At 66.7% G+C, this 55,577-nt stretch carries 55 protein-coding genes and 1 tRNA gene (2 of these 56 running past the window's edge); 17 read left to right on the top strand and 39 right to left on the bottom strand.

Annotated elements, in window-relative coordinates; genetic code table 11:
- The 30 genes from fliP to ABIE04_RS16160 all read right to left on the bottom strand — a co-directional run.
- Positions 1 to 187, bottom strand: partial view of a flagellar type III secretion system pore protein FliP gene (fliP, locus tag ABIE04_RS16305; protein WP_354552616.1) — the 5' portion only. Its footprint begins 563 nt before the window's first position; only the first 187 of its 750 coding nucleotides appear in the window; the start codon lies at positions 185 to 187; the stop codon falls past the left edge of the window.
- Positions 184 to 576, bottom strand: coding sequence for a FliO/MopB family protein (locus ABIE04_RS16300; protein ID WP_354552613.1), 393 nt, complete (start codon positions 574 to 576; stop codon positions 184 to 186). Before ABIE04_RS16300 ends, fliP begins: the two co-directional genes overlap by 4 nt.
- Entirely contained in the window at positions 576 to 923 is a 348-nt protein-coding gene (gene fliN, locus ABIE04_RS16295; protein WP_056390448.1) for a flagellar motor switch protein FliN, read from the bottom strand. Before fliN ends, ABIE04_RS16300 begins: the two co-directional genes overlap by 1 nt.
- Positions 920 to 1,936, bottom strand: a complete 1,017-nt coding sequence (gene fliM / locus ABIE04_RS16290) for a flagellar motor switch protein FliM (RefSeq protein ID WP_354552611.1) — start codon at positions 1,934 to 1,936, stop codon at positions 920 to 922. The genes fliN and fliM overlap by 4 nt, the downstream gene beginning before the upstream one ends.
- Before the next feature lie 14 nt (positions 1,937 to 1,950).
- Positions 1,951 to 2,451 carry a flagellar basal body-associated FliL family protein gene (locus ABIE04_RS16285; RefSeq protein ID WP_354552609.1) on the bottom strand — a complete coding sequence of 167 codons (501 nt, stop codon included), beginning with the start codon at positions 2,449 to 2,451 and terminating at the stop codon, positions 1,951 to 1,953.
- A gap of 278 nt (positions 2,452 to 2,729) precedes the next feature.
- Positions 2,730 to 3,854 carry a flagellar hook-length control protein FliK gene (locus ABIE04_RS16280; protein ID WP_354552607.1) on the bottom strand — a complete coding sequence of 375 codons (1,125 nt, stop codon included), beginning with the start codon at positions 3,852 to 3,854 and terminating at the stop codon, positions 2,730 to 2,732.
- 101 nt (positions 3,855 to 3,955) lie between these two features.
- Positions 3,956 to 4,381 (bottom strand): flagellar export protein FliJ, encoded by a 426-nt coding sequence (gene fliJ / locus ABIE04_RS16275; protein WP_354552605.1) that lies wholly within the window; start codon positions 4,379 to 4,381, stop codon positions 3,956 to 3,958.
- Positions 4,378 to 5,745 carry a flagellar protein export ATPase FliI gene (fliI, locus tag ABIE04_RS16270; RefSeq protein WP_354552603.1) on the bottom strand — a complete coding sequence of 456 codons (1,368 nt, stop codon included), beginning with the start codon at positions 5,743 to 5,745 and terminating at the stop codon, positions 4,378 to 4,380. Before fliI ends, fliJ begins: the two co-directional genes overlap by 4 nt.
- Positions 5,742 to 6,371 (bottom strand): FliH/SctL family protein, encoded by a 630-nt coding sequence (locus ABIE04_RS16265; RefSeq protein ID WP_354552601.1) that lies wholly within the window; start codon positions 6,369 to 6,371, stop codon positions 5,742 to 5,744. The genes fliI and ABIE04_RS16265 overlap by 4 nt, the downstream gene beginning before the upstream one ends.
- Positions 6,371 to 7,360, bottom strand: coding sequence for a flagellar motor switch protein FliG (gene fliG, locus ABIE04_RS16260; protein WP_354552787.1), 990 nt, complete (start codon positions 7,358 to 7,360; stop codon positions 6,371 to 6,373). Before fliG ends, ABIE04_RS16265 begins: the two co-directional genes overlap by 1 nt.
- Before the next feature lie 16 nt (positions 7,361 to 7,376).
- Positions 7,377 to 9,080, bottom strand: coding sequence for a flagellar basal-body MS-ring/collar protein FliF (fliF, locus tag ABIE04_RS16255; RefSeq protein WP_354552599.1), 1,704 nt, complete (start codon positions 9,078 to 9,080; stop codon positions 7,377 to 7,379).
- A 47-nt stretch (positions 9,081 to 9,127) separates the two neighbouring features.
- Positions 9,128 to 9,454 (bottom strand): flagellar hook-basal body complex protein FliE, encoded by a 327-nt coding sequence (gene fliE, locus ABIE04_RS16250; RefSeq protein WP_354552594.1) that lies wholly within the window; start codon positions 9,452 to 9,454, stop codon positions 9,128 to 9,130.
- A 120-nt stretch (positions 9,455 to 9,574) separates the two neighbouring features.
- Positions 9,575 to 10,999 (bottom strand): sigma-54 dependent transcriptional regulator, encoded by a 1,425-nt coding sequence (locus tag ABIE04_RS16245; protein WP_354552592.1) that lies wholly within the window; start codon positions 10,997 to 10,999, stop codon positions 9,575 to 9,577.
- 348 nt (positions 11,000 to 11,347) lie between these two features.
- Entirely contained in the window at positions 11,348 to 11,947 is a 600-nt protein-coding gene (locus tag ABIE04_RS16240; RefSeq protein WP_354552590.1) for a PilZ domain-containing protein, read from the bottom strand.
- Between the two features lie 78 nt (positions 11,948 to 12,025).
- Positions 12,026 to 12,304, bottom strand: coding sequence for a flagellar protein FliT (locus tag ABIE04_RS16235; RefSeq protein WP_354552785.1), 279 nt, complete (start codon positions 12,302 to 12,304; stop codon positions 12,026 to 12,028).
- A gap of 2 nt (positions 12,305 to 12,306) precedes the next feature.
- The gene (fliS, locus tag ABIE04_RS16230) at positions 12,307 to 12,714 is read right to left on the bottom strand and encodes a flagellar export chaperone FliS (protein ID WP_354552586.1); all 408 of its coding nucleotides are present in this window, start codon (positions 12,712 to 12,714) and stop codon (positions 12,307 to 12,309) included.
- A 31-nt stretch (positions 12,715 to 12,745) separates the two neighbouring features.
- Positions 12,746 to 14,140 carry a flagellar filament capping protein FliD gene (fliD, locus tag ABIE04_RS16225; RefSeq protein ID WP_354552582.1) on the bottom strand — a complete coding sequence of 465 codons (1,395 nt, stop codon included), beginning with the start codon at positions 14,138 to 14,140 and terminating at the stop codon, positions 12,746 to 12,748.
- 63 nt (positions 14,141 to 14,203) lie between these two features.
- Positions 14,204 to 15,670: a flagellin gene (locus ABIE04_RS16220; RefSeq protein ID WP_354552580.1), complete on the bottom strand. Its 1,467-nt coding sequence runs from the start codon at positions 15,668 to 15,670 to the stop codon at positions 14,204 to 14,206.
- A gap of 126 nt (positions 15,671 to 15,796) precedes the next feature.
- Positions 15,797 to 16,999: a flagellar hook-associated protein FlgL gene (gene flgL, locus ABIE04_RS16215; protein ID WP_354552578.1), complete on the bottom strand. Its 1,203-nt coding sequence runs from the start codon at positions 16,997 to 16,999 to the stop codon at positions 15,797 to 15,799.
- Positions 17,000 to 17,002: 3 nt separating this feature from the next.
- Positions 17,003 to 18,877: a flagellar hook-associated protein FlgK gene (gene flgK / locus ABIE04_RS16210; RefSeq protein ID WP_354552573.1), complete on the bottom strand. Its 1,875-nt coding sequence runs from the start codon at positions 18,875 to 18,877 to the stop codon at positions 17,003 to 17,005.
- Positions 18,878 to 18,949: 72 nt separating this feature from the next.
- Positions 18,950 to 20,035, bottom strand: a complete 1,086-nt coding sequence (flgJ, locus tag ABIE04_RS16205; protein WP_354552571.1) for a flagellar assembly peptidoglycan hydrolase FlgJ — start codon at positions 20,033 to 20,035, stop codon at positions 18,950 to 18,952.
- 16 nt (positions 20,036 to 20,051) lie between these two features.
- Entirely contained in the window at positions 20,052 to 21,275 is a 1,224-nt protein-coding gene (locus ABIE04_RS16200) for a flagellar basal body P-ring protein FlgI (RefSeq protein WP_354552568.1), read from the bottom strand.
- Entirely contained in the window at positions 21,275 to 21,958 is a 684-nt protein-coding gene (flgH, locus tag ABIE04_RS16195; protein ID WP_436410396.1) for a flagellar basal body L-ring protein FlgH, read from the bottom strand. The genes ABIE04_RS16200 and flgH overlap by 1 nt, the downstream gene beginning before the upstream one ends.
- Before the next feature lie 14 nt (positions 21,959 to 21,972).
- Entirely contained in the window at positions 21,973 to 22,758 is a 786-nt protein-coding gene (gene flgG, locus ABIE04_RS16190) for a flagellar basal-body rod protein FlgG (RefSeq protein ID WP_354552565.1), read from the bottom strand.
- A 50-nt stretch (positions 22,759 to 22,808) separates the two neighbouring features.
- Positions 22,809 to 23,549: a flagellar basal-body rod protein FlgF gene (flgF, locus tag ABIE04_RS16185; protein WP_354552563.1), complete on the bottom strand. Its 741-nt coding sequence runs from the start codon at positions 23,547 to 23,549 to the stop codon at positions 22,809 to 22,811.
- A gap of 47 nt (positions 23,550 to 23,596) precedes the next feature.
- Positions 23,597 to 24,820 (bottom strand): flagellar hook protein FlgE, encoded by a 1,224-nt coding sequence (gene flgE, locus ABIE04_RS16180; RefSeq protein ID WP_354552559.1) that lies wholly within the window; start codon positions 24,818 to 24,820, stop codon positions 23,597 to 23,599.
- A gap of 37 nt (positions 24,821 to 24,857) precedes the next feature.
- A complete protein-coding gene (locus ABIE04_RS16175; RefSeq protein ID WP_354552555.1) occupies positions 24,858 to 25,505 on the bottom strand; it encodes a flagellar hook assembly protein FlgD in 648 nt (215 codons plus the stop codon).
- Between the two features lie 55 nt (positions 25,506 to 25,560).
- On the bottom strand, positions 25,561 to 25,977 hold the full coding sequence (flgC, locus tag ABIE04_RS16170; RefSeq protein WP_056390382.1) for a flagellar basal body rod protein FlgC: 417 nt from the start codon (positions 25,975 to 25,977) through the stop codon (positions 25,561 to 25,563).
- Positions 25,977 to 26,378 carry a flagellar basal body rod protein FlgB gene (gene flgB, locus ABIE04_RS16165; protein WP_354552548.1) on the bottom strand — a complete coding sequence of 134 codons (402 nt, stop codon included), beginning with the start codon at positions 26,376 to 26,378 and terminating at the stop codon, positions 25,977 to 25,979. The genes flgC and flgB overlap by 1 nt, the downstream gene beginning before the upstream one ends.
- Before the next feature lie 168 nt (positions 26,379 to 26,546).
- Positions 26,547 to 27,479: a chemotaxis protein gene (locus ABIE04_RS16160; RefSeq protein ID WP_354552543.1), complete on the bottom strand. Its 933-nt coding sequence runs from the start codon at positions 27,477 to 27,479 to the stop codon at positions 26,547 to 26,549.
- Between the two features lie 186 nt (positions 27,480 to 27,665).
- Here ABIE04_RS16160 and ABIE04_RS16155 point away from each other — a divergent pair, with 186 nt between their 5' ends.
- The 5 genes from ABIE04_RS16155 (at position 27,666) to ABIE04_RS16135 (ending at position 31,968) form a co-directional block, all read left to right on the top strand.
- Complete coding sequence (locus ABIE04_RS16155; protein ID WP_354552539.1) at positions 27,666 to 28,970, top strand: methyl-accepting chemotaxis protein; 1,305 nt, start codon at positions 27,666 to 27,668, stop codon at positions 28,968 to 28,970.
- A complete protein-coding gene (gene flgA, locus ABIE04_RS16150) occupies positions 28,967 to 29,698 on the top strand; it encodes a flagellar basal body P-ring formation chaperone FlgA (protein ID WP_354552535.1) in 732 nt (243 codons plus the stop codon). Before ABIE04_RS16155 ends, flgA begins: the two co-directional genes overlap by 4 nt.
- A 112-nt stretch (positions 29,699 to 29,810) precedes the next feature.
- Positions 29,811 to 30,134, top strand: a complete 324-nt coding sequence (gene flgM, locus ABIE04_RS16145; RefSeq protein WP_354552531.1) for a flagellar biosynthesis anti-sigma factor FlgM — start codon at positions 29,811 to 29,813, stop codon at positions 30,132 to 30,134.
- Complete coding sequence (locus tag ABIE04_RS16140; protein WP_354552527.1) at positions 30,131 to 30,577, top strand: flagella synthesis protein FlgN; 447 nt, start codon at positions 30,131 to 30,133, stop codon at positions 30,575 to 30,577. Before flgM ends, ABIE04_RS16140 begins: the two co-directional genes overlap by 4 nt.
- A 107-nt stretch (positions 30,578 to 30,684) precedes the next feature.
- The gene (locus ABIE04_RS16135; protein ID WP_354552523.1) at positions 30,685 to 31,968 is read left to right on the top strand and encodes an EAL and HDOD domain-containing protein; all 1,284 of its coding nucleotides are present in this window, start codon (positions 30,685 to 30,687) and stop codon (positions 31,966 to 31,968) included.
- A 45-nt stretch (positions 31,969 to 32,013) separates the two neighbouring features.
- Here the strand turns inward: ABIE04_RS16135 and ABIE04_RS16130 are convergent, their stop codons facing one another.
- From ABIE04_RS16130 to rsmD, 7 genes are all read right to left on the bottom strand, one after another.
- Positions 32,014 to 33,048: a TMEM43 family protein gene (locus ABIE04_RS16130; RefSeq protein ID WP_436410393.1), complete on the bottom strand. Its 1,035-nt coding sequence runs from the start codon at positions 33,046 to 33,048 to the stop codon at positions 32,014 to 32,016.
- Positions 33,048 to 33,920: an MBL fold metallo-hydrolase gene (locus ABIE04_RS16125; RefSeq protein ID WP_354552780.1), complete on the bottom strand. Its 873-nt coding sequence runs from the start codon at positions 33,918 to 33,920 to the stop codon at positions 33,048 to 33,050. The genes ABIE04_RS16130 and ABIE04_RS16125 overlap by 1 nt, the downstream gene beginning before the upstream one ends.
- Before the next feature lie 241 nt (positions 33,921 to 34,161).
- A complete protein-coding gene (gene ggt / locus ABIE04_RS16120; RefSeq protein WP_354552515.1) occupies positions 34,162 to 35,886 on the bottom strand; it encodes a gamma-glutamyltransferase in 1,725 nt (574 codons plus the stop codon).
- Positions 35,883 to 36,143 (bottom strand): YfhL family 4Fe-4S dicluster ferredoxin, encoded by a 261-nt coding sequence (locus tag ABIE04_RS16115; protein WP_056390353.1) that lies wholly within the window; start codon positions 36,141 to 36,143, stop codon positions 35,883 to 35,885. Before ABIE04_RS16115 ends, ggt begins: the two co-directional genes overlap by 4 nt.
- A gap of 150 nt (positions 36,144 to 36,293) precedes the next feature.
- Positions 36,294 to 36,797, bottom strand: coding sequence for a hypothetical protein (locus tag ABIE04_RS16110; RefSeq protein WP_354552508.1), 504 nt, complete (start codon positions 36,795 to 36,797; stop codon positions 36,294 to 36,296).
- Positions 36,790 to 37,329, bottom strand: a complete 540-nt coding sequence (gene coaD / locus ABIE04_RS16105; RefSeq protein ID WP_354552778.1) for a pantetheine-phosphate adenylyltransferase — start codon at positions 37,327 to 37,329, stop codon at positions 36,790 to 36,792. Before coaD ends, ABIE04_RS16110 begins: the two co-directional genes overlap by 8 nt.
- A 43-nt stretch (positions 37,330 to 37,372) precedes the next feature.
- Complete coding sequence (rsmD, locus tag ABIE04_RS16100; RefSeq protein ID WP_354552504.1) at positions 37,373 to 37,954, bottom strand: 16S rRNA (guanine(966)-N(2))-methyltransferase RsmD; 582 nt, start codon at positions 37,952 to 37,954, stop codon at positions 37,373 to 37,375.
- Positions 37,955 to 38,043: 89 nt separating this feature from the next.
- Between rsmD and ftsY the strand changes: the two genes are divergently transcribed.
- From ftsY to ABIE04_RS16075, 5 genes are all read left to right on the top strand, one after another.
- Positions 38,044 to 39,183 (top strand): signal recognition particle-docking protein FtsY, encoded by a 1,140-nt coding sequence (ftsY, locus tag ABIE04_RS16095; RefSeq protein ID WP_354552500.1) that lies wholly within the window; start codon positions 38,044 to 38,046, stop codon positions 39,181 to 39,183.
- A 23-nt stretch (positions 39,184 to 39,206) separates the two neighbouring features.
- Complete coding sequence (locus tag ABIE04_RS16090) at positions 39,207 to 40,274, top strand: AsmA family protein (RefSeq protein ID WP_354552496.1); 1,068 nt, start codon at positions 39,207 to 39,209, stop codon at positions 40,272 to 40,274.
- Entirely contained in the window at positions 40,271 to 41,317 is a 1,047-nt protein-coding gene (gene mutY, locus ABIE04_RS16085; protein WP_354552492.1) for an A/G-specific adenine glycosylase, read from the top strand. Before ABIE04_RS16090 ends, mutY begins: the two co-directional genes overlap by 4 nt.
- Positions 41,318 to 41,370: 53 nt before the next feature.
- Entirely contained in the window at positions 41,371 to 41,649 is a 279-nt protein-coding gene (locus ABIE04_RS16080) for an oxidative damage protection protein (protein WP_354552487.1), read from the top strand.
- An 83-nt stretch (positions 41,650 to 41,732) separates the two neighbouring features.
- Positions 41,733 to 41,808: transfer RNA gene (locus ABIE04_RS16075), tRNA-Phe, on the top strand.
- Between the two features lie 203 nt (positions 41,809 to 42,011).
- Here the strand turns inward: ABIE04_RS16075 and ABIE04_RS16070 are convergent.
- Positions 42,012 to 42,722 (bottom strand): PEP-CTERM sorting domain-containing protein, encoded by a 711-nt coding sequence (locus ABIE04_RS16070; RefSeq protein ID WP_354552483.1) that lies wholly within the window; start codon positions 42,720 to 42,722, stop codon positions 42,012 to 42,014.
- Between the two features lie 768 nt (positions 42,723 to 43,490).
- On the bottom strand, positions 43,491 to 44,309 hold the full coding sequence (locus tag ABIE04_RS16065; protein WP_354552479.1) for an N-acyl amino acid synthase FeeM domain-containing protein: 819 nt from the start codon (positions 44,307 to 44,309) through the stop codon (positions 43,491 to 43,493).
- A gap of 486 nt (positions 44,310 to 44,795) precedes the next feature.
- On the opposite strand from ABIE04_RS16065, the gene ABIE04_RS16060 reads away from it, so the two are divergent.
- The 7 genes from ABIE04_RS16060 to prsT form a co-directional block, all read left to right on the top strand.
- A complete protein-coding gene (locus ABIE04_RS16060; protein WP_354552474.1) occupies positions 44,796 to 45,851 on the top strand; it encodes a hypothetical protein in 1,056 nt (351 codons plus the stop codon).
- A gap of 659 nt (positions 45,852 to 46,510) precedes the next feature.
- Positions 46,511 to 47,326: a PEP-CTERM sorting domain-containing protein gene (locus ABIE04_RS16055; RefSeq protein ID WP_354552471.1), complete on the top strand. Its 816-nt coding sequence runs from the start codon at positions 46,511 to 46,513 to the stop codon at positions 47,324 to 47,326.
- Positions 47,327 to 47,676: 350 nt separating this feature from the next.
- Entirely contained in the window at positions 47,677 to 48,561 is an 885-nt protein-coding gene (locus ABIE04_RS16050; RefSeq protein ID WP_354552466.1) for a ThiF family adenylyltransferase, read from the top strand.
- A 235-nt stretch (positions 48,562 to 48,796) separates the two neighbouring features.
- Entirely contained in the window at positions 48,797 to 49,966 is a 1,170-nt protein-coding gene (gene wecB, locus ABIE04_RS16045) for a non-hydrolyzing UDP-N-acetylglucosamine 2-epimerase (RefSeq protein ID WP_354552462.1), read from the top strand.
- Between the two features lie 67 nt (positions 49,967 to 50,033).
- On the top strand, positions 50,034 to 52,115 hold the full coding sequence (prsK, locus tag ABIE04_RS16040) for an XrtA/PEP-CTERM system histidine kinase PrsK (protein WP_354552458.1): 2,082 nt from the start codon (positions 50,034 to 50,036) through the stop codon (positions 52,113 to 52,115).
- A complete protein-coding gene (gene prsR, locus ABIE04_RS16035; RefSeq protein ID WP_354552454.1) occupies positions 52,112 to 53,473 on the top strand; it encodes a PEP-CTERM-box response regulator transcription factor in 1,362 nt (453 codons plus the stop codon). The genes prsK and prsR overlap by 4 nt, the downstream gene beginning before the upstream one ends.
- 37 nt (positions 53,474 to 53,510) lie before the next feature.
- Positions 53,511 to 55,577, top strand: the 5' portion of a protein-coding gene (prsT, locus tag ABIE04_RS16030) for an XrtA/PEP-CTERM system TPR-repeat protein PrsT (protein ID WP_354552449.1). It continues 741 nt past the right edge of the window; only the first 2,067 of its 2,808 coding nucleotides appear in the window; it begins with the start codon at positions 53,511 to 53,513; the stop codon falls past the right edge of the window.

Raw genomic sequence — 55,577 nt, 5'->3', positions numbered from 1 at the left:
GCGCGATCGCCGGCAGCAGCGTCAGCGCCGTCATCAGCGCCAGTACCTGCAGCGACAGCGTCCAGCTCTGGCCGCCACCGGGCACGTTCTGCACGTTGACCAGCGGAATGCCCGGCGGCGGCGCCGCCAGTGCCGCCAGCGGCAACAGCAGCAGCGACCCGGCGACGATCCAGCGCCACGTCTTCATGCGCTGCGCTTCCAGCGTGCCAGCAGTTCGCCGAACGCGGGCAGCGGCGGAGCGGCAGGTTGTTCGATCGCGACAGGTTCGGCCGGCGCGCCGTCGTAGACGTGCAGCGTGCGCATGCCGCCCGGCCCCATGCCGATCAGCAGGCGCTTGCCATCGGCATCGAGCAGCAGCAGTCGCTCGCGCGCGCCCACCGCAAACGTCTCCACGCAACGGATGCGCCGTCCGGCCACGCCATGGCGGCGCTGCATCCGCCGGGTGAGCCAGCCGGCCGCCAGGATCAGCCCGATGATGCCCAGCAGGCTCAGCACCACGCGCACGAGTTCGCCGGCGGCATTGAATTCCGGCACGGCCGCCGGCGCGGCGGCAAGCATGAGGGCCAGGGTGCCCATCAGCGCAGCTTGCGCACGCGTTCGGCCGGACTGATCACGTCAGTCAGGCGGATGCCGAACTTCTCGTTGATCACCACCACCTCGCCGTGCGCCACCAGGGTGCCGTTGACGAACACGTCCAGCGGCTCGCCGGCGGCACGGTCGAGCTCCACCACCGAGCCCTGGTTCAGCTGCAGCAGGTTGCGGATGCTGATTCGGGTGCGCCCGACTTCCATGGCCAGGGTCACCGGCACGTCGAGGATCATGTCGAGGTTGACCTCGCCGCCATCCGCGGCGACGCCGTGCAGGGGATCAAGTTCGACGCGGGAGGCGGTGTCGGCGAACGCGCTATCGCTGTGCTGGCTCATGCGGGATTCTTCTCTGGGAAATGGTCGCCGGCCGAGCGTCTTTCGCGGCGACCGGCCTGGACATGGAAACGTACGGCGTTGCAGCCGTTGGACTGGCCGTAACGGCCGCGGAATACCGGCACGTCCTCGGCATAGACGGTGGCCAGTTCCGGCAGTTGCACCGGGATCACGTCGCCGGGGCGCAGGCGCAGGAACTCGCCCAGGCTCAGCTGCGCCTCGAGCAGCAGCGAGCTCAGGCCCACTTCCGCATCGAGCACCTCTTCCTGCAGCAACTCGGCCCAGCGATCGTCGCGGTCGACCCGGTCGCTCTGCACACCGGCGTCGAGCAGCGTGCGGATCGGCTCGACCATCGCGTAGGGCAAGGTCAGGTGGATCTCGCCGCCGCCGCCGTCGAGTTCGACGTGGAAGCGCGACACCACCACCGTCTCGGTCGGGCTGACGATGTTGGCGAACTGCGGGTTGATCTCGGAGTTCTGGTAATCGAACTGCAGTTCCAGCACCGGAGCCCACGCTTCGGTCATCGCACCGAACAGTTCTTCCAGCATGATCTGGATCACGCGGTTCTCGGTGGCAGTGAAGTCGCGGCCCTCGATGCGGGCGTGAAAGCGCCCATCGCCGCCGAAGAAGTTGTCGATCACGGTGAACACCAGGCGCGGCTCGAACACCACCAACGCGGTGCCGCGCAGCGGCTTGATGCGCACCAGGTTCAGGTTGCTCGGCACCGCCAGGCTGTGCACGTATTCGGCGAACTTGACCATCTTCACGCCCAGCACCGAGACCTCGCAGGTCTTGCGCAGCACGTTGAAGATCGCCGCGCGGAAAAACCGCGCGAAACGGTCATTGACCATTTCCAGCGTGGGCAGGCGTCCCCGCACGATGCGGTCCTGCTGGGTGAAGTCGTACGTGATCACCGCATCGCTCGGCAACGGCTCGTCGCCGCCGGTGGCCACCGCGCCACCGCTTACGCCATCCAGCAGCGCGTCGATTTCGTCCTGGGAAAGCAGATCGCTCATGCGCGCGGCGTCCCTTACTGCATCACGAAACTGGTGAAGTACAACGCGTCGATGCCGGGGCGGCCGAGCCGCGCACGGACGATCTTGCGCACCGCGGCGAGCGCCTCGCCCTGGAGCTTCTGGCGCCCGGCGGCATCGCTGATGATCGTGAAGTCCTGGTTGCTGAACAGCGCCACCAGCGCATCGCGGATCACCGGGTCGGCAGCCTTGGCCACCTCGATCGCCGCGGGGTCGTGCGACATCAGGGTGACCCCGACCTGCAGGTAGCGCAGCGATTCGGCATCGCGGAAATTCACCACGAAAGCCGGGTCCAGCGGCAGGTAGAGTTCGACGCCCACAACCTTCGGCGTCGACTTGCCGGCCCCGGCCGGCACGGACTGGCCTGACTGCCAGGCATAGCCGCCGATGCCCAGCGCCAGCAGCAGAACCGCCGACACCGCGATCACCGGCAACTTGCGGCTCTTGCGCTCCGGCGGGGTGTCGACCACCTCACCGGTTTGTCCGTCATCGACCATGGAAACCTCGATCTGCAATGATTGAAAGGCACGCACGCTGGCGCGCTCACCATTGCAAAAGCAAACCGCGTGCCATCGGCGGGAAACGTTGTCCCGGCTTGGTTTGCAGCCGGCGAAATCCGTTTGCGGCGCTTTCTTGACGCCTGCCAAGGCGTCGTCGCGACGCGATCACGGCGGGGTCTTCCGTCAGCGCGAAACCATCTCCCGCCCCGCCGACACGGGAACGGGAAAACGACCGGCCATGCCACGCAGCCGGCGGCGAGGTGTTCCGTGCGGACTCAGGCGAACGCGTCGAGCAGGCCGACCTTGCCCAGCGACACGGGCAAGCCGCCATGGACGTCACCGATCTCGTCCACCGCGGCCATACCGCCATCTCCGGCATGGCCGCGGCGGTCGCCGCGATCGTGCTGGCCGACTTCGGTGTGGCCGAGCGAAAGGCCGTGCCGCGCCAGCATCTGGTCCAGCTGCGGCAGGCTCTGCTGCACGGCCGAGACCGCCGCGGGGTGTTGCGCGCTGAACACCACGTCGACACGCCCTTGCGTCACGCTGACGCTCACGTCGAGCGAGCCCAGTTCCTCGGGGTGCAAGCGGATCCGCGCCTGCTTGATGTTCTGTCCGCCCAGCCAGGCCACCTGCTGCCCCAGGTCCTGGGCGAACGACTGGCTCCCGGGCGGCGACGGCAGCTGCAGCTGATGCGCTGCCACCGGCGCGGTGGCAGCGGCGGGAGCGGGCAGCGCAGCAGCCAGCCCGCGTCCCTCCGATGAATCCTTGTCGGCAGCGGTCGACGCCGGCAACACGGCATGGGCCATCGCCAGCATGCTGGCCGCCACCGGCATGGTGTTGACGGGCGCGGCGGCCGCACTGCCTGCTGCACCGAGCTGGAGCATGGCGGCAGCCCTGGCGTCGCTGGCCACGGTCTTGCCCGCCTGCGCCAGCGCTCCGGCGACTGCCGCGGCTCCGCCGGCGACAGGAGGCAAGCCCGCAACCGACGATCCCAGCAGGGCGAGCATGGCGCCTGCCATGGCGGAGGCCGGCTGGTCGTCCGGTTCGCTCTTGTCCGCCTTGTCCGCCGGCTCGCCCGCCACCGGCATGACCGCCTCGGCCGCCTGTGCGGTCGCCGGTGGTGCCGGTGGCGATGCCGGCACGACGCCCGGATCGGCCGGCGGTGCGGAATCCGCTGGCGGCTTGAGCGGTGGCTGCGCTGTCGGCAGGTGCCTGCGGTCGTCCTGATCGTTCGATGCGTCGTTCGTGCTTCTGGCGTCATGCCGTTGCCGTGCGGCATGCAACTGGCTGTCGAATCCGCCCGGCGTGCCGGCGCCGTCGCGCGTCTCGGCGGCTGCGGCGGGTCGCGACCCGGCCGTCGCGGCGACGCTGGATGCGGTAACGGGTGCGGAAGCGGTCATGGCGGAGACAATCCTTCAGGCAATGAATGCGTGCGGCTGGCCGCTGCATGTGCGGCGAGACCGCGCGATCCGGAGGGACAACGACAAGGCGGCCGCGGTCTTCATCGCTGCCGCCGGTATTGCATGCGTTCGTCGACCTCGGCCTGCTCGTGGCGGTCCGCGGCGCGGCGTTCTTCTTCGCGGTGCTGTGCGACCACGCTGTCCAGCGCGCTTTCGCGGGCGTGCGCACGCCGCCAGTGATCGCGCACCTGCGCCAACTGACGGCTCTGCCGGGCCACCTCGGCCTCCTGCTGCAGGATCGCCCGGTCGATCCGTTCCACGAATTGCTGCCGGTTGAGCAGCGCCGCCACGCTCTGCGCGCCATCACCGCCCGCCGCATACTCCTGCCGATAGCGCTGTAGTTCGCTGAGCTGGTGCTCGGCCCTGGCCAGCAGTTGCTGCTGCGTCGCCAGCTGCGCCAGCGCATCCTCGCTGCGCTGCCGGGCCTGCTCCACCGCCGGCTGCAGTTGCTGCGCACGCGAGTTCATCCGGCCACCTGCCCGGCGAGGGCATCAAGTTTTTCGATCGCCACTTCAAGCGCCATCGGCTCGTCCACTTCCTGCTGCAGGAAAGCGCGCAGCTGCGGCCACATCTCGATCGCCTGGTCGACCTGCGGATCGGAACCCTTCTGGTACGCGCCCACCGCGATCAGGTCGCGTTGCTGGCGATAGGCGGAATAGACCTGGCGGAAACGCTGCGCCGCGCGCAAGTGTTCGCGCGTCACCACCGCCGGCATCACGCGGCTGATCGATGCCTCGATGTCGATGGCCGGGTAATGGCCGGCTTCGGCGAGATCGCGCGACAGCACGATATGGCCGTCCAGAATCGCGCGTGCCGCGTCGGCAATCGGGTCGTGGCGATAATCGTCGCCCTCGGTAAGCACGGTGTAGAACGCGGTGATCGAGCCGCGCCCGTCGGCGTCGTTGCCGGCGCGCTCGACCAGGGCCGGCATCATCGCGAACACCGACGGCGGGTAACCCTTGGTCGCCGGCGGCTCGCCGATCGCCAGCGCGATCTCGCGCTGCGCCTGCGCATAGCGGGTCAGCGAATCCATCAGCAGCAGCACGCGCTGGCCGCGGTCGCGAAACCACTCGGCGATCGCGGTGGCGTACTGCGCGCCGCGCAGGCGCTTGAGCGGCGGCGCATCGGCCGGCGCCGCGACGATCACCGCGCGCCGCCGCCCTTCCTCGCCCAGCGTGTGTTCGACGAATTCCTTCACTTCACGGCCGCGTTCGCCGATCAGGCCGACCACCACCACGTCGGCGTTGGTGTAGCGGGTCATCATGCCGAGCAGGGTCGACTTGCCGACACCGGAACCGGCGAACAGGCCCAGCCGCTGGCCGCGGCCGACGGTAAGCAGCGCGTTGATCGCACGCACGCCGACGTCCAGCGGCGCGTCGATCGGCTTGCGTGCCATCGGGTTGATCGGTTCGCGCTTGAGCGCGGCGTGTTCGTCCGACTCCAGCGGACCGAACCCGTCCAGCGGCACGCCATCGGCACCGACCACCCGGCCCAGCAAGCCCATGCCGACCGGCAGGCCGCCGCTGCGCGCGTACGGGCGGACCCGCGCATTCGGCAGCACGCCATGCATGTCGCCCACCGGCATAAGCAGCAGGCGCTCATCGGCAAAGCCGACCACTTCGGTCTCGAGCGTGGCGCCGTCGGCCGTATCGACCAGGCAGCGCGCACCCAGCGCGGCCTCGCAACCTTCCGCCTCCAGCGTCAGGCCGACCACGCGGCGCAGGCTGCCTTCCACCACCAGCGTGCGCCCGCCTTCGGCACGGTCGCTGCAGCGCGCCAGCTGCTGTTGCCAGCGCGTCTGCCGGGCGGCGTTGACGGCGTCGATGCTCATGCGCCGGCCACTCCGTCATCGGCATCCTCGCCCAGCACGGCGTCGATCATTGCCGCCAGGCGGGTTTCCACCCGCGCGTCCAGTCGCGAGCGTTCGCTCTCCAGACGGCAGTCGCCGCGGTTCAGTGAGGGATCGGCCAGCAGTTGCCAATGGCCTTCGACGGCGCCCGATTCGCGCAGCAAGGCCAGGTCGGCCGGGTGCAGGTGCACTCGCAATTCGCGCGTGGCGGCCGGCAAGGCGGTGGCGGCCTGGCGCACCGCCTGGATGACCAGCGCAGGTGACAACTGCAGCTCATGCGCGATCACCCGCTGCGCCACGACCATGGCCAGGCGCGCCAGCTCCTGCCCGGTCTGCTCGTCGAGCACCTGCAACGGACGCGCCGCCGCGTCATACAGTGCGTCGAGCTCGGCCATGCGCTGTTGCAGCTGCTGCTGCGCCGCCGCCAATCCTTCGGCGCGGCCCGCCGCATAACCTTCCTCGCGCGCCTGCTGCTCGAGCGCCGCCAGCTCGCGCACGGTCGGTTGCGGCGGCGTGTTGGCCGCCTTCGACGCGGTCGACTGGACGCCCACGTTGGGCAGCTCCCAGCGCTGGAAATCCGCTGCCGCGTTGTGGGTCGTAGCGGTCATCAGACGTATTCATCCCCGCCGGAAGCGAGGCTGAGCTGCCCGGCATCGGAAAGCTTGCGGGCGATGGTCAGCACTTCCTTCTGCGCCGCATCGACCTCGCTCAGGCGCACCGGCCCCTTCACCTCGAGGTCGTCGCGCATCATGTCGGCGGCGCGCTTGGACATGTTGGCGAAAATCTTCTCGCGCACCTCCGGCTCGGCGCCCTTCAGCGCCGTGATCAGGGTTCCCGACGGCACTTCGCGCAGCAGGGTCTGCATGCCGCGGTCGTCCAGTTCGGCCAGATCCTCGAACACAAACATCAGGTCCTCGATGCGTCCGCCCAGGGCCTCGTCCAGGCTGCGGATCGCCGTCATCAATTCGGTCTCGCGGCTGGTTTCCATCGCGTTGAGGATGTCGGCGGCGGCCTTCAGCCCGCCGACGTTGGCGGACTTGAGTTTCTTGGTGTTGCCGGAGAACTGGCGCTCCATGATCTCGTCCAGCTCGTTCAGCGCATGCGGCTGCACGCCGTCGAGCGTGGCGATGCGCATCACCGCGTCGGAGCGGACGCGCGGCGGCAGGTAGCCGATCACCTCGGCGGCCTGGTCCGGCTCCAGGTGCGCCAGCACCAGCGCGATGATCTGCGGATGTTCCTGGTTGATCATCTCGGCGATGGCGCGGCTCTCCATCCACTTGAGCGACTCCAGCCCCTTGCTGCTGCGGCCGAGCAGGATGCGGTCGATCAACCCGCCGGCCTTGTTCTCGCCCAGCGCATTGACCAGGATCTTGCGAATGTATTCCTCGGTGCCGACGCCCAGCGAGGTCTGCCGGCCCATGTCTTCGTTGAGCTTGACCAGCGCGTGCTCGACATGTTCGCGCGATACGCTGCTGAGCGCCGCCATCGCCGTGCCGACCGCCTGCACGTCGCGGGCACTGAGGTGCTTGAGCACTTCGGCGGCGTCCTGCTCACCCAGCGTCAGCAGCAGGATTGCCGCACGCTGCGCACCATTGATGGGCGCATCGGAACGATTAATTGCCATCTTCGCTCACCCAGTTCTTCACGACTTGCGCCACCTGTTTGGAGTTTTCGCCGACCATCCGCCGTGCCTGGCCGACGCGTTGTTCATACGAGAGCGTCGGTATGACACCGCTCAGTCGGGCCGGCTCGTTGGCTGCCGGATCGTCGTCGACGCGCACCGAGATCTGCGGCATCGGCGACGGCAGCGCGCGCGCCGCCGTTTCGCCGCGCAGCAATCCCTTCAGCAGCGGGCGCAGCAGGCCGAACGCCACCAGCAGCGCGATCAGCACGCCGATCCCCTGCTTGATCAGGTCCATCACGCCCGGTCGTCCCCACAGCGGGGTTTCGGGCAACGCATCGAGCGCCGGGCCGCGCTGGAATGCCTGGTTGACCACGCTGACGCTGTCGCCGCGGGCCGCATCGAAGCCCACGGCGTTCTTGGTCAGGTCGGTCAGGTGCTGCAGCTCCTGCGCACTGAACGGCACGGCCTTGGGCGCTGCCGCCGCATCGTCGGCCGGATCGCCCGGCTTGTCGGGACTGACCAGTTTGTCGTCCAGCACCACCGCCACGGTAAGCCGGGCCAGCCGCCCGGCCGGATCGCTGACATGGCTGATGGTGCGATCGAGCTCGTAGTTGCGGGTGGCGCTGCTGGAGCTCTCGCCCGGGCTGGCGGCCGCCGCCGTGGCCGTCGCGGCCGCCGTCTTGCCGGCGTCCGGCTTGGCCGCCGTGGGTTGCGCGACCATGGTCGGCGGCTGGTTGCTGAGCGCGCCGGGCACGCCACCGACAGCGGCCTCCGCGCCGTGCTGCTCGCTGCTGGTCTGCTCGCTGCGCAGCGCCGGATGTTCGTGGCCGAACGTCTCGGTGGCTTTCTCGGTCCGGCTGAAATCCAGGTCGGCATGCACCTGCGCATGCACCCGGCCGGGGCCGACCAGCGGCATCAACAGCTCCTCGATGCGCTGTGCGTAGGTGTTCTCGATTCGCGTGGCGATGCGCAGGCGGTTGTCGCCTATCGCTCCCGGGCTTTCCGGATCGGTGGTCAGCAACTGGCCCTGCTGGTCGATCACGGAAACCTGGCCCGCTTCCAGGTTCGGCACGCTGGCCGCCACCAGGTGCACGATCGCCGCCACCTGGCCAGCATCGAGCTGGCGGCCCGGATACAGGGTGACCAGCACCGACGCGCTGGCTTCCCGGTTGTCGCGGATGAACGCGGAGGGCTTCGGCAGCGCCAGGTGCACGCGCGCCGCGCGCACCGACTGCAGTCCGCCGATGGTTGCACCCAGATCGGCTTCCAGCAGTTGCTGGTAGCGGGTGCGCTCGGCCAGGTCGCTCATGCCGAACGGCGAGTCGGTGGCCGGCAGCGCGCTGCTGGCCGCGCTGCCCTGGGGCAGGCCTTTCGCGGCCAGCTTCAGTCGCAGGGCAGCCAGGTCGGCGGCCGGCGCCATGATCGACGAGCCGTCGCTGCTCAGCTGGTAAGGCGTATTGCCCGCCTGCAATTCCTGCGTGATCGCCGAGGCGTCCTTCTGTTCCAGGCCGGCATACAGCAGCCCGTAGTTCGGGCCGCGCGACCACAGCACCACGGCCACGCCCAGCGCCACGGCTGCAGCCACCGCCACCAGCAGCACGAGCTGCCGCGTCGCCGGGTTGCGCGCGAGCTGTTTGAAGGGGTCCAGGCGCGAACCGTTGTCTCCGGTCGTCGCGATGGCGTTGTCTGCCATGGTGCTGCTCTTGGGCTAGGGGGCGAAGTCGGATCGACGCGTGCGCGTCAGACCGGCATGTTCATGATTTCCTTGTACGCATCGACCAGCTTGTTGCGCACCTCGACCATGGTGCGCAGCGAGAGGTCGGCCTTCTGCACCGCGATCATCGTGCGACCGAGGTCTGCACCGGGATCGCCGCGTTCGAAACTCGCGGCCATGCGGCCGGCTTCCATCTGGCTGCGGCCCACGGCGGAAATGGATTGTTTGAGAACGTCGGAAAAATCGGCTTGCCCGCCGACGGGCGCCGGCTTGAATGCGGTTTCCGGCGGGCGCACTTGCGCCGTCATCTGACGCATCTGGGAAAGCAGGTTGTTGACGTCGATGGTGCTCATGTCGATTGACCCCTGACTCATGACGGAATCCCGGCGCGTGACGGGTTTACCAGGGACAAAAGCACGAGCCGTGCCACGTGCTGATCCGGCGCCCCCTTCCCGGCATCGCCATTGCCGGCGCTATGCCGCCAGGCTGCTTTGCAACCCGTACTTGCGCAGCTTCTCCACCAGGGTGGTGCGCTGCATGTGCAGCAGGCGCGCCGCATGCGCCACCACGCCGCCGGTGGCATCGAGGGCCTGACGGATCAGCCCCACTTCGATGTCGGCCAGGTGATCCTTCAGGTCCAGGCCATGCTCGGGCAGGATGCGCAGCGATTCGGCTACCGGCTGCACGCCAGCCTCGCTCGCCGGCAACTCGTCCTCCATCAGTGCCAGCAAGGCCGCGCCGTGCACTTCGTCGCCGACCTGCTGGTCGCGATATTTCTTCGGCAGGTCGCTGCCGCGTACCTCGCCGTGCGGGAACAGGATCGCCATGCGTTCGACCAGGTTGGAAAGCTCGCGCACGTTGCCCGGCCAGGCATGCGCGCGCAGCGCCTGCATCGCGCCGGCACTGAAGCGCACTACGCCCAGCCCGCGGCGGGCGAGACGCTGGTTGAACTCGCCGATCAGGATCGGCAGGTCCTCCAGCCGCTCGCGCAGCGACGGCAGCTCGAGCGGGAACACGCTGAGGCGATAGAACAGGTCCTCGCGGAAGCGGTCGCTGGCGATCGACTGCTCCAGGTTGCGGTGCGTGGCGGCAATGATGCGCACGTCGCAGCGCAGGGTCTTGCTGCCGCCCACCCGCTCGTAGGCGCGTTCCTGCAGCACGCGCAACAGCTTCACCTGCATCGGCAGGCTCATGTCGCCGACCTCGTCGAGGAACAGGGTGCCGCCTTCGGCCATTTCGAAACGGCCCTTGCGCGCACTGATCGCGCCGGTGAAGGAGCCCTTCTCGTGGCCGAACAGCTCGCTCTCCAGCAACTCCGCCGGAATCGCCCCGCAGTTGATCGCCACGAAGGGCTTGTCCCGGCGCGGCGAATGCTCGTGGATCGCACGCGCCACCATTTCCTTGCCGGTGCCCGATTCGCCCAGCACCAGCACGGTGGAATCGAATGGCGCGACCTGGCGGATCAAGCCGTTGACGCGGACCATCGGCGCCGAGTTGCCGACAAAGCGCAGGCCACTGGACTGGCCGCCGAGCAGGCGCGCATAGATGTTGCGCATGGCCTCGGCCATCTTCTCGTAGCGCAACGGGAACGTGAGGGTCGCCACCCGCGCGGCAAACGGCGACGCCGGCGCGCTGAAGCGTTCGACCCAGGGCGAGTCGCTGGCCAGTAGCACCGGAACGTGCGACGCGGCGGCACCCAGCAGGGCCAGCTGGCGCTCCGCCTCGGCGGCATCGTCGACGCTGCCGATGTATACCGCGCGCCAGGCATGGGTGGATTCGTCCATCTCGCGGCAGGCAATGCCATGCTGCGGCCGGTAGCCAAGGAAGTTGAGCGCCGAGAGCACGGAATCCACGCGTGTTTCGTCGGATTCGATGACCAGGAAGTCGAATTTCTGCATCGCTTTCTCCTTACCACACTGCTTGTTTGGCGGCCCCATGCTTCCGTTGGAACCGCTTTTTCATCGATGCCGGGTTTCCGTTGCCGGCCTGATGAACCATGAGCAATAAGGAGGCCAATTTTTCAGGCCGTCGCGACGGCAAAACGTCACCTGTCGGAAAAGCAGACGCTGCCACGCCGGCGAACATGCGCCGGCGTGTCCTGTAACTGCATGAAACATGAACCGTTTACCGGATATCCGCAGCGTGACCCTGCGCGCGTGCCAGGTGTGACCGGCGTCCAGGGAACTGGCAACCGGGTTGCGTAATTGCGAACTGCATCACATCTGACTTGTGGACCAAATCGCGCCTCAACCAAGCGGCTGACGCGACCCTGCCACTTTGCGTCGGTGATGGCGGAAAACCAGCCGCTCAATTGCGTCACCCAATGCATCGCCGAGCGGCGCAAAGACCACGAACACCCGACCATCGTCGAATTGACGCTCCACCCGCGCGGCGAGTTCAAGCGGAAGGCTTCGGCAGAGATCGAAGCGGATGCGCAGCAACAGTCCGCCATCGGCCGGCGCCAGGCCCGCAGGCAGGATCGCGCCGAGCGCATTGAAGCGCAGCAGTTGCCGCGGCGGCAGCACGCTGCCGGGTACCAGCAGGTTGTTGACGATTTCCACGAGCACGTTGAGCTTGGCGTCCATGCGCAGCACTTCCTGCATCAGCGGGCTGTCGTCCTCGCCGGTATCGGCACGGCGCTCCTCCAGCGCGGCGATGGCCGCCAACGTGTTGGCGTTGCGCTCGGAAAGCTGCTGCAGCTGTGCGTGCGACGGCGGCCAGGCAAGCGGCTCGCAGTCGGCGTGTAGGCTCTCTTCGCAGCTGACCCGTTGCTCGAAATCGTCCCAGCCGCCGGGGGCCAGGCTGCCTGGGATCGTACTGCCCGGAGTCATGCTGTCTGAGGTCATGGCGCGGCTCCGCGACGCGGTGATGCCGAGACCGCCACGCCGGCGGCTTCGGAGATGAAGATCAGCAGCCGCGGCCTGTCATGGCTGGGCGTAGGCGGCGATCGCGCGGGCGCGACCGGTTTCCCGCTGCCACTGTTCGGCTGCCGAATCCCGTGCGCCGCCGACGATCGCCTGCAGCTCGCGATCGTACGCCAGAATCTCGCCCAGCTGTGCGAGGGTGGCCGGGTCGGATGCGTGCCGGCGCAACAGCAACGGTTCGCGCTCGACCTCCAGTTCGATCAGGCGGGACCATTCCTGCGCGCGTGCCGCGTCCAGCATGCTGCGGGTCAGCTGCAATGCGTGTTCCAGGATGTCCATGCTCACGCGCTGACCGCAGGCTGGGCTGCAGCAGGGGCAACCTTCACCCAGCTGTCGCGGATGGGTTGCAGCAGGTTGCTGACCTCGTCGATCAGGGCGGCATCGTCGCGCAGGTTGGCCTGCAGCAGGCGGCGGCTCATGTAGTCGTACAGCGAATCCAGCCGCTCGACCAGCACGGGGTCGGCCTTGGGATCGAGGCTCCCGCGCAATCCGCCGAGGATCTCGATGCAGCGCGAGATCGCTTCACCCTTGGCGGCGACTTCGCCACGGACCATGTGCGCACGGGCCTTCACCAGCCGCTCCAGCGCACCGTCCATCAGCAGCGTGATCAGGCCGTGCGGGTCCGCCGACTCCACGCCGCCATGCGAGCGAACTTGTTGATAGGCGCCTGCGCCGTAGCCGAATGCCATGACCATATCCTCCTGCTGGTATCCCTGAGAACTACTTCTTGTTGGCGTTGGTGAGCACGTCGAACTGCTGCTGCAGATAACTGCTGGTGCTGTTGAGCTTGGACATCAGCGTGTCGAGCGCGGTGAACTGCGCCTGGTAGCGCGCGGTGAGGCTGTCCATGCGGGCGTCCAGCGCGGTCTGCTGGTCACCCAGGTCCTTCAGCTGCTGGCTGATGCTGTCGGTGCGGCCGGCCAGCACGCCGCCGTCACCCACCCATTGGGTCAGCTGCGCGCCCAGTTGGGCGGAGAAGCCGTTGTCGCCGCCGAACAGGTCGCTGACCTGCTTGCCGCCATCGCCGAGTGCGGCGGAAAGCTTGTCGTTGTCGAGCTTCAGGGTGCCGTCCACCTGCAACGAAATGCCGATCGAGGACAGCGTGGCGCCGTTGGCGCTGCCGCCGATGATCCGCGACAAGGTGCTGTTGATGCCGTTGAGCGTGGCGTCGCCGATCATCGCGCCGGCGACCTTGCTCGTCGCATCGTATTTGGTCAGGTTCTGATAGATGCCGACGAAGCTGTTGTAGGTATTGACCAGGTTGGTCAGCGCGCTGGTGGCCTTGGACGGGTCATCGGCCACGCTGACCGTGCTGGTACCCAACGTGGACAGGTTGAGGGTGAGGCCGTCGATGGCCGTGCTGACGCTGTTGCCGGCGCTGTTCGCCGCCAGGCCGTCGATGGTGTAGAGCGCGTCGCTGGCCGCATTGATCACGCTCAGCCCGTTGCCGCTGGAGGCCGCCGGATCATAGTTGAGCGCGGCAAGACCGCCGTCGCCACCGCTGCTCGACACCGTGAAGCCGTTGGCCGCGCCGGTGCGGGTGCCGCTCAGCACCAGGTGTGCGCCGTCGGTGCCGTTGACGATGGTGGCGCTGACGCCGGGATTGTCGCTGGCCTTGTTGATCGCGTCGCGGATCGATGCCAGCGAACCATTGCTGCCATCGATGGAAAGATTCATGGCTTGCCCGCCCACCGTGATGGTGAGGGTACCCGTGCCGATCTGGGTGCTGCTGTCGGTGAACGCGCCGGAGGACGCCTTGAGGGCGCTGGCCAATTGGGTCACTTCGATCTTGTAGCTGCCGGCCACGGCATTGCCGGTGGCGGTGGCATTCAATACGTCGGTATCGCTGCTGGTGACACTGTGCGCGCTGAACGCACTGCCGTCGCTGATCGAGGCCATGGCCGACTGCAGCGCGGAAAGCGCGGCGTTGATCTGGCCCAGGGCCGAAAGCTGGGTGTTGGCGGAAGCGGCCTGACTGGTGATCTGGTTCTGCTGGGGAGTCTTCTTGGCCGCCACCAGCTGGTTGACCAGGGTGGCCACATCGAGGCCCGATCCGACGCCCATCGAGGTCAACAGGCCCGTGGTGGGTGTCGTGGAATTGACGGTAATCGCCATGATCGGGCTTTCCTGGTTTCAAATGGAACGGCCGCGGACATCCGCGGCCGTTCCGGTGGCAAGTTACTGCAGCAGCTTGAGCACGCTCTGGGTGGAAGCGTTGGCCTGCGCCAGCACCGAGACGCCGGCCTGTTGCAGGATGTTCGCGCTGGACATGTTCGCGGTCTCCGCGGCGAAGTCGGCATCCTGGATCTGGCTGCGCGACGAGCTGAGGTTCTGCGAGATGGTCTGCAGGTTGGCGATGGTGGAATCGAAGCGGTTCTGCACCGCGCCGAGGTCACTGCGCATGGAGCTGATGGTGCCCAAGGCGGCATCGATGCGGCTGATGGTGTCGTTCGCGCCGCTCACGGTCTTCACGTTGCTGCTGGCCAGATCACCGCCGGTGGCAATGGCGGTGGCGCCGGCACCGGAGAAGCCCAGGTTGCCCGCGCCCGCACCGGCCTTGGTGCCGTCCACGGTCAGCGCGGCCTGCGCGTTCAGATGCATTTCCTTGCTGCTGCTGTCGTAGTAGGCGGAGACGCCGGCAATGCCCTTGCTGTTGATCGCATCGACGAGGCTCTGAGCGTCCTTGTAGCTGCCCGCCATGTCCGTGCCGTCGATGGTCAGGTCGCCAGTGGCGAGGACCAGGTCGGACGCGGTACCGGCGACGGCATCCGCGCCGGCAACGTTGCCGGTGATGAACGCTGCATCGGTGCCGCCGATGGTCATCGCGCTGCTGGCGCCCGTGGCCGTGGTGGTGATGGTGAAGCCGGTGGCGCCGCTGGCGGCGACCGTGTAGACACCGGCACCGCCGGTGCCCGCATCCAACTGGCTCTGCACGTCAGCCACCAGGGTCGCCTGGTCGGTCTCGGCCGTATTCAGGACAACCGCGGTGCCATCGACGCTGAAGCTCTTGGATCCAGCGCCGCTGTAGTCAAAGCCCGCAACGCCCGTGGCCGTGGCCACCGACGCGGTTGCGGCGCTGCCGCCGGAAGTGAACAGGCTGCTGATGTCGCCGGTCGCCGAGGTGGCCATCTGACCGACCTGCTTGGCGCCGGCGCCCTGGCTCAGGTTCACCGAGATCGTCTCGCCGACGTTCGCACCGATCTGGAACGCGGCGCTGCCGAAGGTGCCGTCGAGCACGTGGCGGCCGTTGAACGTGGTCTGCTGGGAGATACGGGTGATTTCCGACAGACGCTGCTGCACTTCGGCATCGAGCGCGGCGCGGTCGCTGTCGGAGTTGGTGGCGTTGGCCGACTGCACCGCCAGCGTGCGGATGCGCTGCATGTTGTTGGTCACCTCGTTCAGCGCCGACTCGGTGGTCTGCGCCAGAGAGATGCCGTCATTGGCGTTGCTGACGGCCTGGTTGAGGCCGTTGATCTGGGTGGTGAAGCGAGTGGAAATGGCGAGACCGGCAGCATCGTCCTTGGCGCTGTTGATGCGCATGCCAGAGGAGAGGCGCGAGATCGCGGTGGCCAGCTTGCTCTGTGACGTCGCCAGGTTTTTCTGGGCATTCAGCGAGCTGATGTTGGTGATGACGCTCATGACCATGGGAATTCTCCGAATCGGGGTGGTGTGCCGACTTGAGGTCGGCTCAGACAATCCGGCGGGGATTCACCATTGAATGCATCCGCCTTGTGAACTGTTTCGACCCACAACACCGAAACTTGAGCCTTGTCAACGCAAATAATCGAACAATTTTGAACCCTGGATCTTGGTGAATGTCTGCTGTGCCGCCTGCAGCGCCGTGGTCTGCGCACCGAGCTGGCTGATCGCGTCGTAGTAGTTCAGATCCTGCACGTCCGACAGCGCGCTCTTGTACTGCAGGGTCAGGTCATCGTTGAGTCCGCTCTGCTGATCGAGCGCGTTCATGCGCGCGCCGACCATGCCGCGCGTGCGCGTGATCGTGTCGATCGCCTGGTCGAGATTCGCGAACTGCGTGTTGATGCCGTTCTGCATGTCGGCACCGCCGCCGTTGGGCTGGCGCAGCGTGTTGATGATGTTGTCCAGCGTGGTGAACACGTCCTGTTTGGCGGACGCTCCCAGCGAGAATGTGTCGCCGGCGTCGGGCACGCCGCTGAATGCCACCTGCGCGCCACGGAAGGTGATGCTGCCGCCGCTGCTTGCGTCGTAGCTGCCGCTGTCCAGCACCGTGCCGGTGCCGTCGCGCACTTCATACGCATCGGCGGCGGTGAACACGATGCTGTAGTCGCCGCCGTCCCACGCCGAAGGATTCGCGTTGGGATCGCTGACGCTGCTGGCACCGGCCACCGCGCTGCCCGTATTCACCGCGCCGGCGCTGATCGCGAACTTGCCGTTGCCGGTGGGAATGTCCGCGAACACCGCACTGCCCGGATCGCCGGTGGCCACCTGCAGGCCGGGGCCGGCGGCCACCATGCGCTGGCCGTCGTCGCCCAGGTAGCTCACGCCGTTCTGCGAAGCGAACGGCGCGGTACCGGTACGGTTGCCCGCGAAGATGTAGTCGCCCTGGCCGTCCTTGCTGTTGGCCTGGCCGAGCAACTGCTGGCGCAACTGCACCATCTCGGCGGCGATGTCGCCGCGGGTCTCGTCGGTCTGCGAGCCGTTGGCGGCCTGCAGCAGCAGCGTGCGCACGCGACCCAGCACACCGCTGATGTTGGACAGGGTCTGGTCCTCCAGTCCCAGCCGCGCGTTGGCCGTGGTGATGTTGCGCTGGTATTGCGTGACGTCGGCGGTCAGATGCGACAAATCCAGTGCGCGCGCCGCGCCCACCGGATCGTCGGACGGCTGGTTGATGCGCTTGCCGGTGCTCAACTGGATGTTGAGGTCGGACAGGTCGCTCTGCCGGTCCATCATGCTGCCGACGGACTGCTGCTGCATCCAGCTGGTGGAGACTCGCATGGCTTACCCCTGCACGGCGCTGAGCAGCGCGCCGAAGATGTTGTTGGCGGTGCTGATGACCTGCGCGGAAGCCTGATACGCCTGCTGGTAGCGCAACAGGTTGGCGGCCTCCTCGTCCAGGTTCACGCCCGACACGCTCTGCTGCGAACTCATCGCCTGGTTGTACACCGCGGTCTGCGTGGTCAGGTCGTCGCCGGCCAGCGCGCCGGCGCTGCCGACCTGGCTGACCAGCTGGCTATAGGCGCGGCCCGCGCTGGTGACGCCGCCATCGAGCACGCCCAGGTTGGCGACCTTGCCCAGCATCAGCGCGTTGCTGTTGTCGCCCTGCGCATTGCTGTTGGCCTGCACGCCGAAGCTGTCGCCTGCCTGCGGTGCGCCGCTGAGCTGCATGCTCCAGCCGTTATGGACAATCGGCTGGCCGGGGGTGAAGACCTGCGCCGGGCCACCATCGACGCTGTAGCTGGTCGGCGAGGTGAACACGACGGAACTACTGTTGAACAGGTTGGCGTCGCTGCCGTCGCTGATGCCGACGCTGGGCGCCGCCGTGCCGGTGTTGCCGGCCGCGGCGGTGGCCTTCAGCGGCGCGGCGGCGGCGATCTTGTCGGGGTCGTCGATCACTACCGAAAAACTCGCGGCGGCGTTGCGGCTGGGCTGCACGCGGAAACTGTCGCCGGCACTGGCGCTGCCGCCCACCACCAGGCTCAGCCCGGCGGCGGTGAACGGATCGGCGACGGTGCCGCTGCCGCTGAGCGCGACGCTGCTGCCGTTGGTGTCGCGCATGCTCCAGTTGCTGCCGTCGTAGCTCAGCACATAGTCCTTGCCGGTCAGCGCGCCGATGTCGCCGATGCCGGCATCCAGCGTGCCGCTGCCGCTGTTGGTGCCGGCCGCCTGCACGGTCGGGCCGGCGACGTCGAAGAACGTGCCGCCGATCTCGCCCTGCAGGTCCGCGCCCTGCGCATGTTGCGCATTGAATGCGCTGGCCAGCGCCTGTGCCGTGCGGCCCAGCTGGTTCTGCGCGGGATCCAGCACGTTGCTGCGGAAATCCAGCAGCGCACCCAGGGTGCCGCCGCCGATGCGGCCGCTGAGCACGTTGCCCGAGGCCGCGCCGACCACTTCCCGGCGGGTGGCGTCGTACATGTTGGGCGCGGTACCCAGCGCATGCGCCTCGGTGCCGGTGACTAGCGCCTGGCCGTTGCCCACGAACACGCTGATGGTGTTGTCGTTCTGCGGCACCACGCTGATGCCGACCTGGCCGGCCAGCTTCTTCACCAGCGCATCGCGCTGGTCGAGCAGGTCGGCTGGCGGCGTGCCGTCGGTGGCCTGCGAGGATCGGATCAGGCCGTTCAATTTGGCGATCGACTGGCTGTCGCTGTTGATCGAATCGACGGTGTCGCCGATCTGCTGCTGCACCTGGCCGGAAAGCTGGTTGAACTGGCCGGACAGCGCACGGAACGTGCTGGCGAGTCCGCCGGCCCGGGCCAGCAGCACCTGGCGCGAAGCGGCGTCCGACGGCGCGTTGGCCATGTCCTGCACGGCGCCGAAGAAACTGTCCAGCGAAGTCTGCAGATTGCTGCTGCCGGAAAGCTGGTTGTTGAGCTGGCCGGTGAGGCTGGCCATGGCGCTGGCGCGCCCCTGTCCGGAGCTGGCCGACCACAGCGAACTGTTCAGGAACTGGCTGTACGCACGCTGCACCGCCACGGTATTGACGCCGGTGCCGACGTAGTAATTGGCCTGTCCTTCGGGCAGCCGGGCGCCGAACGACACCACCTGGCGGCTGTAGCCGTCGGTGTTCGCGTTGGCCACGTTGTGGCTTACCGTACTAAGTCCGATCTGCGCGGCAAGCAGCCCGGACACGCCGGTCGAAAGCATGTCAGCCATGGAACATCCTCAACGCCTGCAGCAGCGCCGGAACGGCGCGGTGCGTGACAACGGTAACGGCCGGGCGGGTGTTCACTTGAGTTCGCCCGACAGTCGGAGTGTCGCCAGCGCCTCGCGCATCTGCGGGCTGTTGGCGATCGCGGTGATCTTGGCGACGTACGATGGGTCGGTCGCGTAACCGCCGTTTACCAGTGCCCGCGCGAAGCCGGCGATGTTCTCGCCCTGGCCCAGCGCCTGCGCGTAGCGCGGGCTGTCGGCCAGCAGGCTGGCGTAGTCGGCGAACGACTCGGACGGCGAGTCGTAGGCGCGGAACTGATCGCGCCGGCGCACCGCCACGCCGTTCTCGTATTCCAGCGTGGGCACGCTGACCTTGTCGCCATCCCAGCTGCTGCCGGCCTTGATGCCGAACAGGTTGTTGCTGCTGCTGCCGTCGCCATGGCTGGGCAGGTGCTTGCCCCAGCCCGTTTCCAGCGCCGCCTGCGCCAGCAGCGCGCGCACCGATACGCCAAGTTTTTCCGCGGCCAGCTGGGCATGCGGCGCGAGGGCGCGGACGAAGCCCACCGGGTCGCCGCCCGGCAACAGCTTCGCCGCCGTGCCGGCCACGTCCAGCGCGCCTTGCGCCATGCGGTCCAGCGCCTGGCGCCACGCCGAGCCAGCATCGGCCGTCGATGGCATGGCCATGATGCCGGCGTTGCCGGCTGCGTCGCCGGCGCCGTCGACCGCAGCATCGCTGGCGCCCAGCTGGAGTAACGCACGTACATTCGCGTTGGGCACGCCGGCGCCGGGCAGCGGCAGGCCGTGGCTGGCATCGGCCGCGGTTGCAGCCGCAGCGTCCGGTTTGCCGCCAAGCTGGCGCACCAGCATCTTCGCGATGCCAAGGCCGTTGTGGCCGTTCGCCAGGCTCAGCGACAGCTGCTGGTCGAACATGTCGCGATAAGAGTTGACCTGCTCGCTGCCGGCGATGTCGCTGCCCATGCTGGCATTGGCGTCGCGCATCGACTTCAGCATCATCTGGGTGAAGATCGCCTCGAACTGCTTGGCCACCGCCGGCAGCGCGCTCTTGCCGCCGTCGCTGCGCGCCTGCGCACGCAACTGCTGGAACCCGGACAGTTCGGTCCAGGTATCGAGCGCGGGCGATGTGCTGTTGATCGGCGTCATGGTCCCGTCACTCCGGTCAGATCACCACGAGGTCCGCATGCAGCGCGCCAGCCTGCTTCAACGCCTGCAGGATCGAGATCAGGTCGCTCGGCGTGGCGCCGACCTGGTTCACCGCGCGCACGATGGTGTCCAGGCTCACGCCCGGGCCGAACTTGAACATGTGCGCGCCCTCTTCGCTGACCTGCACGCTGCTGCTCGGCACGATCGCGGTCTGTCCCTGGCTGAACGGCGCCGGCTGGCTGACCTGCGCCTGCTCGCCGATGGTGACCTGGATCGCGCCGTGCGCCACCGCGGCGGCGCTGACGCGCACGTCGGAACCGATCACCACCGTGCCTGTACGCGAGTTCACCACGATCCGCGCCGGGGCATCGCCCGGCTGCACGTCGAGATTCTGGATCGCGCCCAGCCACGCCACCTTCTGCGCCGGGTCCTGCGGCCCGCGCACGGACACCGAGCCGCCGTCGAGCGGCTGCGCGGTGCCCGCGCCGTAGGCCTGGTTGATCGCCGTGGCGATGCGCGTGGCGGTGGTGAAGTCGGCGGTGTTGAGGTTCAGCATCAGGTCGCCGCCGCCGGCAAACGACGAGGCCACCACGCGCTCCACCGAGGCGCCGTTGGGAATGCGCCCGCTGGCGGAAATGTTCACCTGCACGCTGGAACCGCTCTTGCCCTGGGCACTGATGCCGCCGACCACCACGCTGCCCTGCGCCACCGCGTAGACATTGCCGTCGGCGCCGCGCAACGGCGCCATCAGCAGCTGGCCGCCGCGAATGCTCTTGGCGTTGCCGATCGAGGCGACGGTGACGTCGATGGTCTGGCCCGGCTTGGCAAACGGCGGCAGGTCCGCCGTCACCATCACTGCCGCGGCGTTCTTCAGCTGCGGCCGCGCGTTCGCCGGCACCGTGATGCCGAACTGCTGCAGCATGTTCTCCAGGCTCTGGGTGGTGAACGGCGCCTGCGTGGTCTGGTCGCCGCTGCCATCCAGGCCCACCACCAGGCCGTAGCCGATCAGCTGGTTGCTGCGCACGCCGGCCACCTGCACGAGGTCGCGGATCTTGTCGGCGTGGGCAGGGGCGACGAGCACCAGCAGAAGCGCGAGAACCGCCGCGCACAGGCTCCTCCCCCTGCGCGCAGGGGGAGGTTGGGAGGGGGTGAAGCTTTTACTTTTAAGGTCAAGAGCACCCCACCCCAACCCTCCCCTGCACGCAGGGGAGGGAGCAAAAGCGCGTGGCGTGGCTTTCATCAGAACGGCATCCACTTGGAATTGAAGAAGCGCGACAGCCAGCCGCGCGTGTTCGCGTCGGCCAGGGTGCCGCGGCCGGTGTAGCTGATCCGCGCGTCGGCGACGCGGGTGGACGGCACCACGTTGTCCTGGCCGATGTCCTGCGGGCGCACGATGCCGGAGATGCGCACCAGCTCCTGGCCCTGATTGATGGTCAGCCACTTCTCGCCGCGTACCAGCAGGTTGCCGTTGGTGAGGCGCTGCGCCACGGTGACGGTGATCTGTCCGGTGAGCTGGTTGCTCTGCGTGCTGGAGCCGGCGCCGTCGAAGCTGCGCTCGCCGTCCAGTCCGATGTTCGCCACCTTGCCGCCGATCGAGAGCCCCTGGCCGAGAATCGTCGGCGAGGCGATGTTGGCCTTGTCGGTCTTGCTGGTGCTGGTGGTGGCCTTCTTGCTGGCCTGGGTGCTTTCCACCAGCGCCACGGTGAGGATGTCGCCGACGCGATGCGCGCGCGGATCGGCGAACAGTTCCATGTTCTGCTGGTCGTGGTAGATCGAGCCGTCAGCCTGCGCCGGCGCGATCTGCTGCGCGGGCGGCGGCGTCGGCGCCCATTCGGCATCGTCGTGCGCGCGCGGGCCGCTGGCGCAGCCGGCCAGCAGGGCAAGCGCGCACAACACGAACGGAAAACGGCAACGGTCCAGCATCATCACGGCATGCCTCAGGTCTTGTTGGTGAGGAACTGCAGCATCGAGTCGGCGGCGGACACCGCCTTGGAGTTCATCTCGTAGGTGCGCTGGGTCTCGATCATGTCGACCATCTGCTCCACCACATTGACGTTGGAGCTTTCCAGCGCACCCTGCGCCAGCGTGCCCAGGCCGTTCAATCCCGGCTGGCCGATCTGCGGCGAACCGCTGGAGGCGGTTTCCAGATAAAGATTGTCGCCGTTCGGCTGCAGGCCGGCGGGGTTGATGAAGTCAGCCAGCTGCACGGTGCCGATCTGCTGCGTCGCGGCCTGGCCCGGCAGGCTCACGCTGATGGTGCCGTCGCTGCCGATGGTGACGCTTTGCGCATTCGCCGGAATGCTCACCGCGGGGTCCACCGCGTAGCCGTTGGCGGTGACGATCTGGCCGTTCTGGTCCATGTGCAACGAGCCGTCGCGGGTATAGGCGATGGTGCCGTCGGGCATCGTCACCTGCAGGAAGCCGCGGCCCTGCACGGCCACGTCCAGCGAGTTGCCGGTCTGCTCGATGTTGCCCTGGGTGAACAGCTTTTCGCTGCCGGCCACGCGCACGCCGGTGCCCAGCATCAGGCCGGACGGCGCCTGGGTCTGCTCGGTGGTCTGGCCGCCCGGCTGGCGCAGGTTCTGGTAGACCAGGTCCTGGAACGAGGCACGCGCGCTCTTGTAGCCGGTGGTATTGGCGTTGGCGAGGTTGTTCGAGATCACGTCCATGCGCGTCTGCTGCGCATCGAGGCCGGTCTTGGCTACCCACAGGGATGAGAACATGTCGATGGACTCCGTCTGGACGTCTGGATGTCTTTATGAAATTCGTGTGATCAGGTCATCTGCAGCAGGCGCGAAGCCGACTGCGCGTTTTCGTCGGCGCTGTGGATGGCCCGGATCTGCAATTCGTACTGGCGCGACAGCTGGATCATCTGCACCAGCGTCTGCGATGGATTGACGTTGCTGGATTCGAGCACGCCGGACTTCAGCGTCACCGCCGGGTCGGCGTCTGCCGTGACACCGTCCTTCAGGTGCATCAGCCCGTCGCTGCCCAGCGCGAGCTGGTCGGATGCCGGGTTGACCAGCTTGATGCGGCCGACCGCGGCGATCGTCTCCGGGCCCTGCCCCATCGGCACCACCGAAACGGTGCCGTCGGCGCCGATGTTCATCTGCGCGCTCTGCGGCACGCTGATCGGGCCGCCGTCGCCCAGCACCAGGTTGCCGCGGGCGTCGGTGAGCAGGCCATCCGGAGTCAGCCGCAACTCGCCGGCGCGGGTATAGCCTTCGTTGCCGTCGGCGCCCTGCACCGCGATCCAGCCCGCCCCCTGCACGGCCACGTCCAGCTCGCGGCCGGTCTCGATCTGGCCACCCTCGCGCATGTCGACGCCCAGGCCCTGCGCCACGCCGTTGATCCGCGTGGGCATGCCGGGGCCCTGCACCGCCAGCGGCTGGAACGCCGACAGCTGCGCCTTGAAGCCGACCGTGTCGGCGTTGGCCAGGTTGTGCGCCACCTCCGACTGCTCGCGCATCATCTGCGTGGCGCCGGTCATGGCTACATAGAGCGAACGATCCATGGGAAACCTCGATGCACCCTCCCGACACGGCGGGAGAATGCGTTACGTCAGTTGCGGATGTTGATGATGGTCTGGGTCAGCTGGTTGTCGGTGGAGATCACCTGCGCGTTGGCCTGGTAGTTGCGCTGCGCCTTGATCATGTTGACCAGCTGCGCGGTGAGGTCGGCCGTGTTGGACGCCTCCAGTGCACCGGCCTGCACGCCGCCGAACGTGCCGTTGCCGGCGGCGCCCATGATCGGCGTGCCGGAATCGAAGGAAGCGGCCCAGTTGGTGTTGTCCAGCTGGCGCAGGCCCTGTTCGTTGGAGAACTGGGCCATGGCCAGCTGTCCGAGCGCCGTGCTCTGGCCATTGGAGTATTTGGCCTGCACCACGCCTTCCCTGGATACGTCGATGCTGGAAAGGATGCCGGTCGGATAGCCGTCCGGATTGATCGCGCTGGCCGCATAGGCATTGCCGAACTGGGTGGCCTTGCTCATGTCGAGGGTAAGCTGCATCGGGTCGGCGCCGGGGCTGACCGAGACCGCCGGGAAGCTCAGCTTGCCGTTGGCCGGCGCGACCAGCGCACCGCTGCTGTTGAAGGTGAGCTGCTGCGACGCACCGGTCGACGTGCCGTCGACATACAGGTTCGCGTTCCACACGTTGGCGGCGGCATCCTTGACGAAATACACGACGCCGGTGTGCGTGGCGCCGAGGGAGTCGTAGGCGGTGAACGGCGTGGACTGGTTGAAGCTGGTCGGATCGTTGACCGGATCGAATGCCGTGGCCGGGGCGACCGCGTCGGAAGGCAGGTTCAACGACATCTGCACCGAGCTGGTGGCCTTGGCCGCGTTCTGCGAAGTGAGCAACTGCAGGTCGGTCATCGTGCTGTTGTCGAAGCTGCCGTTCGCGGCAGGCGGGAATACCTGCAGGCGCTGGCCGTTGGCATTCGTCACGTAGCCGTCCTGGTCTTTCAGGAACGCGCCGGCGCGCGTATAGGAATAACCCTTGCCGTCGCGCAGGGTGAAGAAGCCCTCGCCGCTGATGGCGAAGTCCAGGCTGTTGTTGGTCGTCTCGACGCTGCCGGCGGTAAATTGCTGGGCCACGTTGGTCAGCCGCACGCCGCTGCCGGTCTGGCTGGAACTGAGGTTGGGGCCGGCCGCGTTGAACAATTCGGCGAACTGGGCGCGCGAGCCCTTGAAGCCCGTGGTGGCCGTGTTGGCGATGTTGTTGGCGGTAACCTCGAGATCCTTCGAGGCCGCGTTGAGACCGCTCAAGGCAATGTTGAAAGGCATCGGGATAATTCCTCTGTGTTGAAGCCCCGCGGGGCCATCAGTTGATCTGCGCGACCTGACTCAGCAGGACCCCACCAAAACCGCCCACATCCAGATAGGTGCCGTCGCTGCCGGTCATGCCCACGCCATTGACCTTGCCGCTGACATAAGTGGCCACGGCGGTGTTGCCGGCCTGCGCCTTCAAACCGTAGGTTCCCGTCGGCAGTGCCGTGCCGTCGTCGCCCTTGCCGTCCCAGTGGAATGCCACCAGTCCCGACGCGGGCGTGCCCAGGTTCAGCGTGCGCAGCACGTTGCCGTCGGCGTCGGTGACCTGCACCAGCACCGCGTTGCCGCCGTCGGGCACGTTGACCGCACCGTCCAGGCCGCTGTCCTGCAACTGGCCGGCCGCCGAGGGCACGGTGACATTGCGCCCGACCATGCCGCTGGCCTGCAGCAACTGGTTGCCCTGCAGCGACTGGCTCAGGCTGTCGAACGAGGCCTGCAGCGACTGCGTGGCCGAGACCTGGCTGATCTGCGCGAGCTGGCTGAGCATCTGCGACGAATCCATCGGCTTGGTCGGATCCTGGTTGCGCATCTGCTGCGTCAGCAGGCTCAGGAAATCGGCCTGGCTCAGGGTCTTGTCCTTGCCCGCGCTGGCTGCCTTGGCAGCGCTCGAACCGACGCCTCCGATTCCCATGTCGCTCATGCCGCGCTCCTCGTCTGCAGGGATTTCATTCGCGTGCGCCTCATCTGTGCGCGCTTCACTTGCCCAGATCCAGCGTCTTCTGCATCAGCTGGCGCGTCGAATTCATCACCTCGACGTTGTTCTGGTACGAACGCGAAGCGGAAATCATGTTGACCAGCTCGTCCACCGGATTGACGTTGCTGCTGTAGACGTAGCCGTCGGCATCGGCCAGCGGGTTGCCGGGTTCGTAGCGGCTCGGGATCGCCGCCTGGCTCTCGGTGACGCCGAGCACCTGCACGCCTTCACCCGGCGCATCGCCGCCGTCCAGCCGGCTCTTCACGGCAGCGAACAAGGGTTCGCGCGCGCGGTAGGCCGCTTCCGGCGTGGTCGCCACGCTGTCGGCATTGGCGAGGTTGCTGGCCACCGTGTTCAGGCGCAGCGACTGTGCCGCCATGCCGGAACCGGCGACGTTGAAAATCGAGAAGAGCGACATCAGCCCTGGCCTCCGTTGATGGCGGTGCGCAGCATGCGGATCTGTGCAGTGATGAAGGACAGGCTGGCCTGGTAGTGCACGCCATTGGCGGCAAAGGCGGCCTGTTCGGCCTGCGCATCGACGGTATTGCCGTCCATGCTCGGCTGGGTCGGCACGCGGTACGCCAGCCCGTCTGTCGCCTGGTCGGCTGCGCCGATCTGGCCGGGCGCGGTCGTCTGCAACGGCAGCTTGTCCGAACCGCCGCCCGCGGCGGCCAGCACCTTGCGGAAGTCGACATCGCGGGCGAGATAGCCCGGCGTGTCGGCGTTGGCCAGGTTGTTGGCGAGCACTTCGGTACGGCGCTGCCACAGGTCCAGCGCCTGGGTGTGTATGCCGAACAGGTTGTCAGGGGTCAGACTCATCGCTTCGCTCCGCGTGCAGTTGCCGCACGGAGCTGGAGGCAAATTGCATGCCACCATGGAAAAAGCGTTGCTGGTGCTGGGCTGGCGTGGCAGCCACCGGCGCCGACACCGCAGCGGCGGCGCCGAAAGACGGATTGTTGACGCCGGGCGGGGCGAGCCGCCGGAATGTCAGTCCGCCGACACCGGCTCGGGCAACAGTTCCAGCACCGCCTGCGCCAGCAGGTCCGGCTGGAACTTGGCGACGAAGCAGTCGGCCTTGACCTCCTTCACCATCGCCTCGTTGAAGATGCCGCTGAGCGAACTGTGCAGTACCACCTTGAGCTGGCGCAGGCCCGACGCCTCGCGGATCGCACGGGTCAGCGCATAGCCGTCCAGTCGCGGCATCTCGATGTCCGACACCACCAGCCTGACCCCGTCGGCGGGATCGCCCGCCGCGAGTTCCAAGAGGCGGTCGAGTGCCTCGCGGCCATCCGTCGCCATCACGCATTCGATATTCATCTGCTTGAACAGGCTGACCAGCCGGCGGCGGGCGATCAGCGAATCGTCCACCACCATCACCCGCCGCGGAGCCAGCGAACGGGCACCGGCGACGCGCTGCATCTGCACGGACAGCTCGGCCGGTGCCGCGTCGATGCTGGCCAGCACGTGCTCCACGTCGACCACCGCCATCAGCGCACCATCGATCCGGGTCACCGCGTTGACCCGCGCGCCGAAGCCCAGGTTGCTGGGCGGCGCCACCAGCGTTTCGCCCGCGCACTGCACCATGCGCTGCAGGTCCGCCACCAGGAAGCCCTGCACCGAACGGCTGAACTCGGTCACCATCAGGTGCGCCGACTCCACGTCGCGCAGCGGCGCATAGCCCAGCGCGGCGGCCAGGTCGATCACCGGGATGGTCTGCCCGCGATAGTCGCAGCTGCCGGCCAGCAAGGCATGCACGCCCGGCATGCGCTCCAGCGGCGGACGGCGCAGAACCTCGCGCACCTTGAACACGTTGATGCCGAACAGCTGCTCGTCGCCCAACCGGAACAGCAGCATGGCCACGCGGTTGTGCCCGGCCAGCCGGGTGTGCTGTTCCACTTTTTCCAGCAACGTGCCGCCCATGCGGTGTCCTCGAGTGCGTTGCCGCCGTGGCGGCTGTACGCGATGGCTATCGGCCGGAACGCGACGCGCTTGAGCGGCAACTGCCGCACAGTCTCCATGGCATGCGACTTGCTTCCTCAAGTTTCGAAGGTTTTTGTCGATGCAGCGGTTGCACTCCCGCGCCATACCCAAGGTGATGTCCGCCCCATGAGCTTGATCTGGAACCAGCACCTCACTGCCCTGGTGGAGGCTGCTGCCGCAGGCGATGACGCCCGGGTCGCCGTGCTGCGACGCCGGTACCCGCGTGCAGCGCGGGCGCTGGCGCCGCTGCTTGCCCGCGTCGCCAGCCGCCCGCCGGCCTCCGTGGCCTTGCAGACCGTGGAACAGCAAAGCCTGGTGCTTGGCGCGGTACAACAGCTGTCGCGCGAGCAGGCGGCATTGGAGAAGGCTGCCGGCGAAGGCCGCAGCAGTGTCGATCGTTTGACGGATGGCAGCGCCGGTATCTCGACGGCACTGCAGCAGATCGGTGCCGACCTGGACCGGGCCAGCCAGGCCGGACAGGCCGGCGAACACAGCGTCAGCGAGCTCGACGGCCAGTTGCGGCTGCTGCGCAGCGCCCTGTCGGCGATGAACCGCAACCAGAGCAAGCTGGCCGAGCAGGTCGCGCAGATCCGCAAGCTGACCGGCGCGGTGCAGGAGATCGCGCACCAGACCAACCTGGTGGCGCTGAACGCGGCGATCGAGGCCGCGCGCGCCGGCGAAGCGGGCCGCGGCTTTGCCGTGGTTGCCGATGAGGTCAAGCAACTGGCGGAAAAGACCACGCTCACCACCACCGAAATCGAAACGGTCACCGGTTCGATCGGCGACTTTTCGCTGCAGCTGGATGGCGACGTGCAGCACGGCCTGCAACAGCTCGAACGCGCGCAGACGGGGGTCGGCCAGTCCGGCACCGCGCTGCGCGACGGCAGCGAAGTCCTGCGTACCGCCAGCGGGCGCATCCAGAAGCTGCAGCAGAACCATGACGTGCAACATGCACGCGCCACCGCGGCCCAGGCCGCGCTCGGCGCCCTGCAGCGCCGCGGCAACGAGGCACGCCGCCAGTCCGACTCGCTGCATCGCGCCGCCTTGCTGGCGCACCGGCTGGGGCTGGACTGGCTGGAAGGCGAAAGCGGCAGCGACCCGGCCAGCCTCAGCCTGACCCTGCGCGAGGCCGCGCTGAACCTGCGCCAGGCGATGGAACTGGCGTTGCTGGAACCGGGCGCGCTGGACCGGCGCTGGTTCGATACCCATACAATCAATCGCAGCATCGACCGGCTGGGCGCCCTGTACCAGGAGCATCCCGCCAGCGCAGGCCTGAACGACAGCGGCGCCCGATTGTGCGAACAGGGCAGCCGCTTCGTCACGCTGCTGTGCGATGGCCAGCTCGAACAGGCCACCGCGTTGTCGCAACAGATGGAGTCCGGGCGCGAGGCCCTGCTGGGGCAACTCGGCGCCCTGTTGGCGGACGCATGAAGGAACACCGGGGCATCGCCACCGGCTTGCTGGCCGCCATGCTGTGGCTCGGCACAGCGTGGTCCGGGGACGCCCGCGCCGACGCCGCATCGGGCGCGACGCAATCGCCCGACAGCGTGCGCGCCGTGGCCGAACAGGCCGTGCGCGAGCACTACGCGCTGCCGGGCAGCCGCGTCGTGGTCAGCTCCGCGCCACTCGACCTGCGACTGCACCTGGCCGCCTGCCGCGAGCCGCTGCGCGCCGTGATTCCCCAATATGCGGCAGCCTCCTCGCGCATGACGGTCCGGGTTCAGTGTCCGCAGGACGGCGGCTGGACCGTGCGGGTGCCGCTGAAGCTGCAGCTGTTCCGCAGCGTGCTGGTGGCCAGCCGGCCGCTGCAGCGCGGCGACGGCTTGAGTGCCGCCGACGTGCGCGCCGAAGAGAAGGACGTCACCCGGCTCGGCTACGGCTATATCGAGGACCTCGGCCAGGTGGCCGGCCGCACGCTGGCCCGCTCGCTGGCCAGCGGCAGCGTGCTCTCGCCCGGCGCCCTCGGCGGCCGACGCATGGTGCGCGCCGGCGACCACGTGGAAATGGTGGCCAGGCTGGACGGCATCGAGGTGCGCGCGGCCGGCGTGGCGATGGGCAGCGGCGACAACGGCGCCCGGCTGCGTGTGCGCAATGAAAGCTCGGGCAAGGTGGTCGACGCGATGGTCAGCGCACCCGGTGTGGTGGTGGCGCTGCCATGAGAGCCCGGCGGATCGACGCCGGCATCGCCACTTTCGCCATTCGCCCCTAAAGTTTCCGCGAAACCGGCCGATCTGACAGTTACAGGGCCACACCCCCAGCGAGAACGGACCCATGAATACAACCATTCCCAACAACGGCTTGCCGAAATTCACGCAGGCCACCGGCAGCTCGGGCAGCGGCCCGTCCACGACGGCCGCCAATCCGTCGGATGCCGCCGCCACCGCGCCCAAGGCCGATGACCAGGTCAAGCTGACCGACTCGGCCCTTGCGCTGCAGGAAGCCGCCCGCACCGGCGACACGTCCGTGATCGATTCACAGCGGGTGGAGCGGCTGCGCCAGGCACTGGCCGACGGCAGCTACAAGATCGATGCCGGACGCATCGCCGACCGCATGCTCGCACTGGAGCAGCAACTCGGCGGCACGGGCAAGGCATGAACCGGCAACTGCAGCACGAGCTGGACGATGTGCTCGGCGCGGTGTTGGGCGACATGCAGCAGGCGGTCGACCGGCTCGCCCAGGTGCTTGAGGCCGAGCGCACGGCGCTGGACTCGCGCGACTTCGACGCACTGGATCAAGCCGGCACACGCAAGCAGGCCATCATGCTGCAACTGGAGCAGCTCGATGCCGAGCGCCAGCAGCTGGCGTGCGAACGGCCGGCCGTAGCGGCCGCGTCGACGCCGGCCTGGAGCAAGGTCGTGCAGAAGCTGCAGTACTGCCACCTGCTCAACCAGCGCAATGGCAGCGTGGTCAGCCAGCGGCTGGGCCAGACGCGCCGGGCGTTGGCCGTCCTGACGGGCCATGCCGGCGAAAGCGAACTGTACGGCCGCTCCGGCGAGTTGCGCGCCAGCTTGCGCTCGCAGGTACTGGCCGCGGTATGACATCGAGATGAGAGACGGCACCGCCACCTGTCCGCGCAAACGATCTTCCCACTGACCACGAAGCAGCCGCTCCCGGCGTGGCTTCGCGTTAACCGCGACGACTGATCATGAGCAACCTCAACGCCTCCACCGACGCTCTACCCGCTGGCTCACCAGGTTTCCATGGCGTGCCGACGTCGGTGCCGCTGCCGGTGCTGCGCGTACCGATGCTCGACCGTGAGCGCCAGCTGTTCGCTTACGAGATCGTGTTCCATCGCGAGCCCGGCGACGAACAGACCCTGCTGCAATGCGTGCTGTCGACCATCACGGACGGCGCGCTGACCCGGCTGGTGCGCGGCAACCGCGCGTTCCTCAACATGCCGGCCGAGCTGTTGCCGGAAGATTCCGACGTCTTGCTGCACCAGCCGCGCCTGGGCGTGGTGCTGCAGCCGCACGTGGCCACCGACGCGCCGCTGATGAGGCGCCTGCAGCAGATGGCGCAGCGCGGTTGCCAGTTCATGCTCGACGCGACCGGCGTCGACCTGGAAAGCAGCCTCTCGCTCGAAGCGCTGCTGCAGATGGTGCAGCTGGTCCGGCTGGATGCCAGCTATCTGACTCCGCAGCGGCTGAAAGAACACGCCGAGCATCTGCACCTGCGCGGGATCCAGGTGGTTGCCGGCCACGTCAACGACCACCCGACCTACGAACGCTGCCTGGAACTGCCGCTCGAGGCGATCCAGGGGCGTTACCTGCTGATCCCGCAACCGGTGGCGGTGCCTGTGCTTACCGCCAACCGCCTGAGCATGCTGCGCCTGATGCGCGTGCTGCAGGAGAGCAACCCCGGGCCGGTGGAACTGGGCAATATCATTCGCGACGACGCGGTGCTCAGCTACAAGCTGCTCAGCTGCGTCAACTCGGCCTACTTCGCGCTGCCGCGGCAACTGAAATCGGTGCAGCAGGCCGCGATCTTCTTCGGCGTCACGCGCATGCGCAACTGGATCGACACCATGTCCATGTGCGGCATGGACGACCGCCCGCCGGAGCTTCTGCGCGCCGCGCTGATCCGCGCCCACATGTGCGAGAAGCTGGCCAGCGGCATGCCCAACGGCCACCCGGAGATGGCCTTCACCGTGGGCCTGTTCTCCCTGCTCGACACCCTGATGTGCGCGCCGATGGAATTCCTGCTGACCCATCTGCGACTGGTGCCGGAAATCAGCGACGCGCTGACCGGCCGCGGCGGCCCGTTCGCGCCATTGCTGAAACAGATCCTCGCCTGGGAAGCCGGCGAGCTGACCAGCGAACACGCCATGCCGCAGCGCATCCAGCGCATGGCCACGATCTATCTGGGGGCGACGCAATGGGCCGATCAGGTCTACGCCTCGGCCAGCGGAAAGCAGCAAGCCACCGCATAACCGCCGGATGCCTTCCGGGCGGCCTCCGCAAGAAGGCCCTTTCGCTCAGCGCGTGCGGCGCAGCCGCCATCCGGTGAGCAGCAGGCCGAGCAGCGCCAGCGCCAGCCAGGCGCACATGGTCCGCGTATCGTCGCCGAGCCAGAGCACGCTGGCCACGACGCCCACGACGAGCGCGCCAAGGCCAAGGGCCAGCAGCGGATCGCGCCGGTCGCGCTGGGCCGAGAGCAGCAGGAACGCACCCAGCGACGCCAGCAGCACGGCCAGGATCCGCCAGCTCAACACAAATTCGGGCGGAACCGGCAGGTCCGGAAAGACGTCCAGTACCGGCACGTCGCCGACCTGCACGGCGTAACCCTTGCCGTCGGCGGCGTCGGTGGCCGCCACCAGCCGGTCGCCGTCTATGCGCCCGACGATGGTCAGCTCCTGCAGGGGCACCTCGTTCCAGCTCACCCGCACATCGCCCAGCCGCGGATCGCCCGGCCGCGCGCTGGTCACCAGGTAATCCTGGTAACGGCTGAAACTGGCCGCCAGGTTCTCCGGCAAGGCGCCGGGATCCGGCGTGATCCGCTGCGTGCCCGGTATCGCGTGCAGCAGCACGGGCCCCAGCTTGAACCCGCCGATCTGCACCAGGCCGGCATCGAACTGCTTGCCGCTGATCGGGAAACTGAGCGGGTTGGCGTGCCCCTTCGGATCCTCGAAGTGGCCGGCGTCGAGCAGGTGGTCGACCCAGTCCAGTTCGTAGTGCACGCCGCTGCCGACACGCACCTCGCGCCACTGGAACATCTCCACGTGACGCACCAGCATCGTGGTATTCACCCGCAGGTTGAAATCCGGGTCGTGCGGCGCCTCTACCACGGTCGGCGTACCGACCACGCGCACCATGGAGCCGTGCTGGCCGGCTCCGGGCTGTGCGTTCGCACCCAGGTCGACCACCTCGCCACCATGCAGGCTGGCCACCGCGCGGTAGTTCAGCAGGCTGCGGGCGGTCATCGCCACCAGGCCGATCCCGGCCAATACCAGCAAGGCGCCGACGACGTTCAACACAAGCCCACGCATGGATGTTCCCGTGCGCCAATCCATCAAGCCGCTCCGGCGTGGCGATGCGGCGGAACGCCGCGCAACTCGCGCTGTTCGTCGGCGGTGCCGAAACGGCCACGTTCGTCGCGCGTCACCCGCGCCAGCGCGTACTCGTGGTCGTGGGTGAAGAACAGCCCCACGCCGCGCGCCAGCTTGTCTTCCAGGAACACGCGCTTCTCGTCGATCAACTTCTCCGGCCAGCGGTCGTAGCCCATCGTGATCGGCAGGTGCACCCAGAAGCGACCCGGGATCAGGTCGGCGCAAAACACCACGCCGCCGACTTCGGCCAGCATCAGGCCAGGCGTATGGCCGTCCGAAAAGAAGAAACGCGCCGACTCGCCCAGCGTCTGCGAATATTCGCCATCGACCAGCTCAAGCCGGCCGCTGGCTTCAAGCAGCGGCTGCAGTTCCGGCACGAACGAGGCGCGATCGCGCGGATGCGGCTTCAGCGCACGGCGCCAATGCTCCGCGCCCACCACGAAACGCGCGTTCGGGAACAGCAGCCGCGGCGCCTGGCCTTCCTCCCAGGCCGCCAGCAAGCCACCGGCGTGGTCGAAGTGCAGGTGCGACAGCACCACCACGTCGATGTCTTCGTGGGTGAGCCCGGCCTCGGCCAGCGAATCCAGCAGCACATGCCGCGACTCGACCACGCCATAGCGCTCGCGCAGCGCCGGCTCGAAGAACGCGCCGATACCGGTCTCGAACAGCACGTTGCGCCCGTCCAGATCCTTCACCAGCAGGCAGCGGCAGGCCAGCGGGATGCGGTTCTCAGCATCCGGCTCGATCCAGCGCGACCACAGCGCCTTAGGAGCATTGCCGAACATGGCGCCGCCATCCAGTTGCTGCGAGTTGCCGAGTATCGAGAATAGTTCCATGGCGAAATCAGTATCCCATTGCCACGGATTCGTCTGGAACGAATCCGGACGCCGCAGGCGGCCCTGCGCGCAGCGCAGGGTGAGGCCCATGGATGGGCCGAACACAAATCCGTCCGGAACGGATTTGGACAGCCGAAGGCTGGCCCGCAGGGTGAGGCCCATGGATGGGCCGAACAAACATGGCGCCGCCATCCAGTCGCTGAGAGTTGCCGAGTATCGAGAACAGTTCCATGGCCTGACCTTACTGCACCTTGCCCAAGCCGGACGGCCGGCGCGGATCGCTGGCGGCGTCGAGCTTGTTGGCCTTGCGGTCCCAGGTCACCACGTTCATGAAGCCCCACGACTCGCGCGGCTTCAGCGTATAGCCCATCTTCGTCAGCGCATCGCTGGTGGCGGCGTCGAACGTGCCCTCTTCCACATTCACCACGTCCGGCAGGTACTGGTGGTGGAAACGCTTGTGCGCGGCGATCTGCTGCGCGCTCTCGCCGTCGATGAAATGCAGGATGCCTTCGAGCACCTGGGTGATGATGGTCGAGCCGCCGGGCGAGCCGATCACTGCAGTGCGGTCGGCGCCGATCACGATGCTCGGCGACATCGACGACAGCATGCGCTTGCCGCCCTTCGGCGCGTTCGCCGCGCTGCCTAGCAGGCCGTAGACGTTCGGCTTGTTCGGCACCAGCGCGAAATCGTCCATCTCGTCATTCAGCAGCACGCCGGTGCCCGCGGCGACGAAGCTGGAACCCATCGTGTAGTTCACCGTCGAGGTCACCGCGGCCATGTTGCCGTCAGCGTCGATGATCGAGAAATGCGTGGTGTGCATGCCCGGCTCGGGCGCCTCGGCGCGCGGCAGCATCGACGACGGCGTGGCCTTGTCGTGCAGGATGCCCTGGCGCAGACCGGCGGCGTAGTACGGCGACAGCAGCATGTCGAGCGGCATCTGCACGAAGTCAGGGTCGCCCAGGTAATCGTTGTGGTCGCGGAACGCGCGGCGCATCGCCTCGACGATGTAGTGCACGCGCGTGGCCTGGCCCATCTTCGTCAGATCGTAGCCGGACAGGATGTTGAGGATCTCGGCGATCGCCACGCCGCCGGACGACGGCGGCGGGGCGGTGACGATCTTGTAGCCGCGGTAGTCGACCGTGATCGGCGTGCGCTCCTTCGCCCGGTAGTTCGCCAGATCGGCCAGCGTCCAGTTGCCGCCGGCCGCACGCACCGCTGCGACCAGCTTCTGCGCCGTCTCGCCGCGATAGAAGCCGTCGTCGCCATGGGCCGCAATCAGTTCCAGCGTGCGCGCCTGGTCCGGGTCGCGCCAGGTCGCACCTTCCGCCGGCGGCTTGCCGTTGGGCAAGTATTTGGCCGCCGAGGCGGGCCAGCGCGCGAGGTCCTTCTGCATGCTGGTGATCGCGCCGCGCAGGCGCGCATCCGGTTCGAAGCCGTCGCGGGCGATGCGGATCGCCGGCGCCAGCGACTGCTGCAGCGACAGGCGGCCGTAGCGTTTGGCGATCAGCACCAGGCCGGCCGGTTCGCCCGGGATGCCGGCCGACAACGGCCCTTTCAACGCGGTATCGCGGTTCGGGCTGCCGTCGGGGTTGAGGTAATCCTTCGGATTCACCGCCGCCGGCGCGGTCTCGCGCGCGTCGATGAAGACATTGCGGCCATCCTTCGCCCGGTGCAGCACGGCCATGAAGCCGCCGCCGATGCCGGAACTCTCCGGCTCCACCACCGACAAGGTGGCCGCCACCGCGACCGCCGCGTCGAACGCGTTGCCGCCCTTGGCCAGCACTTCGAGGCCGGCTTCGGTGGCATGGAAGTTCGCGCTGGCGATGGCCGCATGGCCGGGACGCTGCTGCGCAGCGTGGGCCGCTGCAGCCGGCGCCGCCTTCGGCGCGCCGTCGGCGGCGAATGCGGCGCCGCCGACCAGCAGAAGGCTCAGCGACAGCACTCGCCAGCTCATGGAAAACCTCATGCCGCGGACTCCTTCGCCATCAGGTGGCGGTACTTGAGTTCAAGCTGCTCGCGCGATTCGACGTGGTCCGGATCGCTGATGATGCATTCGACCGGGCACACCACCACGCACTGTGGTTCGTCATGATGACCGACGCACTCGGTGCACAACGCGGGGTCGATCACGTAAAACTCCTCGCCCAGCGAGATTGCCTTGTTCGGGCAAGCCGGTTCGCAGACGTCGCAATTGACGCAGGTGTCGAGGATTTTCAGGGACATCGGTCGATACTACATGCTGGGGGTGCGACGCTTGGGGAGAGCGTGCCGGTGCGCTGGCGACCTCGCAGCGACCAAGCATCCAGCGCCCTCGTGCAAGGCCGAGGGCGCTGCTGCGGAGCTGCGCCGGCGCTGCCGGCGCGGCGACCGCGCTTACATCGCGACGAAACGGACCGTGGCGCCGGTCGGCTTCAGCACGTCGTCGACACGCTGCTGGTCGGCCTGGTCGCCGATGAACAGGACGATCACGTCCTTGAACGAGCCGGGCTTGGCATCCTTGAACGCCGCGACCACCAGGTCGGCGGTCTTGGCCGAGTCCGGACCGGCGAACACCAGCATGTTGCCCGGCAGCACGCCGCGCGCGACGGTGTCCTGCACGTTCGACAGCTGGCGGCCACGGCCGGCCACGGCTTCCTCGGAATCACCGGCCGGCACCAGGTACGGGTACGGACGGTCGGCCTTCATGCCCTGCATGTTGTTCTGCACGATCTGGCCGAGGTAGGCGTTCCACGCCTTGGTGTCGTTCGGATCGGTCGGCTTGGTGGCCTGCTGGCTGGCCTGCTGGCCGTCCTGCTGGCCGGCTTCGTGCTTGCCGCAGGCGCTCAGGGCCAGGCTGGCGGCCAGCGCGACGACAGCAATGTGAGCGAACTTACGCATGGTTATCACCTTCTGTTTCGGGTTGCTTGTTGGGGCCGGTGCGGCCCTTCTGCCAGCGCTGCCGCATGGCCTGTTGTACCGCCGGATGCACGAAACCGGAAATATCCCCGCCGAGGCGCCCGATCTCGCGCACCAGCGACGAGGAGATGAAACTGTATTGTTCCGCCGGCGTCAGGAACAGCGTCTCCGCCCGCGGAATCAGATGCCGGTTCATGCTGGCCAGCTGGAACTCGTATTCGAAGTCCGACACCGCGCGCAGGCCGCGGATGATCACGCCGGCACCGATCTGCTCGACGAAGGTGGCCAGCAGGCAGTCGAAGCCGCGCACCTCCACGTTCGGCAGGTCGGCCAGCGCCAGCCGCGCCAGGGTGATTCGCTCGCCGATGCTGAAGCCGGGTCCCTTGCTGGAACTGTCGGCGACCGCCACCACCACCCGGTCGAACAGCGGCGCAGCGCGCGTCACCAGGTCGGTATGACCGTTGGTGATCGGGTCGAAGGTGCCCGGATAGACGGCCAGGCGCGGATTGCCCAATGGTTTGCTCACGAGACGAAGGAAGGCGGTAGCGGAATTGACCCTAGCTTAACGGAAGCGCGCGCCGATAGAGCGCAAAACGCACCTCGCCGGCCTGCCCTTCGCGGTGCAGCTGCCAGTTGGGCGGCAGCGCCGGCGCGAGGCCGCGCGGCGATTCCACGTAGACCCACCCTCGCGCGGCCAGCCAGCCACCCTGCTCCAGCTGCCGCGCCAGCGCCGGCCACAGGTCCAGCGCGAACGGCGGGTCGAGGAATACCAGGTCGTAGGGCTGAGCCGCGCCCTGCAGGAACAGGCCCGCGTCGAGTACCGTGACCTGGCCGGCGTCCGCCTCGAGCCGCGCCAGGTTCGCACGCAGCGCCTGCGCCGCGCACGTGTCGCGCTCGACGAACTGCACGCCGGCCGCACCGCGCGACAGCGCCTCGATGCCGAGCGCGCCGGTGCCCGCGCACAGGTCCAGGCAGCGCGCGCCGTCGATCACCGGCGCCAGCCAGTTGAACAGGGTCTCGCGCACCCGCTCGGGGGTGGGCCGCAGACCCGGCAGCTCCGGCACGTCGAGCCGCGAATTGCGCAGGCTGCCGCCGATGATGCGGATCCGCCCCGCCGTGCCCTTGCCCCCGCCGTTCATGCCGCCGGGCCCTCAGCGGTCGGACCCTCAACGGCCCGTACAGGTTGGAGTGTTAGCATGCCGGCCATTGTCTTTGAATCACGGCCGCAATGCTCAAGTTCTGGAAGAAAAAAACTGCCGACAAGGAAGTGGAGCCAGCCACTGCCAAGGCACCTGTCGACGCCAGCGTGCCGGAAAGCGGCGACGCATCCCTGCACGAAGCACTGGCGGAAATCCCCGTCCCCGCCGAAACCCAGCCCGAAACCGAACGCTTCGTGGCGCCGGCCAGCGAACCCGTCGCCGAAGAACCGGCATCGACCAGGCGCGGCTGGCGCGAGCGGTTGTCCGGCAATGTATTCGCGCGCAGCCTCGGCTCGCTGTTCGTGCGCAACCCCAAGCTCGACGACGACCTGCTCGACGAACTGGAAACCACCCTGATCACCGCCGACGTCGGCGTCGAGGCCAGCACCGAGCTGGTCGAGAACCTGCGCAAGCGCATGCACAAGCGCGAGTTCGCCGACGCCCCGGCACTGCTGGCCGCGCTGCGCCAGGCGCTGGTCGCCCTGCTCAAGCCGGTCGAGCAGCCGCTCGACGTGCGCGGCAAGCAGCCGTTCGTGGTGCTGGTGGTCGGCATCAACGGCGCCGGCAAGACCACCACCATCGGCAAGCTGGCGCGCCGCTGGCGCGACGAAAGGCGCGCGGTGATGCTGGCCGCCGGCGACACCTTCCGCGCCGCCGCGGTCGAGCAGTTGAAGACCTGGGGGGAGCGCAACCAGGTGCCGGTGATCTCGCAAGGGCAGGATGCCGACTCTGCCAGCGTGATCTTCGACGCGCTGCAGGCGGCGCGCTCGCGCGGCACCGACGTGCTGATCGCCGACACCGCCGGCCGATTGCATACCCAGGGCGGACTGATGGACGAACTGGGCAAGATCGCCCGCGTGCTGAAGAAGCTCGACGCCGACGCGCCGCACGAAGTACTGATGGTGATCGACGGCACCACCGGCCAGAACGCGGTCAGCCAGGTGCGCCAGTTCCGCCAGATCGTGGGCGTCACCGGCCTGGTCGTGACCAAGCTCGACGGCACCGCCAAGGGCGGCGTGGTGTTCGCGCTGGCGCGCGAGTTCGGCCTGCCGATCCGTTTCGTCGGCCTGGGCGAAAGCGCCACCGACCTGCGCCCGTTCGAGGCCGAGGCCTTCGTCGACGGCCTGCTGCCGGCCAGCCTCGGCGGCGAGGTGCAGGGCCATGACTGAAACACGACGGCGAGGTTGAACGCATGTCGCGCCGACTGCGGCTGATCCTGCTGATGCTTGGTGGCTTCGCGCTGGCGGTGGTGCTCGCTGCGGTGATCGCCGTCTACCTGCTGCTGCAACCGGAGCGCTTCACCCGCATGCTGCAGACCCAGGCGCGCACCGCCGGACTCGAGCTGAACCTGGCCAGCCCGGCCAGCCCGACCTTGTTCCCGCGGCCGGCGCTGGACCTGGACGGCATCACGCTCAATGCCGAAGGCGCCGGCGCGCCGATCCTGCTGGCCGCGCACGGCCAGCTGGTCTTGCCATGGCATACCGTGCTCGGCGGTCCCACGGTGATCTCGCAACTGCAGATCGAATCGCCCCGGGTCGACCTCGACGCGCTGCAGGAGTGGCTCGCCGCCCTGCCCGCGCAACCCGAGGACGCGCCGCCGAACATCCCGCGCATCGACACCGGCGTCAGCATCAGCCACGGCAGCGTGGTGCGCGGCAACGAGGTGCTGCTCGGCAACGTCTCGCTCGAAGCCGGCAGCCTGATTTCCGGCCAGCCATTCCCGCTCGCTCTGTCCGCCGCCACCGCCGCGGGCACGCCGCTGCAACTGCGGCTGTCCGCCACGCCGCGCATCGAAGGCAACGCGCTGCAGTTGAACAACATCACCCTGCATCTGTCGCAAGGCAGCGCGATGACGCTCGCGCTCACCGGCAATGCTCACTGGCACGGTGCCGCCGACGCCGCCGCCAGCCTTGCCGGCAAGCTCGACCAGGCCAGTGCCGGCCAATACGACATCTCGCTGCTGCTGACCCCCGCCGACCAGAGCAATCCGCTGCTGCTCGCGCTGAAGCTCGACGGCCCCGCCAACCACGCCGACCTGCGCCTGCCGCCGCTGGCGCTGGCCCACTGGTGGAGTCAACTGGGCGACCCGCAAGGGCCGCAATTGAGCGTGCCGCCGGGCAGCGGCCACGCGGAAATCGCGAAGCTCGAAGCCGGCGGCATCAGCATCGAGGGCCTCACCATCCGCGCCGGCGACGCCGTGCCCGCGCCGGCCGGCACGGCGGCCGCACCGGCGAAACCCGCCGGCAAGAAGCAGCCATGAACGCATCCCTGGCCGCCCGCCTGCTGCGCTGGTTCGACCAGCACGGCCGCAAGGACCTGCCCTGGCAGCACCCTCGCGACGCCTACCGCGTATGGCTGTCCGAGGTGATGCTGCAGCAGACCCAGGTCGCCACCGTGGTCAGCTACTTCGAGCGCTTCGTCAACGCCCTGCCCACCCTGCGCGACCTTGCCGCCGCCGACGAGGACACCGTGCTGGCACTGTGGTCCGGGCTCGGCTACTACCGTCGCGCGCGCTTCCTGCATCGCGCCGCGCAGCTCTGCGTCGAGCGGCACGGCGGCGAACTGCCGCGCGACTTCGCCGCATTGAGCGCGCTGCCCGGCATCGGCCGCTCCACCGCCGGTGCGATCCTGGCGCAGGCACACGGCCTGCGCTTCGCCATCCTAGACGGCAACGTCAAGCGCGTGCTGACCCGCTACCACGGCATCCACGGCCACCCTGGCGAAAGCGCGGTAGAGAAGCAACTGTGGCAACAGGCCGAAGCGCACACCCCGGCCACCCGCATCGCCGACTACACCCAGGCGATCATGGACCTCGGCGCGACGCTATGCACACGCTCGCGCCCACGCTGCGAGGACTGTCCGCTGGCCGCCGACTGCATCGCCCATCGCGACGGCCTCACCGCGCAACTGCCCAGCCGCAAGCCGCCCAAATCCATTCCCACCCGCGCCACCGTGATGCTGATCCTGCGCGACCGCCACGGCCGCGTGCTGCTGGAACGGCGCGGCCCGCAAGGCGTGTGGTCCGGCCTGTGGAGCCTGCCCGAAGCGAGCGACCCGGATGGCGCCTGGCGCATCGCGCAGCAGCATGCGCAGATCGACGACGCGCAGGCACTCGCCCCGTTCACCCACGTGTTCAGCCATTACCGGCTCGACATCGAGCCGCTGCTGTTCGACCGCGCGACAGCGCAGCGCGGCATCGCCGATAATCCGCAACTGCGCTGGTGCAGCGCCGGCGAACTCGGTGCACTCGGTCTGCCCGCGCCTGTACGCAGCCTCTTGCTGCAGATCAACGACAACGCCTGAGCAGAACCGCAAGCTGTGCTCGTCACCGTGGCAACCCCACCAGGATTCGAACCATGAGCCGTACCATCCACTGCACCAAGCTCGGAATCGACGCCGAAGGCCTCGACTTCGCCCCCTGGCCCGGCCCGCTCGGCCAGCGCATCTACGCCGAAATTTCCAAGCCCGCCTGGCAGCAATGGCTGGCCCACCAGACCACGCTGATCAACGAATACCGGCTCAACCCGCTCGACCCGAAGGCACGCAAATACCTCGGCGAGCAGATGGAGAAATTCCTGTTCGGCGGCGACTTCGCCCAGGCCGCCGGCTTCACCCCGCCTGACCACGAGTCTTGACGAAACGCCGTGCATTCGGTCTAATGCGCGGCTCCACGCAACATCGACAACCCCTCGCGGTCGTCCCTGATTGCCAGGTTCCCGGCCGGGTAGCTCAGTTGGTAGAGCAGGGGATTGAAAATCCCCGTGTCGGCGGTTCGATTCCGTCCCCGGCCACCATGTACAGCAACGAAAAGCCCACTTTCTCAAGTGGGCTTTTTCGTGGGTTGCACCGGATCTGCACGTATCTGCGCAGGCCTGACGGCGCAGCAAGAACAAGTACGGCCGCGGGGCCATCTTCGACAGATCCGGCTGTCCAGGACGGCTCCAAAAACAATCCCGCAAAGGAGATTGTTTTTGAAAACCCAAGCCTGCGAGAGCCCTCAGTTGTAGCGCCGGCGCAAACCCAGGAACAGTCCGGTAAACAGCAGACCGAGGCCGAACATGCCCAGCTTGCCAGGCTCCGGCACCGTCACGGGCGGGTCGCCGCAGGGCCCGCTGCCCCCGGCAACGGTTCCATCCCCCGACACGATCCAGCCGCTGCAGTCACCCTTATTGCCAATGCCCTGGATGTGCGCCACCGATGACCATTTGCTGTCGTTCTCCACAAACGGATTACCCGTCAGCGGGTTCAAGAACGTCAGATCATAGGTCGCTGAATCGCCGGCCGTGAACCGGCTGCCGGGCGACCAGCCGAAAGCAAGGTTGAACATACCCGGCACCGGACCCGCATTGAAACCGCTCGCGTTGTATGACGCGCCGTTGCCCGCGCAAGTACCCGCGGTGCATGTGATCCCGGAGGAAGAGAGCGCCTGATCGAGATAAAAGGCCCAGCCGACGACGGATTTCTTACTACTCATCCCCTGTATAAAATCCGACCCGGTCGTATGGAAGGACAGCACCAGCGTTCCCGAGTTCGAACCCACGGAGGACGTGAACTCAGCGGTGAGCCAGGGTGCACTGCCATCCGGCGTGCTGCCGGAAAAAACGGTGTTCAGATCGATACTGGTCGAGATGGGGGTCGCGGCGACCCGCAAGGGCAGCACGGTCAGTGCGGCCAGAGCAATACCCGTCAGAATCAGGATTCTTTTCACGGTGTTTGACCTCCATTGAGACTTGTCGCCATCCGTCGCCAGGCAGCCCGGGACCTTTCGAACTCATTGGTATTTCATCGCTACCAACTCCGCAGTTTCAAAGCACATTTCGAGCCAAGCTTATAAGTTGTTGATTTAATTATGACTTTGACTGTTCCCAATCAATGAATAGTTCAATTTTGTAAAAATTTCCGACAGCTCTGCCACCGGCGACGCAGTCCCGGCGAGCCCGCCGCCAGGGCTGACGGGCGGACGGTTTGGTTGACCCGCGCTGTCGCCAAAAATCGCGTCCAGCTGGGCGGGCGAAGGGCGCGAGCCGGCTGCACGCCAGCAAGGTGTCGATATCGCGATCAAGGGTGGTCGGCAGGCGGGGCGTCACCCTGGTCGATCGCGAGTCCGGCCTGCTGCGGATGCGCGGTGCCCAACGGCGAGGCGGCCACCGTCATACGTGCCTGTAGCCCCCACTCCCTGCGCCCTCGTGTTAGTCGCACGGGGCCAGCGAAAGCACCAACGGGTGGCATAAGCAGTACCGACGACCGCGAAAACGATAGGGCTACCGCGCGCCACAACACGTTTTCGATGTCCCCTTCAACATGATGCACGTCATGATTGAATCCGCGGCGTGCTCCGCGGTTGGTCGAGCTCTTCGAGCAAGCCCATTCCCGCCCGGTACGCCGCCTTCCTCAACTCACCCCGTACACCAAGATTCGGCGATAGCTCGCTGACGCGCCGGAAGGACGTTTGACCCGGTAAAGCCTGTCACAAAGCCTAGGCTGACCAGGCGATACTGCGGCCGGCCAGGCCGGAGCCGGCCATTCGGGACGGATCAATACCATGGTGGGCTTTCAAAAAGTCCGCTATCAGCGAACCGCGCAGTTGCACGGGCTCAAACGCGAAGCGATGCGAGAATTTACTGCCGGGTAGCGGGTTGTCGCGCGCATCAGCGAGCCCTCGTGGCAACTCGTCTTTCGCCAGTCCGTCGAGCAGACGAAGACGCAAGGGGACCACCGGATTGTTTCGCACCATGGGGTAGCTTGTCGGCGGCGCAAATTGCTCGAAGCCGTAACAACGTACGTAGAACTGGACATGCCGCGGATGCACACCGATAACGATATCGGTCAAACCGGCGTGCAATCCGTAGTGTATGGCCCAGCGCATCATGCCGAACAAGGCCCTGATGCCACGTGACGCGCACTGGCGACGATCCGCCAGCATCCCCACCTCAAGCAGCCGGCGCCCCTTGCGTCGCAGTTCATCCAGATGTCCCCCATATACGCTATCCAGCGCGAGCCCCATGGGGTTGTCGCGGAACAGCGTCATCGTATAGCCGACTTCCGGTCCTTCCGGCCCCCATATCACGCAGGCATGTTGTCCTACGGCTGAAGGAACGGCATGCATGCCAAACGGGTTTTCGTCAATCAGCCCCGTTTGTGAGTAGCGCTCGTATACCAACCGCCAGGCCGATTCCACCTGTTCAAGACTGGTCGCGCAGAAACAGGGCGGTTCGTTGTCGCGCACCGTCGAACGGCCGAGACGCGCCGTGATGTCGATAACTGTCTCAGGCACTTCCGATTTGATTAAATTCATGCTTCAACCGCCGATCAAGGACAAATTGCTTCAAGGCATGCTGTCCTCCTGACCACATGGGGTTGGCCCGTCTTTGCCACGTCTGCCAAAACGGGTTTGTCGATGCTGCAATGTGATGTTTCATCACGCAACGCGCGACGCGCGCGCTCCACGCGATGTTACAACGCTGGGCGCCGTGATTATGTGAGCAGCGTCGCCATACGCATGAAACGTTCAGAAATCTCCGTGACCGTGTTCCGTTTCGAGTCGCACGCCGACAACCAAACATTTGTACGCAGGACAGCGCACATCGTGGTCATGGCAGGCGGCAGACAACCGCCACCTGCAGGTCTCGCCCCCTGACTTCGGTTCTTGACAGGACGCGTTTCGCTGCAGCCACCTATCCCCGCGTATAGTGCAGTGATGGCATGGGCGAGCCGATTTGCCGGGCACGCAGGTAAGCGCAACCGGGTGGAATCAGCTCCAATCCAGAGGCGGACGCGGACCGTGGACCGGCATACCAAAGCAGCCATTCTGTGCGCGGGCATCGCTGCGCCCTCGGCGGATAATTCGCAGCCATGGCGGTTTGCCTGGAGCGGCGACGACCTGGACCTTCGCATCGATGCGGATCGTAGCGGTCGCGTATCCGATACCCGATATGTCCTGAGCGACCTGGCCGCCGGCGCGTGCCTGGAAAACATGATCATCCACGCTCGCTCGCTCGGTTATGCGGCGGACGTGCAGACTTTTCCGCGCCCCGACGACGAACTGTGGGCCGCCCGCATCCGTTGGCGCCTTGATACCGAGAGCGACCAATCCGAGCCGCTGGCTGGTGCGATCGAGCAGCGTCACACCGACCGCCGCTTCCCCTGGGGCGGCTCGATCACCACCGATACGCAGGCGCGCCTGAATGCCCAAGCCCGGCTGATTCCCGGGCAGCGGCTTTATTGGCCGCAGACACCACGTGAGAGAAAAGCCGCACTAAGCGTCATCAGGCAGGCCGAGACAATGCGTTTCAGGAGCCCGACGCTGCATGCGGAACTGTTTTCGAGCATCCGTTTCGCCGCTGGCTGGCACACCGCCTGCGAGGAAGGCCTGGCCCCGGCGACGCTGGCCGTGGAGCCACCGTTGCGCCCGGTCTTTCAGGCGCTGCGTCGTCCCGCGGTGATGGCCATGCTCAACCGGCTGGGCGCGGCATCGATGCTGGGGTGGCGCTCCGCCTGGCTGCCCATTCGGCTGTCCCCGGGGCTCTGTCTGCTCGTCATTCCGTCCACAGCACGGTCCGATGTACTCGCCGGTGGCCGTGCTTTGCAGCGCGTGTGGCTTCAGGCCACCCTCGACGGGCTGTCGGTCCAGCCGTATGCGGCGGCGGGAGTTCTCAGTCTGGGGTTCGTAGCCGTCGAGCCAGCCTTTCAGCAGCCTCTCTCGCGTCTGGGCTCGGCCCTCCACGACGTGTGCGCACCGGGGCACGGGCTCGTGTTCTTACGGCTTGGTTATGCGCGGTCCGCACCACGCGATCGCAGTGGGCGACGAGCGCTCGCAAGTTTCGGCGCTCTCCAATAGCTGGACCAGGCGCGATCTTCAGTTTGTGCGCGATGGCCTTCAGGCACTGCGCGACCTTGTTCTTCGCCCTTCCGCTGCGGCCTGCCGCCGCAGGCACCCGGCGATGGAGCGTCGAAACAGAAACACGTCGGCCGCGTCTTCACGTTGTCCCCGCGATTTCACGCCGCGAGGGCGAAGAACATGTGATTCCCACCCCGTGTCGAAATCCTTTACAAACACGGCTTGCCGTCGGTACTTCCGGATAAATTTCTTCTCAAACAAAACGTTACAGCCATGCCCGGAGTTGTGCGGACACTTGGCGGAATAGCCGCGAAACTGGTTCGGCTGTCGGCGGCCAAGGAACAGCTTGCTACTTAAACATGTTTTTATTCAACAGGTTAAAGCCACGCCGGCGAGACAGACGCCGGCGATACGATGGCGGAGGCATCTGGCATCTGGTTGAAGCACACGCGGCCTTTCACCATGGCTGGCGCGGCATAGCGCCGGAATGTCTTACAAATATTGAGTGAATCCGGCAGATTTTAATAAACAACTCAATAAAAACAGCATGTTATATCCATGGCACACCTGTTGCTTCTAAGAAACCTGCAGGGCAAATGTCAATCGGGCGCCACTGCCGTTGCGGCTGTCCAGGTTGGTTCTCGGTGGAGGAGAAAATCATGTTGAAGAAGAAAAGCATTGGAGTCGCACTCGCATGCGCGCTGGCGCTGGGTGCGTGGAGTGGGTCGACGCTGGCGACGCCCATCAACGTGAACGGCGTCCACTGGGACAGCAGCAGTCCGTTCGACCTGACCATTCAGTCGCTCAACCTTCGCGAAACCTCGGTTGCGGCCGTCGGCGACATACTGACGGGTTACGGCCAGATCGGCTCGATCAACGGCAGCAACAGCTTTTGCACGGGTTGCGATCTCACGTTCACCTTCACCTACACGGTGCACAGCATCATCGGCAACCAAGTCGCCTTCAACTTGGGAAGCTTCCAGTTTTACACGCAAGCTGCTGGGAGCTTCGACTTTGGCAACCCCACCTCGGTCGGCGGTACGCCGTGGCTCACCTTGACGGGCCATACCGCTCCACGCACGGGCTTTGCGGATCCCCTCGGGCAGCTTTACGCCACAGTCAACGGGACCATCAGCAACCCCACGGCTGGCTCGGGCGGATTCGGCTTGGTGGATGCATCGGGAGGTCCGGCGAACTTCTATGTCAACACCAACACCATTTCTGACGGCATCGGTGGATTCGCGGATTTTTCGCTTGCCTCGTCGTTCCAGTTCTTCCCAGCTAACTTCTGTGCGTCAATTTCCCCCGACCCGACCAGTGTTTGCCACTATCCGATCGAGGGCAACGGTAGTTTGATCGGCAGGTCGACAGTACCCGTACCCGAGCCGAGTGAGATGGGTCTGTTGGGTCTTGGCTTGGCCTTCCTGGGCTTGCTTGTCGGGCGGCGCCGCAAAGAGACTGATGGGCGCGCATAGAGCACGCACCTCACGCATGCGGTTTGACGATTAATGGCGCCGCTTCTCGCGAAGCGGTGCCATTGTCCGTACGCTTGTTGAACCGGTTGGCTGGCCGCGTAGCGGGTGTTGTCCTTCAAGTGGCGACCGCCATGGTGGAGCCGCAAAACCCACGCCATGGAGTGGAGTGGTCCGAGACCACCTGTCCGGCACCATCTCCCGGCTCGGTCATTCCTTGTCCAACCAACGCCGCGGCCCCAGCGCCCGGCAATGCTTCCAAGCAAGTCGGTATTACCCGATATTACCGTACCGGCTTGGCAATGGCTTTACGCAATCATGCTTTACACAATCACGCCAAGGGCAGATGTCTCATGATGTCTGATGCACCGGACACGACTAAGCCGTTCGACTACGCAACGGCATTCAGCCGGACGATCGGCTGGATAACCGCGACCGAGCAGGCGAAGCTTCGTTCCAAGCGCGTGGCGATCGCCGGACTCGGCGGTGTCGGCGGCAGCCATCTGTTGACCCTGACCCGACTCGGCATCCAGTCGTTCAACCTCGCGGATCTCGACCGTTTCGGCACGGAAAATCTCAACCGGCAGGCCGGAGCGTTCCAGTCGACCATTGGCCAGCCCAAGGTCGACGTCGTGTCCCGGATGGCGCGGGATATCAACCCGGATCTGGACATCAACAAGTTCCCCCTCGGCGTCACCGTCGACAACATGGAGCAGTTCCTGTCCGGGGTGGATCTGTATGTCGATGGGCTGGATTTTTTCGTACTCGATATCCGTGCCAAGCTGTTTGCCCTGTGTGCCGAGCATGGCATTCCGGCGGTTACCGCGGCGCCGTTGGGCATGGGTGCTGCGGTGCTGGCGTTCCTGCCGGGTCAGATGACATTCGAAGAGTATTTCCGGCTGGAAGGCAAAACGACCGACGAGCAGCTGCTGCGCTTCATGGTGGGCTTGGCGCCTGCCGTGCTGCATCAAGGCTATCTGGTCGACCCGTCTGCGGTGGACCTGGTCAACCACCGGGGACCATCGACGCCCATGGCATGTGAAATCTGCGCCGGGATAGCCGGTACCCAGGCGCTGAAGATCCTGCTTGGCAGGGGCGAGGTGCTTGCGGCGCCTCATGGCCTGCACTTCGACGCCTACCGCAACAAGCTCGCACGCACGTGGCGGCCGGGGGGCAACAACAATCCGCTGCAACGACTGCTTCTGGCCGTGGCGCGCCGCCGTTTCATGCGCCACTAAACCATACGCACAGACCAAGTGGGCGAAGAAAGAGAATCCGATGACTCGCCAACTGGCGGATCACCTTTTTTCAAAAGCATGCCGGTTTTGCCCGGTGCGTCAGCAGCGGCGTGGATGTCGTGAAGCCGGCGGAATCCTGCAATGACGGCGCAAGACTCTCGCGGGACCACGCCGGAATATGCAGGCAACGTCTTGCTACACTCAGCCCACCTTGGAAACCGAGGGGTGTCTCGTCATGCAGCGGCTCAGGATTGATTTGATCGCGGCGGCGCGGCCCAACTTCATGAAGGTCGCGCCGCTGTTCCATGCGCTGCACGAGCAGTCGTGGTGCCGCTTGCGCCTGGTGCACACCGGCCAGCATTACGACGAGAACATGTCGGAGGCTTTTTTTCGTGACCTGAAGTTGCCGCCGCCGGATCTGCACCTGGGCGTGGGCAGCGGCAGCCACGCGAAACAAACCGCCAACGTGATGCTCGCCTACGAAGAGGCCTGCGCTGCGGATCGACCGGATCTGGTCGTGGTGGTCGGGGATGTCAATTCGACGGTGGCCTGCGCTCTGGTCAGCACGAAGCTGCATATTCCCGTCGCGCACCTGGAGGCCGGGTTGCGCAGCGGCGACCGCCGGATGCCCGAGGAAATCAACCGGCTGGTGACCGACACGCTGGCGGACATCCTGTGGACGCCGTCGCCGGACGCGGACGAGCACCTCGCCGCCGAAGGCGTGCCGCCGGAAAAGATCACCCGCGTCGGCAACATCATGATCGATTCCTACGAACTCATGCGCGAGCGCATCGATGCCGCTGGCGAGCGGCGCCGGCTCGGGCTGGAGAATCGCGCATACGCGGTGGTGACCCTGCACCGTCCCTCCAACGTGGACGCAGCCGCGCCGCTCACGGCGCTGGTCAATCAACTGATCCGCATGGCGGTCAGATTGCCGCTGGTGTTTCCGGTGCACCCACGCACCCGCAAAAACCTGGAAGCCTTCGGCCTGTGGTCGAAACTCGCCAACGCGCCCAACCTGCAAGTGATCGAGCCCCTCGGTTACGTGGACTTCATGAGCCTGGTGTGCGGTGCGCACCTGACCATCACGGACTCGGGTGGTATCCAGGAGGAGACCACCTATCTCGGCATACCCTGTCTGACATTGCGCACCACGACCGAGCGGCCAATCACGATCACGGAAGGCACCAACCGGTTGGTGACTGCCGCCGAGCTGCTGCCAGCGCTGGACGAGATTCTCGCCGGTCGCTGGCCGCGTGGTCGCAAGCCCCAACTTTGGGACGGACATACCGCGGCGCGCGTGGCGGCCGACATTCGCCGTCGCCTGCTGGGCGTACCGCCTCGCGTTGCCGAAGCAACGGCCGTTCCCGTAGCCGCCAACCGGCGTACGCTGGGCAATGCCTGAACCCGGGAACGGGCATATGTCCGGTTGAGCGCAGACAACCGCGCGGCGCGCCAGGGGTCGTCCAGATATGCACGTCATCATCATCGCCAGTTACTTGACCGCCGCCGCCGCGTTCCTTGCCGGTACGGCGCTGCTGGGCGTCAGCTGGCGCGGTCAGCGCACGGGTGCCTTGCTGATCCTGGCCACGATGGTCTCGGTCCTGTGGGGCGTGTTTCTGGCTTACACCGAGTGGCAGCGTGCGGTGGCGGTCAACTGGGTGCTGCTGGCCGAGGTTCTGCGCTACGGCGCCTGGATCGTTTTCGTGAGCGCCCTGTTCAGCGCTTGGCCGATGTCCGGCCTGCTGCGCGGCTTGCACGTTGTCGCGCATGCACTCTGGGTCTTGCTCGCGCTCTACTGCCTGGGGCCGGTGACGGGTTTCCCGCACGCGATCGGGTTGCCGTTCAGCGCCAGCGTACCGCTGATCGGCATGCTGCTGCTCGCCCTTACTGGCGTGGTGTTTCTCGAACAGATCTACCGCAACGTGAAACTGGAACAACGCTGGGCGCTCAAGTTTCTGGTGATTGCGCTTGGCCTGCTGTTCGCCTACGACATCTTTCTGTATTCCTACGCGGTGCTCTACCGGCAGTTCAACGTCAGCGCGTGGGCGGCGCGCGGCTTCATCGATGCCTTGTTGGTGCCGCTGTTGCTGGTGGCGGCGGCGCGCAACCCGCAGTGGTCGCTGGACGTGGGTGTGTCGCGGCGCGCGGTGTTCTATTCGACGAGCCTGCTGGTGGTCGCGCTTTACATCATCGCCACGGCGCTCGGTGGCTATTACGTGCGCCTGTACGGAGGCGACTGGGGCCGGGTGGCGGAAATCACGCTCGTCTGCTTCGCGCTGCTGCTGGTGCTGCTGATCGCGTTCTCCGGTCAGGCGCGCTCGCGCCTGCGGGTATTTCTGCACAAGAACTTCTTCAGTTTCCGCCACGACTATCGTGAGGAATGGCTGCGGCTGACCGCTACGCTGTCTGCCAGCGACACGGAGTTGCCGCAGCGCGCGGTACGCGCGATCGCGCAGATCATGGACAGCCCGGCCGGCGTGCTGTTCATGCACGGCGAAGCCGATGAATTCGTGCCGGAAGCACGTTGGAACATGCCCACGCCAGCCGGCCTGAAGCTTCCGGCCGACATGCCGGTGTTCGGGCTCATGCGAACGCGCCGGTGGATTTATGACTTGAGCGAACCGCCACCGCTGGGTGACGAACAACTGCGGGCGCCAGCCGAATTGACTGACCTTCCGCGCGCGTGGCTGCTGGTGCCTCTGGTGCTGGAAAACCGGCTCGTCGGTTTCGTGGTGCTGGCGCAAGCACGCGCGCGCCGCGCGTTCGATTGGGAGGACATTGATCTGCTCCGGGCAGCCGGTAGTCAGGTGGCCGGCATCATGGCGCAGGCGGCCGATGCCCGGCGCCTGGCCGAGGCGCGCCAGTTTGAAGGCTTCAACCGGCTCACCGCGTTCCTGATGCACGACCTCAAGAACCTCGCAGCCCAGCAATCGTTGCTGCTGCAGAACGCCGAACGCCACAAGCACAACCCGGCGTTCGTGGACGACATGCTCGCGACCGTGGCAAATTCAGTGCAGCGCATCTCGCGCCTGCTCGAGCAGTTGCGCGGCGATGTGGCACCGGCCAAACACGGTCGCGTGTCACTGGCGGCGGTGCTCGACAAGGCGCTCGACGAGTGCCGCGCGCAGTCGCCGCGGCCGGAGTACCTGCCGGTCACGGACGACCTGTGGGTGCAGACTGATACCGAACAGCTGGCCACGGTGCTCGGGCACGTGATCCGCAACGCCCAGGATGCAGCGCAGGCCCATGGTCATGTCATGCTGAGAGTCAAGCACGAATCCGGGCACGCCACCATTGAAATCGAGGATGATGGAGCTGGCATGGATGAGGATTTCATCCGCAATCGGCTGTTCAAGCCATTTTTCACCACCAAGGCAAGCAAGGGCATGGGCATCGGCGCCTATCAGGCTCGCGCGTATGTGCATTCGTTGGGCGGAACGATGCGTGTGAACAGCACCCCGGGCCAAGGCAGCGTATTCACGATTCAGTTGCCGCTGGCCGAGTCCGCCGAGGTTGCCCTAGTGGCTGACAAGCCGCAGGCCGCGCCATGAGCCAGAAGCAGCGCTGCCTGTTGATCGTCGAGGACGATGTCGGCCTGCAGCGCCAGCTGCGCTGGAGCTTCGAGGATTACGACGTGGTCATGGCCGGTGATCGGCCGACCGCGCTCGCCCTGCTGCACCGCCATGAGCCAGCGGTGGTGCTGCAGGATCTGGGCTTGCCCCCGGACGCCACCGGCACCTCCGAGGGCTTCGCCACGCTCGCGGAAATCCTGCAGGACGCACCGCACACCAAGATCGTCGTGGTCACCGGCAACGGCGATCGTGACAACGCGGTCAAGTCCATCGGCTGCGGCGCCTACGATTTCTGCTCCAAGCCACTGGAGCTGGAAGTCTTGCGCCTGATCGTGGATCGCGCATTCCGGGTGCACGAACTGGAGGCCGAGAACCGCAAGCTCAGAAGCCAGCCGACCACGGTGCTCGAAGGCATCGTTGGCAGCAGTGAACCCATGCTCGATGCCTACCGGCTGATAGAGAAGGTCAGTCCTTCCAGCGCCACCGTCCTGCTGCTCGGCGAAACCGGCACCGGCAAGGAGGTGTTCGCGCGCGCGGTGCACCGCCTGAGTACGCGGCGCGACGGGCCATTCGTGGCAATCAACTGCGCAGCCATTCCTGAAACCCTGCTGGAAGCCGAGCTGTTTGGCCATGAGAAAGGCGCCTACACCGGTGCGCACAAGCAGACCAAGGGCAAGATCGAACTGGCGGTCAACGGCACCCTGCTGCTTGACGAGATTGGCGACATGCCGTTTGCGCTACAGGCCAAGCTGCTGCGGTTTTTCGAAGAGCGGGTGGTCGAGCGCATTGGTGGACGCGAACTGATTCCGGTGGATGTGCGCATCATCTGCGCGACGCATCAGGACCTGCCCGCACTGATCAGTGCGGGGCGCTTCCGCGAGGATTTGTTTTACCGCATCAGCGAAGTGACCATCCGGCTTCCGCCGCTGCGTGAACGTGCCGGTGACATAGCGCCCCTGGCACGGCATTTTCTCGAGCAGGCGGCCAGTCGCCACGGCCGCGCAGTCCACGGTTTTACCGCCAAGGCGCTCAAGGCAATCGAGGCGTGCCCGTGGCGCGGCAACGTGCGCGAGCTGGAGAACGCCGTCAACAGCGCAGTCATCATGGCGGACGGGAAGCAGATCGAGCTGAAGGAGTTGCACCTGGGTGCGGCCGGCAATGATATTCTGGACTTGCGCAAGGTACGAAACGACGCTGAAAAACGCGCGATCCAGCGAGCCCTGACCCAGGCCGGTGGCAATCTCTCGCATGTCGCTGGCTTGCTCGGGATCAGCCGCCCGACGCTCTATGATCTTCTGGACAAGCATGGCTTGAAAAAGCCTACCGATGCAGATTGACCCCGCGCGTGGCGCGTGGCGAACTGAGGGTAAAAATATGCGCCTGATCGAGCTGAACACGCGGATCGTTCGTTACGGCTTGGCGTTGCTGTGCGCCACCTTGTCGCTGAGCGGCTGCGGCCTCACCAGTGGACATGGCAGCGTCGATGCCGGCATCAAACACCAGGCCAACGGAGAGTATCGCGCGGCCTACATCGAGGCCAAGAAGGTCCTGCAACGCGACAGCAAGAACGGCGAGGCCTGGCTGCTGCTCGGGCAAGCGTCGCTGATGCTCGGCAATCCAAAGGACGCCCTGAGCGAGCTGCAAAACGCCGGGGCGAACGGGGTGCCGGCAGAACGTTGGGCGGTACCCATGGGACGGGCGCTGCTGGCGACACAGCAATACGACAAGTTGCTTGCAACCCTGACTCCCGACAAGCCCTACGAGTCCACGGTCAAAACACGTGTAGCTGTGCTGCGAGGCGACGCCTATCGTGGGCTCAGGCAGTTCGACCAGGCCCGGCAAGCGTACACGGCCGTGCTGCCAGCGGACCCGAAGAACCCTGGCGCGTTGGTGGGACTGGCCCAGTTGGCGGCCATCGGCAACGACCCGGACTCCGCCGGCAAGTACGTGCAACAGGCATTGGCCGCCGCGCCGGACAATCCGCAGGCCTGGGTCGCGAAGGGTGATCTGGCGTTCGACAGCGGCGATTTCGCCGGCGCCGAAGCGGATTACCAGAAGGTGATGGGCTTCAAGAACCCTGACTGGTTGCCGCAAGAGCGCTTCTACGCATTGACCCGGCTGGCCAACGCACAGGCGCAGCAAAACCAGTTCGACAAGGCGCTGGCCAACATCCAGACGCTGGAAAAAATGTCGCCGCAGCAACCGTATCTGCACTATCTGCACGCCGTGGTGCTGTACAGGCAGGGACATCTGGACGCTGCGGTTTCCGAGCTTCAGCAGGTGCTCCAGGTGTCACCGGATAACGCCCGGGCGCAACTGCTCATGGGTGCAGTCAACTACGCGCAGGGCAACTACGGCCAAGCGGAAATGTACCTCAGCAACGCCATGGGCATGGATCAGAAAAATGTCGATGCCCGCAAGTTGCTGGCGCTCACGCTCTACCGCGAAGGACGCTCGCGCCAGGCGTTGGATACACTTCGGCCGGTCGCGCCGGGCACACCGTCCGACACCGAGTTGCTGGCGCTGTTGGAGAGAGCCGCCACCGCGGGTGCCGGTTCACCAGGGACGGTAGCCGCCGCAACCAGTGCAAGCCATCCGTCTGACGCCCAGTTTGCACGCGCCGGCAACGCTCTCGCCGGCGGAAATGAAGTGGAAGCGATCCGCCTGCTGCAGGAGGTTCCCGCGGGCAATGCCTCCACCGAGGCGCGCCGCAACAGCCTGCTGGTCATGACCTACGTACGCGAGCAGCGCCCGGCCGAGGCAGTCAAGGTGGCGGCCGCATATGCGTCCAGCAATCCGCGCAACAGCGACGCGCACCTGCTGTACGGAACCGCGCTGGTCGCGGCCGGCCAGCACGCCGAAGCACGCGCCCAATATTCCGAGGCCTTGAAGCTGGACCCGGAGAATCTTGCCGCGCTCCTGAGCCTGGGCAGCCTGGATTCACTGGAAGGCCACCACGAAGCTGCCGCCAACCGCTACGCAATGGTATTGAAGAAGGACCCGCGTAACACGGCGGCGCTGACCGCGCTCGGTCAACTCGCTGTGCTGCAGGGTGACAAGGCGGAAGCCGCCAAGCGATTCAGGCAGGCCATCGACGCGGCGCCGAAGTCCACCACCGCGTATATCGCATTGGTGGTGCTGTACAGCGAAAGCGGCAAATTCGACGAAGCCGTGAGCACGGCCAAACAGCTGGTGGCTGCCAACCCCGACAACCCGGCGGCGCTCAATGCCCTGGGGTCGGCGGAACTCAATGCCGGCCGTCACGGCGAAGCGTTGAAACCGCTGCAGCAAGCCGTGAACCTGGCGCCACAGGTGCCCTTGTACCGCACCAATCTGGCGCGCGCGCAGATCCTCGGCAAGGATACGAAGGCTGCCGAAGGCAATCTCGATGCGGTGATCAAGACCGATCCGGGTCAAGTGACGGCCGTGGTGATGCGGGCA

This window comes from Rhodanobacter soli, from assembly GCF_040548735.1.
GTDB lineage: Bacteria > Pseudomonadota > Gammaproteobacteria > Xanthomonadales > Rhodanobacteraceae > Rhodanobacter > Rhodanobacter soli_A.
Note: the sequence above shows the minus strand (reverse complement) of the source record. Positions and strands in the feature narration are given on the sequence as shown.

Excerpts from the sequence above, each read along its gene's own strand:
- fliD (WP_354552582.1), bottom strand. The coding sequence starts at position 14,140 with ATGGCGATTACCGTCAATTCCACGACACCCACCACGGGCCTGTTGACC.
- flgB (WP_354552548.1), bottom strand. The coding sequence starts at position 26,378 with ATGAGTCTGACCCCTGACAACCTGTTCGGCATACACACCCAGGCGCTG.
- ABIE04_RS16090 (WP_354552496.1), top strand. The coding sequence starts at position 39,207 with ATGTCGCGCCGACTGCGGCTGATCCTGCTGATGCTTGGTGGCTTCGCG.
- prsK (WP_354552458.1), top strand. The coding sequence starts at position 50,034 with ATGCACGTCATCATCATCGCCAGTTACTTGACCGCCGCCGCCGCGTTC.
- ABIE04_RS16065 (WP_354552479.1), bottom strand. The coding sequence starts at position 44,309 with ATGAATTTAATCAAATCGGAAGTGCCTGAGACAGTTATCGACATCACG.
- flgH (WP_436410396.1), bottom strand. The coding sequence starts at position 21,958 with ATGCTGGACCGTTGCCGTTTTCCGTTCGTGTTGTGCGCGCTTGCCCTG.
- rsmD (WP_354552504.1), bottom strand. The coding sequence starts at position 37,954 with ATGAACGGCGGGGGCAAGGGCACGGCGGGGCGGATCCGCATCATCGGC.
- flgF (WP_354552563.1), bottom strand. The coding sequence starts at position 23,549 with ATGGATCGTTCGCTCTATGTAGCCATGACCGGCGCCACGCAGATGATG.
- ABIE04_RS16125 (WP_354552780.1), bottom strand. The coding sequence starts at position 33,920 with ATGGAACTATTCTCGATACTCGGCAACTCGCAGCAACTGGATGGCGGC.
- ABIE04_RS16055 (WP_354552471.1), top strand. The coding sequence starts at position 46,511 with ATGTTGAAGAAGAAAAGCATTGGAGTCGCACTCGCATGCGCGCTGGCG.
- ABIE04_RS16115 (WP_056390353.1), bottom strand. The coding sequence starts at position 36,143 with ATGTCCCTGAAAATCCTCGACACCTGCGTCAATTGCGACGTCTGCGAA.
- fliF (WP_354552599.1), bottom strand. The coding sequence starts at position 9,080 with ATGGCAGACAACGCCATCGCGACGACCGGAGACAACGGTTCGCGCCTG.
- flgG (WP_354552565.1), bottom strand. The coding sequence starts at position 22,758 with ATGTTCTCATCCCTGTGGGTAGCCAAGACCGGCCTCGATGCGCAGCAG.
- ABIE04_RS16160 (WP_354552543.1), bottom strand. The coding sequence starts at position 27,479 with ATGGGCGGCACGTTGCTGGAAAAAGTGGAACAGCACACCCGGCTGGCC.
- flgC (WP_056390382.1), bottom strand. The coding sequence starts at position 25,977 with ATGTCGCTCTTCTCGATTTTCAACGTCGCCGGTTCCGGCATGGCGGCA.
- ggt (WP_354552515.1), bottom strand. The coding sequence starts at position 35,886 with ATGAGGTTTTCCATGAGCTGGCGAGTGCTGTCGCTGAGCCTTCTGCTG.
- prsR (WP_354552454.1), top strand. The coding sequence starts at position 52,112 with ATGAGCCAGAAGCAGCGCTGCCTGTTGATCGTCGAGGACGATGTCGGC.
- mutY (WP_354552492.1), top strand. The coding sequence starts at position 40,271 with ATGAACGCATCCCTGGCCGCCCGCCTGCTGCGCTGGTTCGACCAGCAC.
- flgA (WP_354552535.1), top strand. The coding sequence starts at position 28,967 with ATGAAGGAACACCGGGGCATCGCCACCGGCTTGCTGGCCGCCATGCTG.
- flgJ (WP_354552571.1), bottom strand. The coding sequence starts at position 20,035 with ATGACGCCGATCAACAGCACATCGCCCGCGCTCGATACCTGGACCGAA.
- fliN (WP_056390448.1), bottom strand. The coding sequence starts at position 923 with ATGAGCCAGCACAGCGATAGCGCGTTCGCCGACACCGCCTCCCGCGTC.
- ABIE04_RS16300 (WP_354552613.1), bottom strand. The coding sequence starts at position 576 with ATGGGCACCCTGGCCCTCATGCTTGCCGCCGCGCCGGCGGCCGTGCCG.
- flgM (WP_354552531.1), top strand. The coding sequence starts at position 29,811 with ATGAATACAACCATTCCCAACAACGGCTTGCCGAAATTCACGCAGGCC.
- wecB (WP_354552462.1), top strand. The coding sequence starts at position 48,797 with ATGCAGCGGCTCAGGATTGATTTGATCGCGGCGGCGCGGCCCAACTTC.
- flgK (WP_354552573.1), bottom strand. The coding sequence starts at position 18,877 with ATGGCTGACATGCTTTCGACCGGCGTGTCCGGGCTGCTTGCCGCGCAG.
- ABIE04_RS16220 (WP_354552580.1), bottom strand. The coding sequence starts at position 15,670 with ATGGTCATGAGCGTCATCACCAACATCAGCTCGCTGAATGCCCAGAAA.
- fliE (WP_354552594.1), bottom strand. The coding sequence starts at position 9,454 with ATGAGCACCATCGACGTCAACAACCTGCTTTCCCAGATGCGTCAGATG.
- ABIE04_RS16050 (WP_354552466.1), top strand. The coding sequence starts at position 47,677 with ATGATGTCTGATGCACCGGACACGACTAAGCCGTTCGACTACGCAACG.
- ABIE04_RS16155 (WP_354552539.1), top strand. The coding sequence starts at position 27,666 with ATGAGCTTGATCTGGAACCAGCACCTCACTGCCCTGGTGGAGGCTGCT.
- ABIE04_RS16135 (WP_354552523.1), top strand. The coding sequence starts at position 30,685 with ATGAGCAACCTCAACGCCTCCACCGACGCTCTACCCGCTGGCTCACCA.
- ABIE04_RS16265 (WP_354552601.1), bottom strand. The coding sequence starts at position 6,371 with ATGACCGCTACGACCCACAACGCGGCAGCGGATTTCCAGCGCTGGGAG.
- ABIE04_RS16240 (WP_354552590.1), bottom strand. The coding sequence starts at position 11,947 with ATGACCTCAGACAGCATGACTCCGGGCAGTACGATCCCAGGCAGCCTG.
- ABIE04_RS16130 (WP_436410393.1), bottom strand. The coding sequence starts at position 33,048 with ATGGATTGGCGCACGGGAACATCCATGCGTGGGCTTGTGTTGAACGTC.
- ftsY (WP_354552500.1), top strand. The coding sequence starts at position 38,044 with ATGCTCAAGTTCTGGAAGAAAAAAACTGCCGACAAGGAAGTGGAGCCA.
- fliS (WP_354552586.1), bottom strand. The coding sequence starts at position 12,714 with ATGGCATTCGGCTACGGCGCAGGCGCCTATCAACAAGTTCGCTCGCAT.
- fliJ (WP_354552605.1), bottom strand. The coding sequence starts at position 4,381 with ATGAACTCGCGTGCGCAGCAACTGCAGCCGGCGGTGGAGCAGGCCCGG.
- ABIE04_RS16140 (WP_354552527.1), top strand. The coding sequence starts at position 30,131 with ATGAACCGGCAACTGCAGCACGAGCTGGACGATGTGCTCGGCGCGGTG.
- ABIE04_RS16175 (WP_354552555.1), bottom strand. The coding sequence starts at position 25,505 with ATGAGCGACATGGGAATCGGAGGCGTCGGTTCGAGCGCTGCCAAGGCA.
- ABIE04_RS16110 (WP_354552508.1), bottom strand. The coding sequence starts at position 36,797 with ATGCGTAAGTTCGCTCACATTGCTGTCGTCGCGCTGGCCGCCAGCCTG.
- ABIE04_RS16280 (WP_354552607.1), bottom strand. The coding sequence starts at position 3,854 with ATGACCGCTTCCGCACCCGTTACCGCATCCAGCGTCGCCGCGACGGCC.
- ABIE04_RS16285 (WP_354552609.1), bottom strand. The coding sequence starts at position 2,451 with ATGGTCGATGACGGACAAACCGGTGAGGTGGTCGACACCCCGCCGGAG.
- ABIE04_RS16080 (WP_354552487.1), top strand. The coding sequence starts at position 41,371 with ATGAGCCGTACCATCCACTGCACCAAGCTCGGAATCGACGCCGAAGGC.
- fliI (WP_354552603.1), bottom strand. The coding sequence starts at position 5,745 with ATGAGCATCGACGCCGTCAACGCCGCCCGGCAGACGCGCTGGCAACAG.
- ABIE04_RS16235 (WP_354552785.1), bottom strand. The coding sequence starts at position 12,304 with ATGGACATCCTGGAACACGCATTGCAGCTGACCCGCAGCATGCTGGAC.
- flgL (WP_354552578.1), bottom strand. The coding sequence starts at position 16,999 with ATGCGAGTCTCCACCAGCTGGATGCAGCAGCAGTCCGTCGGCAGCATG.
- ABIE04_RS16245 (WP_354552592.1), bottom strand. The coding sequence starts at position 10,999 with ATGCAGAAATTCGACTTCCTGGTCATCGAATCCGACGAAACACGCGTG.
- flgE (WP_354552559.1), bottom strand. The coding sequence starts at position 24,820 with ATGCCTTTCAACATTGCCTTGAGCGGTCTCAACGCGGCCTCGAAGGAT.
- ABIE04_RS16200 (WP_354552568.1), bottom strand. The coding sequence starts at position 21,275 with ATGAAAGCCACGCCACGCGCTTTTGCTCCCTCCCCTGCGTGCAGGGGA.
- fliM (WP_354552611.1), bottom strand. The coding sequence starts at position 1,936 with ATGAGCGATCTGCTTTCCCAGGACGAAATCGACGCGCTGCTGGATGGC.